This window comes from Rhodospirillales bacterium, from assembly GCA_023898765.1.
Taxonomy (GTDB): Bacteria; Pseudomonadota; Alphaproteobacteria; order Micavibrionales; family Micavibrionaceae.
In genome coordinates this window covers 344,426-399,381 of the sequence record CP060238.1, presented here as the reverse complement: position 1 = coordinate 399,381, position 54,956 = coordinate 344,426, and the positions used below count along the sequence as shown (strand labels likewise).

The 54,956-nt window shown below is 52.2% G+C and carries 63 protein-coding genes and 1 tRNA gene (2 of these 64 running past the window's edge); 29 read left to right on the top strand and 35 right to left on the bottom strand.

Annotated elements, in window-relative coordinates:
- Together H6853_01985 and rsmA are read left to right on the top strand one after the other, a co-directional pair.
- Positions 1 to 358, top strand: the end of a protein-coding gene (locus H6853_01985) for a peptidylprolyl isomerase (protein ID USO04069.1). It extends 599 nt beyond the left edge of the window; 358 of the gene's 957 nt are visible here — the last part of the coding sequence; its start codon lies beyond the left edge, outside the window; the stop codon is at positions 356 to 358.
- Positions 351 to 1,178, top strand: a complete 828-nt coding sequence (gene rsmA / locus H6853_01980; GenBank protein USO04068.1) for a 16S rRNA (adenine(1518)-N(6)/adenine(1519)-N(6))-dimethyltransferase RsmA — start codon at positions 351 to 353, stop codon at positions 1,176 to 1,178. The genes H6853_01985 and rsmA overlap by 8 nt, the downstream gene beginning before the upstream one ends.
- Here the strand turns inward: rsmA and gmk are convergent.
- A complete protein-coding gene (gmk, locus tag H6853_01975) occupies positions 1,175 to 1,816 on the bottom strand; it encodes a guanylate kinase (protein ID USO04067.1) in 642 nt (213 codons plus the stop codon). The genes rsmA and gmk overlap by 4 nt on opposite strands.
- A gap of 78 nt (positions 1,817 to 1,894) precedes the next feature.
- On the opposite strand from gmk, the gene H6853_01970 reads away from it, so the two are divergent.
- Positions 1,895 to 2,659, top strand: a complete 765-nt coding sequence (locus tag H6853_01970; GenBank protein USO04066.1) for an SDR family NAD(P)-dependent oxidoreductase — start codon at positions 1,895 to 1,897, stop codon at positions 2,657 to 2,659.
- A 166-nt stretch (positions 2,660 to 2,825) separates the two neighbouring features.
- Complete coding sequence (locus tag H6853_01965) at positions 2,826 to 3,128, top strand: winged helix-turn-helix transcriptional regulator (protein ID USO04568.1); 303 nt, start codon at positions 2,826 to 2,828, stop codon at positions 3,126 to 3,128.
- On the opposite strand, the gene H6853_01960 is transcribed toward H6853_01965, so the two are convergent.
- The gene (locus H6853_01960) at positions 3,125 to 4,069 is read right to left on the bottom strand and encodes a glycosyltransferase family 9 protein (GenBank protein USO04065.1); all 945 of its coding nucleotides are present in this window, start codon (positions 4,067 to 4,069) and stop codon (positions 3,125 to 3,127) included. The two genes, H6853_01965 and H6853_01960, sit on opposite strands and share 4 nt — an antisense overlap.
- The gene (locus H6853_01955; protein USO04064.1) at positions 4,038 to 5,225 is read right to left on the bottom strand and encodes a glycosyltransferase; all 1,188 of its coding nucleotides are present in this window, start codon (positions 5,223 to 5,225) and stop codon (positions 4,038 to 4,040) included. Before H6853_01955 ends, H6853_01960 begins: the two co-directional genes overlap by 32 nt.
- A 55-nt stretch (positions 5,226 to 5,280) precedes the next feature.
- Between H6853_01955 and H6853_01950 the strand changes: the two genes are divergently transcribed.
- Positions 5,281 to 6,045: an alpha/beta hydrolase gene (locus H6853_01950; GenBank protein ID USO04063.1), complete on the top strand. Its 765-nt coding sequence runs from the start codon at positions 5,281 to 5,283 to the stop codon at positions 6,043 to 6,045.
- 98 nt (positions 6,046 to 6,143) lie between these two features.
- A tRNA-Ser gene (locus H6853_01945) sits at positions 6,144 to 6,233 on the top strand.
- An 83-nt stretch (positions 6,234 to 6,316) separates the two neighbouring features.
- Here H6853_01945 and H6853_01940 read toward each other — a convergent pair.
- Positions 6,317 to 7,003, bottom strand: coding sequence for a hypothetical protein (locus H6853_01940; GenBank protein ID USO04062.1), 687 nt, complete (start codon positions 7,001 to 7,003; stop codon positions 6,317 to 6,319).
- Positions 7,004 to 7,199: 196 nt separating this feature from the next.
- Here H6853_01940 and metE point away from each other — a divergent pair, with 196 nt between their 5' ends.
- Complete coding sequence (gene metE / locus H6853_01935; GenBank protein USO04061.1) at positions 7,200 to 9,503, top strand: 5-methyltetrahydropteroyltriglutamate--homocysteine S-methyltransferase; 2,304 nt, start codon at positions 7,200 to 7,202, stop codon at positions 9,501 to 9,503.
- Positions 9,504 to 9,523: 20 nt separating this feature from the next.
- On the opposite strand, the gene H6853_01930 is transcribed toward metE, so the two are convergent.
- From H6853_01930 to H6853_01895, 8 genes are all read right to left on the bottom strand, one after another.
- On the bottom strand, positions 9,524 to 9,814 hold the full coding sequence (locus H6853_01930; GenBank protein ID USO04567.1) for a winged helix-turn-helix transcriptional regulator: 291 nt from the start codon (positions 9,812 to 9,814) through the stop codon (positions 9,524 to 9,526).
- Between the two features lie 267 nt (positions 9,815 to 10,081).
- Positions 10,082 to 10,417 carry a hypothetical protein gene (locus tag H6853_01925; protein ID USO04060.1) on the bottom strand — a complete coding sequence of 112 codons (336 nt, stop codon included), beginning with the start codon at positions 10,415 to 10,417 and terminating at the stop codon, positions 10,082 to 10,084.
- A gap of 153 nt (positions 10,418 to 10,570) precedes the next feature.
- Positions 10,571 to 11,137, bottom strand: a complete 567-nt coding sequence (locus H6853_01920; protein ID USO04059.1) for a pentapeptide repeat-containing protein — start codon at positions 11,135 to 11,137, stop codon at positions 10,571 to 10,573.
- A gap of 77 nt (positions 11,138 to 11,214) precedes the next feature.
- Entirely contained in the window at positions 11,215 to 12,507 is a 1,293-nt protein-coding gene (locus H6853_01915) for an RsmB/NOP family class I SAM-dependent RNA methyltransferase (protein USO04058.1), read from the bottom strand.
- Positions 12,508 to 12,610: 103 nt separating this feature from the next.
- Positions 12,611 to 12,856 (bottom strand): hypothetical protein, encoded by a 246-nt coding sequence (locus H6853_01910; GenBank protein ID USO04057.1) that lies wholly within the window; start codon positions 12,854 to 12,856, stop codon positions 12,611 to 12,613.
- Between the two features lie 163 nt (positions 12,857 to 13,019).
- Positions 13,020 to 14,510 (bottom strand): IMP dehydrogenase, encoded by a 1,491-nt coding sequence (gene guaB, locus H6853_01905; GenBank protein USO04056.1) that lies wholly within the window; start codon positions 14,508 to 14,510, stop codon positions 13,020 to 13,022.
- Positions 14,511 to 14,589: 79 nt separating this feature from the next.
- Positions 14,590 to 15,234, bottom strand: a complete 645-nt coding sequence (locus H6853_01900) for an RlmE family RNA methyltransferase (protein USO04055.1) — start codon at positions 15,232 to 15,234, stop codon at positions 14,590 to 14,592.
- A gap of 24 nt (positions 15,235 to 15,258) precedes the next feature.
- Entirely contained in the window at positions 15,259 to 15,615 is a 357-nt protein-coding gene (locus tag H6853_01895; GenBank protein USO04054.1) for a hypothetical protein, read from the bottom strand.
- Between the two features lie 56 nt (positions 15,616 to 15,671).
- On the opposite strand from H6853_01895, the gene H6853_01890 reads away from it, so the two are divergent.
- From H6853_01890 to H6853_01855, 8 genes are all read left to right on the top strand, one after another.
- Positions 15,672 to 17,021, top strand: coding sequence for a M48 family metalloprotease (locus H6853_01890; GenBank protein USO04053.1), 1,350 nt, complete (start codon positions 15,672 to 15,674; stop codon positions 17,019 to 17,021).
- A gap of 129 nt (positions 17,022 to 17,150) precedes the next feature.
- Positions 17,151 to 17,915 carry a DsbA family protein gene (locus H6853_01885; protein USO04052.1) on the top strand — a complete coding sequence of 255 codons (765 nt, stop codon included), beginning with the start codon at positions 17,151 to 17,153 and terminating at the stop codon, positions 17,913 to 17,915.
- Positions 17,915 to 18,520 carry a DsbA family protein gene (locus tag H6853_01880; protein USO04051.1) on the top strand — a complete coding sequence of 202 codons (606 nt, stop codon included), beginning with the start codon at positions 17,915 to 17,917 and terminating at the stop codon, positions 18,518 to 18,520. The genes H6853_01885 and H6853_01880 overlap by 1 nt, the downstream gene beginning before the upstream one ends.
- A gap of 32 nt (positions 18,521 to 18,552) precedes the next feature.
- Complete coding sequence (locus H6853_01875) at positions 18,553 to 19,035, top strand: copper chaperone PCu(A)C (GenBank protein USO04050.1); 483 nt, start codon at positions 18,553 to 18,555, stop codon at positions 19,033 to 19,035.
- A complete protein-coding gene (aroQ, locus tag H6853_01870) occupies positions 19,032 to 19,478 on the top strand; it encodes a type II 3-dehydroquinate dehydratase (protein USO04049.1) in 447 nt (148 codons plus the stop codon). The genes H6853_01875 and aroQ overlap by 4 nt, the downstream gene beginning before the upstream one ends.
- Before the next feature lie 69 nt (positions 19,479 to 19,547).
- A complete protein-coding gene (gene accB / locus H6853_01865; GenBank protein ID USO04048.1) occupies positions 19,548 to 20,012 on the top strand; it encodes an acetyl-CoA carboxylase biotin carboxyl carrier protein in 465 nt (154 codons plus the stop codon).
- Between the two features lie 16 nt (positions 20,013 to 20,028).
- Positions 20,029 to 21,369, top strand: a complete 1,341-nt coding sequence (accC, locus tag H6853_01860) for an acetyl-CoA carboxylase biotin carboxylase subunit (protein ID USO04047.1) — start codon at positions 20,029 to 20,031, stop codon at positions 21,367 to 21,369.
- 8 nt (positions 21,370 to 21,377) lie between these two features.
- Positions 21,378 to 22,037 (top strand): leucyl/phenylalanyl-tRNA--protein transferase, encoded by a 660-nt coding sequence (locus H6853_01855; protein ID USO04046.1) that lies wholly within the window; start codon positions 21,378 to 21,380, stop codon positions 22,035 to 22,037.
- Here the strand turns inward: H6853_01855 and H6853_01850 are convergent.
- The 4 genes from H6853_01850 to H6853_01835 form a co-directional block, all read right to left on the bottom strand.
- Complete coding sequence (locus tag H6853_01850) at positions 22,011 to 22,811, bottom strand: GGDEF domain-containing protein (protein ID USO04045.1); 801 nt, start codon at positions 22,809 to 22,811, stop codon at positions 22,011 to 22,013. The genes H6853_01855 and H6853_01850 overlap by 27 nt on opposite strands.
- 59 nt (positions 22,812 to 22,870) lie before the next feature.
- Positions 22,871 to 23,323, bottom strand: a complete 453-nt coding sequence (locus H6853_01845) for a DUF2155 domain-containing protein (protein USO04044.1) — start codon at positions 23,321 to 23,323, stop codon at positions 22,871 to 22,873.
- 75 nt (positions 23,324 to 23,398) lie between these two features.
- Complete coding sequence (gene mlaD, locus H6853_01840) at positions 23,399 to 23,869, bottom strand: outer membrane lipid asymmetry maintenance protein MlaD (protein ID USO04043.1); 471 nt, start codon at positions 23,867 to 23,869, stop codon at positions 23,399 to 23,401.
- A 46-nt stretch (positions 23,870 to 23,915) separates the two neighbouring features.
- The gene (locus H6853_01835) at positions 23,916 to 24,317 is read right to left on the bottom strand and encodes an NADH:ubiquinone oxidoreductase subunit NDUFA12 (protein USO04042.1); all 402 of its coding nucleotides are present in this window, start codon (positions 24,315 to 24,317) and stop codon (positions 23,916 to 23,918) included.
- An 83-nt stretch (positions 24,318 to 24,400) separates the two neighbouring features.
- On the opposite strand from H6853_01835, the gene H6853_01830 reads away from it, so the two are divergent.
- Positions 24,401 to 24,874, top strand: coding sequence for a RidA family protein (locus tag H6853_01830; GenBank protein USO04041.1), 474 nt, complete (start codon positions 24,401 to 24,403; stop codon positions 24,872 to 24,874).
- On the opposite strand, the gene H6853_01825 is transcribed toward H6853_01830, so the two are convergent.
- Positions 24,858 to 25,448, bottom strand: a complete 591-nt coding sequence (locus H6853_01825) for a GDYXXLXY domain-containing protein (GenBank protein ID USO04040.1) — start codon at positions 25,446 to 25,448, stop codon at positions 24,858 to 24,860. The two genes, H6853_01830 and H6853_01825, sit on opposite strands and share 17 nt — an antisense overlap.
- The gene (locus H6853_01820; protein USO04039.1) at positions 25,445 to 26,623 is read right to left on the bottom strand and encodes a DUF2157 domain-containing protein; all 1,179 of its coding nucleotides are present in this window, start codon (positions 26,621 to 26,623) and stop codon (positions 25,445 to 25,447) included. Before H6853_01820 ends, H6853_01825 begins: the two co-directional genes overlap by 4 nt.
- Before the next feature lie 81 nt (positions 26,624 to 26,704).
- Between H6853_01820 and H6853_01815 the strand changes: the two genes are divergently transcribed.
- Positions 26,705 to 27,382 (top strand): hypothetical protein, encoded by a 678-nt coding sequence (locus tag H6853_01815; GenBank protein USO04038.1) that lies wholly within the window; start codon positions 26,705 to 26,707, stop codon positions 27,380 to 27,382.
- A gap of 1 nt (position 27,383) precedes the next feature.
- On the opposite strand, the gene clpA is transcribed toward H6853_01815, so the two are convergent.
- The 4 genes from clpA to H6853_01795 form a co-directional block, all read right to left on the bottom strand.
- Complete coding sequence (clpA, locus tag H6853_01810) at positions 27,384 to 29,687, bottom strand: ATP-dependent Clp protease ATP-binding subunit ClpA (protein ID USO04037.1); 2,304 nt, start codon at positions 29,685 to 29,687, stop codon at positions 27,384 to 27,386.
- A gap of 17 nt (positions 29,688 to 29,704) precedes the next feature.
- Entirely contained in the window at positions 29,705 to 30,133 is a 429-nt protein-coding gene (locus tag H6853_01805) for an ORF6N domain-containing protein (GenBank protein ID USO04036.1), read from the bottom strand.
- Between the two features lie 14 nt (positions 30,134 to 30,147).
- Positions 30,148 to 30,543, bottom strand: a complete 396-nt coding sequence (gene clpS, locus H6853_01800) for an ATP-dependent Clp protease adapter ClpS (GenBank protein ID USO04035.1) — start codon at positions 30,541 to 30,543, stop codon at positions 30,148 to 30,150.
- Between the two features lie 189 nt (positions 30,544 to 30,732).
- Entirely contained in the window at positions 30,733 to 31,215 is a 483-nt protein-coding gene (locus H6853_01795; protein USO04034.1) for a phasin family protein, read from the bottom strand.
- A 398-nt stretch (positions 31,216 to 31,613) separates the two neighbouring features.
- Between H6853_01795 and H6853_01790 the strand changes: the two genes are divergently transcribed.
- A complete protein-coding gene (locus H6853_01790; GenBank protein USO04566.1) occupies positions 31,614 to 33,101 on the top strand; it encodes a D-alanyl-D-alanine carboxypeptidase in 1,488 nt (495 codons plus the stop codon).
- Between the two features lie 4 nt (positions 33,102 to 33,105).
- Positions 33,106 to 33,801, top strand: a complete 696-nt coding sequence (locus tag H6853_01785) for a hypothetical protein (protein ID USO04033.1) — start codon at positions 33,106 to 33,108, stop codon at positions 33,799 to 33,801.
- On the opposite strand, the gene H6853_01780 is transcribed toward H6853_01785, so the two are convergent.
- Positions 33,798 to 34,379 (bottom strand): hypothetical protein, encoded by a 582-nt coding sequence (locus H6853_01780; GenBank protein USO04032.1) that lies wholly within the window; start codon positions 34,377 to 34,379, stop codon positions 33,798 to 33,800. The genes H6853_01785 and H6853_01780 overlap by 4 nt on opposite strands.
- 340 nt (positions 34,380 to 34,719) lie before the next feature.
- Between H6853_01780 and H6853_01775 the strand changes: the two genes are divergently transcribed.
- Positions 34,720 to 35,736: a peptidoglycan-binding protein gene (locus H6853_01775; GenBank protein ID USO04031.1), complete on the top strand. Its 1,017-nt coding sequence runs from the start codon at positions 34,720 to 34,722 to the stop codon at positions 35,734 to 35,736.
- Position 35,737: 1 nt separating this feature from the next.
- On the opposite strand, the gene H6853_01770 is transcribed toward H6853_01775, so the two are convergent.
- Entirely contained in the window at positions 35,738 to 36,388 is a 651-nt protein-coding gene (locus H6853_01770) for a hypothetical protein (GenBank protein USO04030.1), read from the bottom strand.
- 401 nt (positions 36,389 to 36,789) lie between these two features.
- Between H6853_01770 and H6853_01765 the strand changes: the two genes are divergently transcribed.
- Entirely contained in the window at positions 36,790 to 37,152 is a 363-nt protein-coding gene (locus H6853_01765; GenBank protein ID USO04029.1) for a hypothetical protein, read from the top strand.
- Positions 37,124 to 37,837, top strand: coding sequence for a hypothetical protein (locus H6853_01760; GenBank protein ID USO04028.1), 714 nt, complete (start codon positions 37,124 to 37,126; stop codon positions 37,835 to 37,837). The genes H6853_01765 and H6853_01760 overlap by 29 nt, the downstream gene beginning before the upstream one ends.
- On the opposite strand, the gene H6853_01755 is transcribed toward H6853_01760, so the two are convergent.
- The 4 genes from H6853_01755 to rfaE1 form a co-directional block, all read right to left on the bottom strand.
- Complete coding sequence (locus H6853_01755; protein USO04027.1) at positions 37,802 to 38,476, bottom strand: hypothetical protein; 675 nt, start codon at positions 38,474 to 38,476, stop codon at positions 37,802 to 37,804. The two genes, H6853_01760 and H6853_01755, sit on opposite strands and share 36 nt — an antisense overlap.
- A 164-nt stretch (positions 38,477 to 38,640) precedes the next feature.
- A complete protein-coding gene (locus H6853_01750) occupies positions 38,641 to 38,841 on the bottom strand; it encodes a hypothetical protein (GenBank protein ID USO04026.1) in 201 nt (66 codons plus the stop codon).
- A 44-nt stretch (positions 38,842 to 38,885) separates the two neighbouring features.
- Positions 38,886 to 39,419, bottom strand: a complete 534-nt coding sequence (locus H6853_01745; GenBank protein USO04025.1) for a GNAT family N-acetyltransferase — start codon at positions 39,417 to 39,419, stop codon at positions 38,886 to 38,888.
- Positions 39,419 to 40,942, bottom strand: coding sequence for a D-glycero-beta-D-manno-heptose-7-phosphate kinase (gene rfaE1, locus H6853_01740; protein ID USO04565.1), 1,524 nt, complete (start codon positions 40,940 to 40,942; stop codon positions 39,419 to 39,421). Before rfaE1 ends, H6853_01745 begins: the two co-directional genes overlap by 1 nt.
- Positions 40,943 to 41,136: 194 nt before the next feature.
- Here rfaE1 and H6853_01735 point away from each other — a divergent pair, with 194 nt between their 5' ends.
- Both H6853_01735 and H6853_01730 read left to right on the top strand, forming a co-directional pair.
- On the top strand, positions 41,137 to 42,096 hold the full coding sequence (locus H6853_01735; GenBank protein USO04024.1) for a transglutaminase-like cysteine peptidase: 960 nt from the start codon (positions 41,137 to 41,139) through the stop codon (positions 42,094 to 42,096).
- Positions 42,097 to 42,221: 125 nt separating this feature from the next.
- Positions 42,222 to 42,950, top strand: a complete 729-nt coding sequence (locus H6853_01730) for a transglutaminase-like cysteine peptidase (protein USO04023.1) — start codon at positions 42,222 to 42,224, stop codon at positions 42,948 to 42,950.
- A gap of 3 nt (positions 42,951 to 42,953) precedes the next feature.
- Here H6853_01730 and pyk read toward each other — a convergent pair whose 3' ends face one another.
- Positions 42,954 to 44,369: a pyruvate kinase gene (pyk, locus tag H6853_01725; GenBank protein ID USO04564.1), complete on the bottom strand. Its 1,416-nt coding sequence runs from the start codon at positions 44,367 to 44,369 to the stop codon at positions 42,954 to 42,956.
- Between the two features lie 443 nt (positions 44,370 to 44,812).
- Here pyk and H6853_01720 point away from each other — a divergent pair, with 443 nt between their 5' ends.
- Positions 44,813 to 46,657, top strand: coding sequence for a ribonucleoside-diphosphate reductase subunit alpha (locus H6853_01720; GenBank protein USO04022.1), 1,845 nt, complete (start codon positions 44,813 to 44,815; stop codon positions 46,655 to 46,657).
- Between the two features lie 301 nt (positions 46,658 to 46,958).
- Here H6853_01720 and H6853_01715 read toward each other — a convergent pair whose 3' ends face one another.
- Positions 46,959 to 47,900, bottom strand: a complete 942-nt coding sequence (locus H6853_01715; GenBank protein USO04021.1) for a transglycosylase SLT domain-containing protein — start codon at positions 47,898 to 47,900, stop codon at positions 46,959 to 46,961.
- A 540-nt stretch (positions 47,901 to 48,440) separates the two neighbouring features.
- Between H6853_01715 and H6853_01710 the strand changes: the two genes are divergently transcribed.
- From H6853_01710 to H6853_01695, 4 genes are all read left to right on the top strand, one after another.
- Positions 48,441 to 49,523: a ribonucleotide-diphosphate reductase subunit beta gene (locus tag H6853_01710; protein ID USO04020.1), complete on the top strand. Its 1,083-nt coding sequence runs from the start codon at positions 48,441 to 48,443 to the stop codon at positions 49,521 to 49,523.
- Positions 49,524 to 49,547: 24 nt separating this feature from the next.
- Complete coding sequence (locus H6853_01705; protein ID USO04019.1) at positions 49,548 to 50,399, top strand: acyl-ACP desaturase; 852 nt, start codon at positions 49,548 to 49,550, stop codon at positions 50,397 to 50,399.
- 222 nt (positions 50,400 to 50,621) lie between these two features.
- On the top strand, positions 50,622 to 51,386 hold the full coding sequence (locus H6853_01700; protein USO04018.1) for a PhoH family protein: 765 nt from the start codon (positions 50,622 to 50,624) through the stop codon (positions 51,384 to 51,386).
- A 30-nt stretch (positions 51,387 to 51,416) separates the two neighbouring features.
- Positions 51,417 to 52,037, top strand: coding sequence for an SCO family protein (locus tag H6853_01695; protein USO04017.1), 621 nt, complete (start codon positions 51,417 to 51,419; stop codon positions 52,035 to 52,037).
- On the opposite strand, the gene H6853_01690 is transcribed toward H6853_01695, so the two are convergent.
- The 5 genes from H6853_01690 to H6853_01670 all read right to left on the bottom strand — a co-directional run.
- Positions 52,025 to 52,327 carry a hypothetical protein gene (locus H6853_01690; protein USO04016.1) on the bottom strand — a complete coding sequence of 101 codons (303 nt, stop codon included), beginning with the start codon at positions 52,325 to 52,327 and terminating at the stop codon, positions 52,025 to 52,027. The two genes, H6853_01695 and H6853_01690, sit on opposite strands and share 13 nt — an antisense overlap.
- A 5-nt stretch (positions 52,328 to 52,332) precedes the next feature.
- Positions 52,333 to 52,635 (bottom strand): SCP2 sterol-binding domain-containing protein, encoded by a 303-nt coding sequence (locus H6853_01685; protein ID USO04015.1) that lies wholly within the window; start codon positions 52,633 to 52,635, stop codon positions 52,333 to 52,335.
- Between the two features lie 28 nt (positions 52,636 to 52,663).
- Entirely contained in the window at positions 52,664 to 53,500 is an 837-nt protein-coding gene (locus H6853_01680) for a pantoate--beta-alanine ligase (GenBank protein USO04014.1), read from the bottom strand.
- 7 nt (positions 53,501 to 53,507) lie between these two features.
- Positions 53,508 to 54,041: a hypothetical protein gene (locus tag H6853_01675; protein USO04013.1), complete on the bottom strand. Its 534-nt coding sequence runs from the start codon at positions 54,039 to 54,041 to the stop codon at positions 53,508 to 53,510.
- 93 nt (positions 54,042 to 54,134) lie between these two features.
- Positions 54,135 to 54,956: the 3' end of an acyl-CoA dehydrogenase C-terminal domain-containing protein gene (locus H6853_01670; protein ID USO04012.1), read on the bottom strand. It continues 948 nt past the right edge of the window; 822 of the gene's 1,770 nt are visible here — the last part of the coding sequence; its start codon lies beyond the right edge, outside the window; it ends in the stop codon at positions 54,135 to 54,137.

Genomic DNA, 54,956 nt, shown 5'->3' with positions numbered 1-54,956 from the left:
TAAGCTGGTTCAGGAAATAAAATCTCAGAAGGCGCCTTTTCATGCGGTGGCGTCCCAGTTTTCAAAATCGGCCGGGGCCAAAAACGGCGGTCTTATCGGCTGGGTTCAGGAGCAGCAGCTTGATACGGCGCTGGGGGAAGCCCTTGCAACGCTGGAGGAAGGGGCTGTAAGCGCCCCGATAAAAACGCAAGTGGGGTATCATATTCTTCAGCTCCAGAAAAAGCGGATTATCGCGGCGGAAAATCTTCCTTCCAAGGATGAACTGGCCAACCAGATCGGGTTTTCCCGTTTGGATAAATTGCAGCAGCGCTATCTTTTCGATTTAAAATCCTCTGCGTTTATAGATAAACGTGTCTGATTTCCAATCCCTTCCCCCATTGCGTGAAATTATTCGTGCGCATGATTTGCGTGCGGAAAAATCTCTGGGGCAGAATTTCCTTCTGGATCTGAACCTGACCGACAAAATTGCCCGCTTTGCCGGGGATTTGTCCGGGGTCACCGTTTTTGAAATCGGGCCGGGGCCCGGCGGCCTGACCAGAGGGCTTTTAAAGGCCGGTGCAAAAAAGATTATCGCCATTGAATGTGATCCAAGGGCAATCGTTGCGTTGCAGAGTCTTGTGGAGGTTTCCGAAGGGCGGGTGGAAGTTATAGAGGCCGATGCGCTGTCTGTTGATTTGTTGTCGATTGCCAATAAAAAACCGTTTAAAATTGTTGCTAATCTGCCCTATAACATTGCGACGCCGTTGCTGGTGGGATGGCTGTGCCAGATTCATGAAACGCCTGCCCTGTTTAACTCCATGACGCTTATGTTCCAAAAGGAAGTCGCGGACCGTCTGGCGGCACTCCCGAAAACAAAGGCTTATGGACGGCTGTCCGTTCTGGCGCAATGGTTGTGCCATGTTAAGAAAGTGATGACCCTTCCGCCCGGCGCTTTTACGCCGCCGCCAAAAGTGAGCTCTACCGTTGTGCATTTTATTCCGAAGGAAAAAGAGCCGCAGCAGCCTGCTTTTGCCGCGTTGGAGTCCCTGACGGCCGCCGCCTTTGGCCAGCGGCGCAAGATGGTCCGTTCGTCCTTAAAGGAATATTTGCCTCTTATGGAAGAGATGGGGATGAACACGTCTTTGCGCGCGGAAGATTTAAGCGTGGCAGATTATGTTTCTTTGGCAAAGCGGCTTTAAAGCCCGTCTTTCAGTCCGCGCACAAAATCGGACAAGCCAGTGAGGCGCCATCGTTTCAGGCGTTCCGCGTGCAGGATCATTTGCGCTTTTCCAAGGGCGACATCAATATCCTTGTTGATAATGACATAGTCGTATTCCGAGTAATGGGTGACTTCATCCGAGGCTTTGTTCATCCGGTACGTAATGTTTTCTTCCGTATCTTGCCCGCGGGAGCGCAGCCGCCTTTCGAGTTCCTGTGCGGAAGGAGGAAGGATAAAGACAGTGACCAGGTCATCCCGCGCCATTTCCCGCAATTGCTGGGTGCCCTGCCAGTCGATGTCAAAAATTACGTCATGTCCTGCGGCCATCGATTTTTCAACGGATTCGCGGGGGGTCCCGTAATAATGCCCGAAGACTTTCGCATGTTCCAGAAACTCGCCGTTGTCGATCATTTCGTTGAAGGTCGGGATATCGACAAAAGAATAATCCTGTCCCTGTACCTCCCCGGGCCGGCGGGGACGGGTGGTCACGGAAACGGAAACGTCCAGATCTTCATTCTGTTTCAGGAGGGCGCGGGTAATGGTGGTCTTGCCTGCCCCGGAAGGGGAAGACAGGACATACATCAGGCCGCGGCGCGTTAGTTTGAGAGAGTCACTCATAAGAGAACTATAACGGGCGCAGCGGGCGTGTGCAAAGGGGCTCTTCATTTTTATCGACAGATCGCCTAAACTTTTCCCATGATTTTGCCCAAAACAATTCTCATTACAGGCGCCTCCAGCGGGATCGGGGAGGCGCTCGCATTATATTATGCAAAAAGCGGCGTCCGCCTGTTTCTTTGCGGCAGGAATGCAGGCCGTCTGGAAAGCGTGGCGGCGGCCTGCCGGGCCAAAGGCGCCGATGTTGAAACGGCGGTACTGGATGTGACGGATGAAACAATGCTGGCAGAGTGGATTCTTTCTGTAGATGAAAAAAAGCCGCTGGACCTTGTGATCGCAAATGCGGGCATATCCGGTGGCGGCGCGGGATATGAAAACGGGGAGCCGGTCGCGCAGGCCCGCTCGGTTTTTGATGTAAATGTCATCGGTGTTTTGAACACCGTGCAGCCGATTTTGCCCCGCATGGTTGCCAGACATTTCGGGCAAATTGCCCTGATGAGTTCTCTGGCCGGATTTCGGGGCTGGCCGGGGGCGCCTTCTTACAGCGCCTCAAAGGGCGCGGTGCGGTTTTACGGGGAAGCTTTGCGGGGAGCCGTGGCGCATACGGGCGTTAAAATCAATGTGATTTGTCCGGGGTTTGTCAGGTCCCGCATGACGGACCAGAACGATTTTCCGATGCCGTTTTTTATGGAGGCAGACAAGGCCGCCTGTATCATCGCGAAGGGCCTGGCCCGGAACAGGGGCCGGATCGCGTTTCCGTGGCAGATGCATTTCATGTCCTGGTTTATATCCATCCTGCCGGATGCTCTGGCCCAAAAAATCCTGAAGCGGTTTCCAGAAAAATAATATTACATGTTTTGTGGATTTATTATTATTTTCTGTTACAATATGGCCTGTAAACCATATTGTTTGTATAAAAGTTCTGTCAGGCTTTCCGATTGGGCTGTACAGGTTTGTGATTGAAAGGTAAGAGTCGTTCGCATCTGGAAAGATGGAAGCAGTATTTAAAATGATGGACAGGGAAGATATGGAAACCAATTTGCCGTTGGCTGTTGGGCTTCTGAAGGCGCTTTCAAATGAAAGCCGCCTGCTGATTATGTGTGTCCTGAACAAGGAAGGCGAAAAAAGCGTCGGGGAACTGGAAAAAATAGTGGGTTTAAGCCAGTCCGCCTTGTCCCAGCATCTTGCGCGTTTGCGCAAGGACGGTCTTGTGGAAACCCGCCGGAGCGCCCAAACGATTTATTACTTCACCAGGAACAAGTCTGTGCAGGCTATTCTCGATTGTTTATGCGGGATTTTTAACCGTCATTGTTAACGCCGCATCGTTTCAAAACAGCTTGAGACTTCTTCCGGCGCAAGGGTTTCCAGATCATTCACTTGCAGCGTTTTAAGATGTTCCCCCTTCGGGGCGTGGCGGACAGGGTTGCTGCTTCCGGAAAACAACACAAGCGTGGGGCAGCCTGTCGGGGCAATCATATGCATCGGGCCGGTATCGTTTCCAATGGCTCCTGCGGCGGCGCGGGCCAGCGCCACAATGTCGAAAAGCGTCGTCTGTCCGCCAAGGTTCAGGGCCTTTGGGCAGGACCGGGCGATGCTGTCCATAATTTCCTTTTCTTCCTGCGTGCCGATCAGGACGGGCTGGAGTCCGTCTTCAATGAGTCTGGCGCAAAGGCGCGTATAATGCGCTGCGGGCCAGCGTTTTTCGGGACGGCTTGGCGCGCTTCCCGCGACGATAAGAACGTAAGGCTTGCTGCATGCGAAACGGGAAAGGTCGGCGTTAATCCATTCCATCCGGTCAATGGTGATATCCTTGATTCCCGCCAGACCAAGCGTCTGGACATGGCCGTCAAAGGCCTGGCCTTGCGTACGTTCCGGTGAGACGTTCCGGTGGGAGGCGCCCCGCGCCGTTCCTACCCATTCCGGACGGGGGGAGAACAGCCGGAAGTACAAAGACGTACGGTCGTTATTCTGCAAATCGTAAACACGCGAAAAATGCGGCTTGTTTAGCATGTGGCGAAGACGATACCACTTCAGGGGCTGGTAGTATTTGGGGCGTATGTCTGTCAGGATCGAATCGAAATAACTGCTTTTCTGTGCAAAGGCCGTGAAAGGTGCGGTTGTCAGAAGGGTGATATGCGCGTCCGGGTGATGCTGTCGGATGGCGCGCATCGGGCCGAGGCTTTGAATAAAATCGCCCAGAGCCCCCAGCTTGATGACAAGAATATTATTCCGCCGCATGTTCGAGAGGGACGTCATACGGGTTGGTTTTATATTTTTCCTGTAAAAGCTCCGCATAGACATTCATGGTTTCGTCGGCCATTTTTTCACGGGAAAAGTTTTTGGCGACATGGGCCATGGCCCGTGAGGCCAGAACAGAGCGTTGCTCGGGCTTCAGGGAAAGGGCCTCGTTTATCGCGGCGGCGAGGGCGGCGGCGTTGCCGGGCGGGACCAGCCACCCCGTTTCACCGCGCAGGATCGTTTCGCGCGCCCCGCCGTGATCTGTGGCGATAACGGGGCGGCCCATTGCCTGCGCTTCGATAGGAACGCGGCCAAATCCTTCCGGGTCGGTGGAGGCGGAGACAACGACGGTTGAAAGCATATAGGCGGCAGGCATATTGTTGCAGTGGTCGATAATGCGCACGCACCCTTCCAGCCCTTTGTCGCGGATGGATTGCTCCAGTTCGGTCCGGTATTCCTTGCGTCCCTGGTCTGCGCCGATGATAACGCAAAAGACATCAGAGCGGTTTAAACGCGCGACGGCGTCAATGAGGACCGCGTGGCCTTTCCAGCGGGTCAGCCGTCCGGGCATCATCACAATCCCCGCGCCGTCCGGTACGCGCCATTCCTTGGTCATCTCGATAAGCTGCGCGGCCGAGACGGCGGAAGGATGGAATTTTTCCAGTGCGACGCCGCGGTGGATCACCCGGATATCGCGCGGGTCGATACGGTAATTTTTCAAAAGGTAATCGGCAATATAGTTTGAAATTGCGATAACGCGTTTTCCTCTGGCAATGGAAGAATTATAGAATTTCTTGGTTTTTCCGTTGATATTGTAAGGGGCGTGGCAGGTGCTCATATAACGCGCGGCCGTTCCTTTGCAGGCTTTAAGCGCGGACCAGGCGGGCGCGCGGCTGCGGGCATGGACGATATCGACATCGTATTTCTGGATGATCTCCCGCAGGCGGCCGATATTCCGCCACATGACAATCGGGCTTTTGCTGTGCACGGGCAGGGAAATATGCTCCGCGCCTGCGCGGGCCAGTTCATGCACGCGCGTTCCTCCGTTTGAAACGACAATGGCTTTCGAACCGCTGCGAACGATTTCAGCGGCTATGTCGATGCAGCCCTGTTCTGCGCCGCCGGCGCCGAGCTCAGGAATCACTTGCATAATGACCGGTATTTTTGCACTCATACGCAAAGAGTTATCATACTCTGGAGGTTTAGCGGAAACAAAAAAGGCATCTTTGATGACAATCCGATATTTGCAAAGTTCCGGGGGCAACAAGCTGGCTTATATCCATATTGAAGGGGATAAGGCGTCCTTGCCGACGGTTGTTTTTTTAGGGGGCTATCGTTCCGACATGGAAGGCACCAAAGCCCTTTATCTTGAGGGGGCCTGCCGTGCCCGGGGACAGGCTTTTATCCGTTTCGATTATAGCGGCCATGGAAAATCGGGCGGAAAATTCGAAGACGGCACCATCGGGTCCTGGACACAGGACACGCTGGATATACTGGACCGGGTGAGCGAAGGGCCGCTGATTCTCGTGGGCTCTTCCATGGGGGGATGGATCGCCTTTTTATGCGCGCTGGCGCGCCCGCTCCGCGTGAAAGGGCTTGTCGGGATTGCCGCCGCGCCGGATTTCACGACCTGGATCGAGGCGGATATAAGCGCCGGCCATAAGGCGGATCTAGAGGAAAAAGGGTATTTTGAGGTGCCGAGCGAATATTCGGACGCCCCCTATATCTTCACAAAGGCTCTCCTGGAGGAGGGGCGCAGCAACACCCTTCTGGATCGGGGCATCCCTCTGGATATTCCCATCCGGCTGTTTCAGGGCAAAAAAGATACTTCTGTGCCGTGGGAGGTTGCGCGGCGGATCAAGGACGCGGTAACGGGGGAGGATGTGGCGATTACATGGGTTGAAGACGGCGATCACAGCCTGTCGCGGGCGGAGGATCTCCCCCGGATTCGGGCTTTGATTGACGAAATAGAAATAAAGATTCAGCAGGCTTGAAATTCAGGACCATTTTGTCTATGGTCCGGCGGTCGAAGGACAGGTGGCCCCGTTGCCGAAAGGCAACAATCTATAAATCGAGGCCGCGTGGACTTTAAGGACAGGTGGCCGAGTGGCTTAAGGCGCACGCTTGGAAAGCGTGTTAGGGTTCACCCCCTACGCGGGTTCGAATCCCGCCCTGTCCGCCATCCGCCTTCGCGTCAGCGAAGACGAAGAAACGAAGACGGGCTTGTCACCCTGCGCTCTTTCTATCATCGCAGATTTAAGGATTTTAACCGGGGGGTGTTTTTCGAATTTCCCGTTGCCCCAGCGCGATGAGGTAGAGCAAAACGAAATAGAACAGATACACCTCTTCCACCTCGCTGAAACGGGTAAAAATGTAGATTCCCGCCATGCTCAGGAATTTTTCAAGCAGATGGAACCCGACAATCAGCAAGGCAATGAAGGACAATTCCTTGGGGGGATAAAAGGCGTTGAAACGGCCCGGCAGCAAGGCGGGGCAGATTTTTTGCAAAAACGGAATTAAAAGGCCGCCTGCGGCCACTCCTATCAACAAAAACAGACGGGGCTTTTGGTCCAGCCAGTCGGACGTATTGTGCAGGTTCGTTTCCTGCTGGTCGTTTATGCGGGTCCATTCTTCCGGGGTCGACCATTGCATCACATGCTGCCCCCAGCTGACTTCCTCCCCGGCGACATAAAAACAGCATAAGGCCGCCAGAAAAAGCCAGGTGGCCATTAAAGGCTCTTTTCGCCATGACAGAATGAATAAAAGGCGGCTTGCCACGAAAAACGCAGCCAATATCAGCAGGAACTGAATCCATTCATGCGGGCCGCTTTCCGTATGGAGGGCGGCGAGCGTGTCGCGGGATAAAAAAACCTCCATAAGCGTTTGAGCGGCCGCGCCTGCAACCGGCACCCAGAGCCACCAGAGGGGGGAAAGGTTTTTTGGGTTATTCATGCAAAATCAATCCTAATTACGGGGCTTTGTATCAAGAAGCCTGATCGGTTCCTTTTTATACGCGTTAAACGGGCCTGTTGGAATCAATATATTTTTGAAACCCGGGTGTTTTTATTTCTAAAGACATTCGCTTGACAGACAAGTTCAGGTGCAGTCTTGTGTTCATTGCATAGCGATATCAATCAAGGAGAGAAAAATGGTCCTCGCAACAAATCTCGGATTTCCCCGTATCGGCGCGCAGCGGGAGCTGAAAAAAGCCGTTGAAAGCTATTGGAAAGGCTTGCTGTCTCAGGAAGAGCTTCTGGCGGCGGGACAGGACATACGCATGCGTCACTGGGCTTTGCAAAAAGAGGCCGGGCTGGACCATGTTCCGGTCGGGGACTTCTCCTTTTACGATCAGGTTCTGGATATGATCTGCCTTCTGGGCTGTGTGCCTGAGCGCTATAAATGGGACGGCGAAACGATCGGGCTGAATACGTACTTTGCGATGGCGCGCGGGCGTCAGGAGGGCGATTATGACGTGACAGCCATGGAGATGACAAAATGGTTTGATACCAATTACCATTATATCGTGCCGGAATTTGAGCAGCACCAGGCTTTCAAACTCTCTTCCTCCAAAATTTTCGATGAATTTCGGGAGGCGAAAGCCGCCGGTATTCCGGCGCGGCCCGTTTTAATCGGTCCGGTCAGTTTCCTGATGCTGGGAAAAGCGCAAGGGGATTTCTGTCCTCTTGGCCTGCTGGCAAAAATCATTCCGGTTTACGAACAAATATTGAAAAATTTGCGGGATCTTGGGGCTGAATGGGTACAGATAGACGAGCCCTTTTTGGCCATGGATCTGAATGAGCGTGAAAAACGCGCCTTCCGGGATGCGTATGATGTTCTTTCGAAATCCGCGCCGGGGCTGAATATCCTGCTGGCGACGTACTTCGAGGGCTTGCGCGATAATATGGATCTGGCTTTTTCCCTGCCTGTTCAGGGCCTGCATCTGGATGTCGTGCGCGCGCATCATCAATACAAGGATGCGCTGGCCATGGTGCGGGAAGGCATGTTTTTATCGCTTGGCCTTGTCGACGGACGCAATGTCTGGAAAAACAACATCCATGAATCCCTGAATATCCTCGAATATGTCGATAGCCATATCGGGCTGGACCATGTGATGGTCGGCCCGAGCTGTTCGTTGCTGCATTGTCCGATAGATCTGGATCAGGAAGACGGCATGGATGCGGAGGTGAAGAGCTGGATGGCGTTTGCGAAACAAAAGCTGGACGAGATTGTTTTGCTTGCCGAAGGGGCGAATAAAGGCCGCGCCGCGATCCGGTCCGACATAGAAGCCAGTGACGCGGTTGTCGCGCAGCGCAAGGCATCGCGCCGAATCCATAGGCCCGACGTTATGCAGCGCATGGAAAATATCACTGAAGAGATGAAACACCGGAAAAGTCCTTTTCAGCAGCGCCGGAAAATTCAGCGGGCGGAATTAAACCTGCCGTCTTTTCCAACCACATCCATAGGCTCTTTCCCGCAGACGCCGGAAATCCGCAAAGCGCGGGCGGATTTTAAAAAAGGGACGTTGAACGAAGCGGATTATGAGCGCGCTATGAAGAACGAAATCCAGCACGTGGTGGATTACCAGCATGGCGCCGGTCTTGACGTGCTTGTGCACGGCGAGCCGGAGCGGAATGACATGGTCGAGTATTTTGGGGAGCAGCTTGACGGTTTTGTCTTTTCAAAACGGGCATGGGTGCAGTCCTACGGCTCGCGCTGTGTAAAACCGCCGATCATTTTCGGGGACATTTCCCGTCCGGCGCCCATGACCGTAAAATGGGCAAAGATGGCGCAAGACATGACGGATAAAGTTATGAAGGGCATGCTCACCGGGCCCATTACCATTCTGCAATGGTCTTTTGTCCGCGATGACCAGCCGCGCAGTGAAACGGCGCGCCAGATTGCGCTGGCAATCCGGGATGAAGCCATCGACCTTGAAAAAGCCGGCATTAAGATTATCCAGATTGACGAGGCCGCCATGCGCGAAGGCCTGCCTTTGCGTAAGGAAGACTGGAAAGATTATCTGGACTGGTCTGTCGAAAATTTCCGCATAGCCTCTTGCGGCGTCGAAGATAAAACGCAAATACATACCCACATGTGTTATTCGGAATTTAACGACATGATCGAATCGATTGCGGATATGGATGCCGATGTCATTTCGATTGAGACGTCACGATCTCAAATGGAACTTCTGGACGCGTTTGCTTCCTATAAATATCCGAATGAAATCGGCCCCGGCGTCTACGATATCCACTCTCCGCGTATTCCGTCCGTCGAAGAAATGGTGGCTTTGCTGGAAAAAGCGGCAAAGGTGATTTCACCGGATCAGATCTGGGTGAATCCGGATTGCGGATTAAAAACCCGCGGCTGGGCGGAGGTCGAGCCGGCGCTTAAGAATATGGTGGAAGCGGCTAAAAAAATGCGTGGCAAGAATAAGGACAGCGCGGCCGCTTAAGCGCTGCCGCTGCCGGCGCGTTAGATTTTCTTCTTCAGGGACTCAACCAGTTTTTTTCCTCTGGCGCTCAGGTAAAGTTCTTTGCGGCGGCGGTCGTCTTTTGCCATTTTAACAAGGACGAGTCCGTAAGGCTTTCCCATCCGGCGGTAGTTGGATAACGCTCCGATCGTCCGGGACATAACCGACATGGAAATCCCGGTTTTCTCCGCAACATCTTTCAGGGAGCAGCCTTCGTCCATTGATATCTCCAGAAAAACGCAAACCCATTGCAGCGGAAATTCGGGATCAATTTTTACGAGTTCCTGAAGGATATTTTGCAGTTTTGCGAGTTTTAACTGTTTCGTTGTCGTCATTTGCTACGCACCTCATCACCTGTTTTAAGGGGGACCATTTCCCCGATGTAAATACAAGCTGCGTATATGGCATATCCAAAATAGTTTCGCAACGGAAACTTGTTTTTTTAAATAAGGGTGTGGCTGCAAATTCACGATTAAATTCAACGGATACCGCCCGCACTTTTCCCAGTTTTATATAAAAAATCATTTTATGTTCCCCAACACATGAAAAATTTACTTAAATTACGCCACGTTGGAATAATTCCTGCGGCAGCATGTTTGAATATAGACGGAAAGGGCTTTTCTCAGGTCCGTGCGCACCCGCCAGTATATTCTGGTCGTATCCTCGGCCTGACGGCGGAGCATGGTTCCTTCCATGTTGCCGTAAAGAATCTCGATCATGTCTTTTTGCCGGCCGTGCAGTTTTTGCCAGTTTTTGTAGGTGTCGATGGCATGGCGGGTTTTCTTTTTGTAGTGATCCTCCATATCGGCCATTTGTTTGAGGTCGAGGATTTGTAGATTGCTTCGCAAAATCAATTCCTCTGTTTCAAGGTTCTCTGTTTGATAGAAATTACTCATTTTTGTCTTTCCTCCACACAGTTATACACAACTTCAGGTTTTTATTGTTCGTTCAGTTTTATGCGCTATATTTATTAACAAAGAATTAAATCACGCGGTTTTCATATGGAATCTTTGGTATATAAGTCCTTCCTAAATTGCAAAAATACCCCTTTATATATACCCATGATTGTTTTTTTGCCGCTTTATCAGGGTGCCTCCGGCTAAAATATGGTCGTTTAGATAAACAACCTGTCCTTCGGGGCCCTGAAGGGACACGGGCCCGCCGGAAAGATCGCAGGGCACCTCTCCCTTGTGCCAGTAAATGGCGCCTTCCAGCGTTTTTGCCTCATGCCAGGGCAATGAAAAAAGGCTGGGGCAGGAAAACTGCGTTTTTGAAAAATCGGAATCGGCGACAATCGTTTTTGAAAAATAAGCGCCCCTGAAATCGGCCCCCCGCAGGGCCGAGTCCGCGAGGCAGGTTTCTTTCAGACTGGCGGCCCTGAAATCACAGCGTTCAAAAACGCCGCCGCTCATATCCGCGTAATCCAGAAGGGCGCCCCATAAGCAGGCCCCGCGCATTTTTGCGCCGTCCAGATTGCTGTGCCGCAGGTTCATGCCGCGCAGGTCCACATGGGATAAATCGGTTTTCTCGTAAACGGCCTGTTCGACACAGCGCCGTATCGTAGGAAAGCGTCCTTCGAACAGAATTTTTCCGGTCTTTTTGGATAATAGATACATGAACACTCCAATTACTTGTTAAATGCCAACCAACTAATTATATAGTTGGCAATAGGAATGTTTTGTCAATGATATTTTCAGATATTTTTGCGAACAAGAATGGCCGTGAAGAACCCGTCCGTATTGTGATCGTGTGGAAACAGCCGTAGATAAGGGCTTTCGCAAGGGAGGGCTACCCCTTCCGGCAGGGCGTCTTTTAAAGGGAGGACGGCATATTCGGGGTGCTTTTTAAGGAAATTTTCGATTTGCTGTTCGTTTTCTTCTTGAAAAAGGGAGCATGTGGCGTAAATAAGGCGTCCGCCGGCTTTTACCTTGTTTGCTGCGCGCTCCAATATGTCGGCCTGCATGTCTTTGATCTCTTCCAGGGACGGGCCGTAGAAATTCCAGCGCAAATCGGGATTGCGCCGCCATGTGCCGGAGGAGGAGCAGGGGGCGTCGACCAGAACAATATCCATGGTTCCTTTTTGTCGCCGGAGCCATTTTTTATCCTTTTCATCGGACAAACAGCGCAGTTCCACGTTATGGACTCCCGCTTTGCGGTAGCGCTTGCGCCCTTTTTCCAGCCGCCGCGCGTCAATATCGGCGGCGACAATATTGCCTTTATTTTCCATCATGGCGGCCAGTCCGAGGGTTTTTCCGCCGGCGCCGGCGCAATAATCCAGCACGCGCATTCCCGGCTTTACGCCGCTGACAAGCGCAATAAGCTGCGAGCCTTCATCCTGGATTTCGACAAGCCCTTTCGCATAGGCCTTGGTGGCTGACATAAAGGCTTTTCCCTGTGTCCGCAGTCCCACAGGGGAAAAAGGCGTTTCTTCGGTCTGGATATCCTGCGCGGCCAGAAAATCTTTTGCTTTTGCGCGGGTGCTTTTTAACGTGTTTACGCGCAAATCCAGCGGTGCGGGCTGCAACATGGCGGCCATTTGATTGTCGAAGTCTTCCCTGAATAAATCTTTCAGTTTGTCTGCGGCCCAGTCAGGGCATTCCCCGCGCACAGCGGCGGGCATGGAGGGGTCGTTTATATCCTGTCCTTTCAGGGCCGGAATCATGTTTTTTTCCGCTTCAGACAGCGTTGCGGGCGCATATTTTTCGCCTGTAAAAAGGTTGGTAATGTCCTGGACATTCAAAACAAGGTCGGCGATCACGCGCGTGCGCGGGGTGTCTTCGGCGCCTGCCTTTTCAAGCCACCACCCCAGACGGGCATGGCGGCGCATAATGCCGTAAACCTGCTCGACGATGGCGGCCCTGTCTTTCGAACCGACATAGCGGCGATGAAGCATGTAATCGCGAATCACATTGTCCATCGGAATTTTGCTAGTCCCGATGGTTGTCAGAATATCAATTGCCGTTTGTATATGCGCTGCCCGTTTCATGATGTGCGGGTTGTAGCGCGTCAGGGGGCATTTGGGAAGAAAAAAGCCCGCCTTTTTTTAAGGCAGGCTCTTTATGCTTAAAAAACAAAATTAAGACCGGGGATTACTCTTCAGAGTGACCGTCGCCATGATCTTCCATGTCGCCTTCATGTCCTTCACCGGAATCATCGCCTTCATGGTCCATGCATTCTTCAGGAACCTCTTCGCCTTCCGGCAGATTGCTGCAGTCGATATCGTGCATGTCTGCGGTGGCTTCGGCCTCATGATCCTGAGCTTGTGCCGTTGTGGAAAGGACAGGCGCCGCTGCAAAAATTCCTGCGGCGATTAACATCATCAGATACTTGTTCATTCGTTTTTCCTCCAAGGGTCAATGTAAATGTCTCGGGGAGTTTACTACCCCCGGAAGGAAATTAGCATCTTTTACACGGCTTTCAACAGAAGATAATGCGTTCCGCACAGTTTTTGTTTCCCCGCTCTTCGGTCTGACATGACATAACAGGGCGCCTTCCTCTTTAGCTTTCCGTCCGGTAATTGGGGGCTTCGCGGGTGATGGTGATGTTATGGGCATGGCTTTCTTTAAAGCCTGCGCCGGTCATACGGACGAATTCAGCCTTTTCCTTCATCTCGGCGATATTGGCGCAGCCCGTATACCCCATCGCAGCGCGCAGGCCTCCCACCATCTGGTGGATGACATTGCCGACCGGGCCTTTATAGGGGACCCGGCCTTCGATTCCTTCGGGGACCAGCTTGTGAGATTCGCTCACGCCCCCCTGAAAATACCGGTCTGCCGAACCTCTCACCATCGCGCCGACCGATCCCATTCCGCGGTAGGATTTGTAGGAGCGTCCCTGATAGAGAATGATTTCGCCCGGCGCCTCGTCCGTTCCGGCAAAGACGCTGCCCATCATCGCGCAGTCCGCTCCTGCTGCAATAGCTTTGGCATAGTCGCCGGAATATTTAATTCCGCCGTCGGCAATGACGGGGATGCCGTGTTTCGAAGCTACGGCCGCGACATCCATAATGGCGGTAAGTTGCGGCACACCGACGCCGGCAACAATGCGCGTGGTGCAGATAGAGCCCGGCCCGATCCCGACTTTCACGGCGTCTGCCCCGGCGTCAATCAGGGCTTTGGCCGCGTCGCCCGTGGCGATATTTCCGGCAATAATTTGCAGGTCGTCGCGGCAGATCTGACGGACCTTCTTCACCATCGTTAAAACGCCGCGGGAGTGCCCATGGGCCGTATCCACCACCAGCACGTCCAGTCCGGCTTCTGCGAGTTTTTCCGCGCGCGCTATGTTGTCCGGTCCTGTTCCGATGGCCGCGCCGACGCGCAGGCGGTCGTGGCCGTCCTTACAGGCGTGGGGAAACGCCTGCGCCTTTTCAATATCCTTGACGGTGACAAGCCCCGTGCAGCGCTCGTTATCATCTACGACCAGCAGTTTTTCGATCCGGTGTTTATGGAGGAGTTTCTTGGCTTCTTCCTTATCGACCGTGTTGTAAATTTTCACAAGATTTTCCGCTGTCATAAGTTCCCTGACGGGCTGGGCCGGATTTTCGGCAAACCGGACATCGCGGTTGGTTATAATTCCGACCAGCTTTCCGCTTTTCTTTTCCGTGACCGGAATGCCGGAAATATGGTAACGCGCCATCAAATCCAGCGCATCGGACAATGTTTCTTCGGGCGTAATCGTGATCGGGTTAACCACCATACCCGCTTCAAAGCGCTTCACGCGGGCGACTTCTTCGGCCTGCGCCTCGATGCTCATATTGCGGTGAATAATGCCCAACCCCCCGTTTTGGGCCAGCGCAATGGCCATTTCGGCTTCGCTGACCGTATCCATTGCGGAGGAGAGCATCGGAATGCTCAGCCGGATGCTTTTGGTCAGCTGCGTTGACGTGTCCACCTGGTCGGGCAGGATATCCGAAGCGCCCGGCACCAGCAGGACGTCATCGAATGTCAGGGCTTCGCGGATGGGTTTGGCGGGGGGTATTTTCTGGGACATGCAAATCACCTTAAACGTTAGGACAGAACCTGTAATTTGCAGGGCAGTTATACGTATTTTTGTCCGAATGTAAAGGATTTTAAGGTGGTAAGGCCCGGAACCCCGTTGCGATCACATAAGTTTCCGAACTTTCCTTGCGGGAAGACGGGGGTTTGATGTGCTTAACGGTCTTAAAATCCTGTTTCATGCGGGCCAGCAGGTCGTTTTCGGTGCCGCCCTGGCGGACTTTGGCGATAAAGGTTCCCTCTTCCTTTAAAACTTCCAGCGCAAAGTCGTAAGCGGCCTCCACCAGCGCCATGATTTTAAGGTGGTCCGTCTTTTTATGGCCGGTTGTGTTGGGGGCCATATCGGACAGCACGATATCCGCCCCGCCGCCGACAGCCTCTATCAAAAGCTCCGGCGCTTTATCATCCATAAAATCAAGCTGGAAAAAGGCCACATCCGGCAGCGGGTCCATGGCCAGCAGGTCGAGGCCGACCACCTTGCATCCGGCCTCTGCCGCGACCTGGCACCATCCGCCGGGCGCGGCGCCCAGATCAATGACGCTCAGGCCCGGTTTTAAGAGATCCGTCTTTTCGTTGATTTCCAGCAGTTTATAGGCTGCGCGGGAACGGTAGCCTTCTTTTTGCGCCCGGTCCACATACGGGTCTTTCAGCTGCCGTTTCAGCCACAGGGTTGAAGATTTTTTCCGGCCCTTTGTGCTGCGCAATATTTTTTTTGTCATTTTTGTTTTTCCTTCAATGATCGGCTAAAGAGCCATTACGGCGAAAAAGACACAAAAAGCGCCGGTAAAAATCGTAATAGACGCGGCAACATGCACAAACTTGTCTATATTGGGCGAATAATAGGATAGCAGGAAAAAAATCAGGATGGTCAGGCTGTACGTTACCAGGCCGCGGGCGTAAAGCGGCGTATCCAGAAGCCCTAAAAAGCCGTTTCCAAAGCCTATTTCTTCCATCAACTGAATTTGAAGCCGCATGATGAAGGCGCAGGCCAGAACAAAGACCGCCCCTTTGAGGCGCTGCCCCTTATGCAGGCAAAGCAGCGCGACCGGAACCCAGAGCAGATCGATCCATTCAAAGAGACTTTGTATATTCATCATCATTATGCCACAGTTGTCTTCTAGCCTCAGCCCTGACTATAAAGCACGGCGGGAACGGATTGAAAAGAAACCTTGGCATTTTTGGACTTGTTTTTGTTGCGGCCCTGTTCTGGGCGCTGTTTTTTGCGCGTCCTGCCTGTGCACAAATTATTATCCGGGACGCGGAAATCGAAGACTACATGACAGAGTGGTTCACGCCCGTGTTTCAGGCGGCCGGTATGGACCCTGAGCAAGTCAAGATCATTCTGGTGCAGGATGGCAAGGTCAACGCGTTTGTCGCGGGCGGCGCCAATATCTTTTTCTTTACGGGCCTTCTTGAAAAAACGGAAAGCCCCGGCGAGGTGATCGGCGTAATGGCGCACGAGCTGGGGCATATTTCCGGCGGCCATCTTATCCGGGCGCGCAAGGAAATGGAGAATGCTTCTTATGAAAGTATTCTGGGCACGATCATCGGGATTGGCGCGGCGATTGCGAGCGGCAACAGCGCCGCAGCGCCGACGATCGGGACCGCTTCGGCCTCCATGGCCGAGCGGCGTTATCTTTCCACTGCGCGGACCTATGAATCCAGCGCGGACCAGTTTGCGCTGACGACTCTGGAAACGGCAAAACTGAACCCTTCCGGCTTTTTGAGTTTCATGGAAAAATTAAGCGGGGAGGAGCTTCTCCCCTCGTCGCGCCAGTCCGAATATGTGCGGTCCCACCCGCTGACCCATGACCGGATATCTTCTATTGAAGCCGGTATCCGGCGCAGCACCTATGTTAAAACGCCGCTTCCGCTGGCATGGGCAGAGCAGCATGCCCGCATGAAAGCCAAGCTTTTGGGCTTTATTAATCCGGCGCAGGTTGTCTGGGTTTATGACGACCGGGATAAATCGGTTGCGGCGACCTCCGCCCGCGCCATTGCGGCATACCGTCAAAATCACGTACAGGAGGCCCTGAATCTGGCCGACATCCTTGTCCAAAAAGAACCGGACAATCCCTATTTTCAGGAACTCAAAGGCCAGATGTTGCTGGATTTCGGGCGCGTCAAAGAGGCGCTGCCTTATTACGAAAAGGCGGTTTCTCTCAAACCGAAATCGGGCCTGATACGCACGGCTTTGGCCCATGCCCAGATCGAAACGGCCGGACAGGATACGGCGCGCCTTGAAAAGGCCGTATCCCATCTGAAAATCGCGTTGGAATCCGAACCGCGGTCGGGAAAAATTCACAGGCTTCTGGCGACCGCCTATGGCCGGATGGGCAATGACGCGGCGGCCCGTTTGCATCTGGCGGAAGAAGCGCTCTTGCAGCGGAAGATGTCCTATGCAAAAAACCAGGCGGAAATCGCGCTGAAAGGATTAAAACAAGGCACGCCGGACTGGCTGCGCGCCAAAGACATCCTGAATTTTATCGCTCAGGGAAAGACTTAAAAATGTTTCGTCTTGCAGTGTTGGACATAAGGCGTGGGAATTAAGGATAAAGCCTTTTGTATATTTGGGACGATCATGTTTAAATATGAAGCCTGTTATTGAAATTTACCTTATCTGGGAGAAAAAACCGTGATCCGTATCATCCTTCTTGCTCTTCTATTATTGATTTTTCCTTCCGTTTCCTACGCGCAAGCCTTAAGCGCCGATCAGAAAACGGAAATCGAAGCGCTTATTAAAAAAACGATGCTCGATAATCCGGAAGTCATTATCAAAAGCGTGGAAGATTTTCGGGTAAGGCAGCAGGCCGAGGCCGAAAAGAAACAGGCGGAAGACGCGCAGGCGTTTTTGAAAAAACTGGGTACGAGCAAAACGCCTTTTACGGCTGGAAATCCAAAGGGCGACGTAACGGTTGTCGAATTTTTCGATTATAACTGCGGATATTGCCGGAAAGCCTTTGAAGATATTCAGGCGCTTTTGAAAGACGATGAAAATGTGAAAATCATTTTCTTCGACATGCCGGTGCTTGGCTCCGGTTCCGTGGAGGCGGCCAGATGGTCTGTTGCGGCGGCAAAACAGGGAAAATATTTTGATTTTCACCGCAGGTTGATTACCCGTTCGGGTCCGAAGGACGAAGACGCGTTTTCCGACGTTGCCAAAGAGGCGGGACTGGACGTTGCGCAGCTTAAAAAGGATGCCGGGGATTCCAAAACGCAGGAAATAATTGATGAGAATCTGAAACAGGCCGGCGCGATGGGCTTTTCCGGTACGCCCGGTTTTATCATTGGAACGGAAATGATTCGCGGATATATCGGCACGGACGCCATGGAAGAAATTATTGCAAACATTCGTAAGGCTGCCGCTGATGGCGGTGAGAAAGCGGGGTCTTCCGAGTAATGATTTTCAGGGTTGTCGTCATTCTTCTGGTTCTGGCGGGGGTGTACGCGTCCTTTGAGATAGGGCGCTTTGCCCTTATGTTTCATACGTTGCGCTCCACGGAAGCGGCCTTTGTGATTAAAGACAAAGATCCCGATACGCCTTCTTTAATTCTGGTTGAATTTCTGGATTACGGCTGCGAGGTGTGCCGCCCCGTTCACAAAGCGGTCAAGGATTTTCTGGAGATCCGGCCCGACATTAAATATATCGCCCGGCCTATCGTTGTTCAGGAAGAAGGGTCTGAAAATCTGGCCAGGATTGCGCTGGCGGCAGGGTTGCAGGGTAATTTCTGGGCTTTGCATGACGCTTTTATCGGGCATGAGGGAAAAATCGACGACCGCTTCGTTCGCGAAACAGCGGGGCTTTACGGGCTGGATTATGACCGCCTGGTAAAAGAGTCCGAAAGCGAAGAGATCAAGGAAATACTGGAAGATAACAAGAAAGACGCTCTGGATTATGGCATTTATTCCGTTCCGACCCTGCTTCTTGGAAAAACATTTATTAACAATTTTCAAAAAGTGCCGACGGTGGCCGATTTTATCCGCGCTGCAAATGAAGCCTCCTGAATATAGCTGAACACCAAAGGAATATTTTGATTATGATGAAACCTCTTTTTCTTTTCTTTTTGTCTTTCTTCGTTTTGACGGGATCGCCGGCTCTTCTTCATGCCGAAGAGAATACCTCTTCTGTTCATGTCGAGGCTCCTTACGCGTTTGCGACAGCCGCCGGACAGAAGATGGGCGCCGTTTTCCTTACCTTGAAAAATGAAGGAAATGAAGAGGACAGGCTTCTCTCTGCCGCCTCGGATGTGGCTGAAACGGTTCAAATCCATGAAAACAAAATTGATGAAGAAACGGGCGTTATGCAGATGCGTGAAATTTCCGGCATCGCTGTTCCCGCGCAGGGGGAAGAAGTTCTGAAGCCTGCGGGAAATCATATCATGCTGATGGGCCTTAAGGATGTGCTTGATGTCGGCAAGCAGTTCACTGTTACGCTGACCTTTGAAAAAGCCGGGGAAATATCGGTTCCGGTCACCGTTATACCTTCCGGCGCAAAACCGGGGCATCACGGGCACGAATGAAAAAGATTCTGATCCTGAATGGCCCGAATTTGAATATGCTCGGCCTGCGCGAGCCGGAAATTTACGGCCACGATACTTTGGAAGATATCCGCGCGCTGTGTGAGGAAACCGCCCGTAAAAAAGGGATGGAAATCGACTTTCGCCAGTCCAACCATGAAGGGGACCTCATAGACTGGATTCAGGAAGAGCGTGAGAATATCGACGCTCTTGTCATCAATGCGGCGGGTTATACCCATACATCCGTGGCGCTGCACGATGCGTTAAAGCTCCTGAAGGTGCCCGTGATCGAGATTCATCTCTCGGACCCTTCCACCCGCGAAGCTTTCCGGCATTTTTCGTATATAGCATCCCTGGCCTCCGCCATTATCAAGGGCAAGGGCGCGCGCGGATATGTTGAGGCGCTGGAAATCCTGTCCACCTTGCCGGAAAACCAAAATATCTGATTTCTTTGACTTTTCTCCCTGTTTTCTCTATTCAAAAGCCATCGGGTAAGAAAAACGGGGTAATGGTTTATGAAAATTGATTCAAAGGCGATCAGACAGCTCTCGGAGCTTCTTGAAGAAACGGGTTTAACCGAGATTGAGGTTGCGGAAGGCGATCAGATGATCCGCGTCAATAAAGGCGGCATGGCGCTTGCGCCGGGGATTGTGGCGGCCTCTTCCGGCACGCTGGATATGCCTTCCGACCCCGCCACGCCCCGCGCGGCCAACACGCAGCCTCCGGCGGCGACGACAAGCGACCACCCGGGGGCAGTGACGTCTCCGATGGTGGGAACGGCCTATACCGCGCCGGAACCGGGCGCCCCTGTTTTTGTCAAAAAAGGCGACGATATCAGTGAGGGCGATACGCTTTTGATTATTGAGGCCATGAAGGTCATGAATCCTATCAAGGCGCATAAAAGCGGGACCGTAACCCAGATCCTCATTGAAAGCGGTCAGCCGGTCGAATTTGGCGATGTCTTGATGGTGATTGAGTAAAAGAAACCTTGTCCAAATGTTTGAAAAAGTTCTCATAGCCAATCGCGGCGAAATTGCCCTTCGCATCATTCGGGCCTGCCGGGAAATCGGGATCAAAAGCGTTGCCGTGCACTCGACGGCCGATGCCAATTCGATGGCGGTCCGGCTGGCGGATGAATCTGTCTGCATCGGTCCGGCGGCGGCCAAGGACAGCTATTTGAATATTCCCTCTATCCTGACGGCGGCGGCGGTTACCGGCGCGGATGCCATTCACCCGGGCTACGGGTTTTTGTCGGAAAACGCGCAGTTCGCGCGGATGATTGAAGAGCACGGCTTTACGTTTATCGGCCCCAGGGCGGAGCATATCGAAAGCATGGGTGACAAGGTTGTGGCCAAGCAAACGGTCTCTGCCCTTGGCCTGCCCGTGGTGCCCGGCTCTGACGGCGCGGTGGAAAGCGCGGAAGAAGGACTGAAGGCCGCCAGAGAGGCGGGATTTCCTGTCCTGATAAAGGCCGCGTCCGGCGGAGGCGGAAAAGGCATGCAGATCGTCCGTACGGAAGAAGATTTTATGGAAGCCTATTCCACTGCGCGTGCCGAGGCCAAGGCCAATTTCGGGGATGACACGATTTACTTTGAAAAATTCCTCGAAAACCCCCGCCATATCGAGGTCCAGATTTTCGGGGATATGCATGGAAACGCCATTCATCTGGGAGAGCGGGACTGTTCCATTCAGCGCCGTCACCAGAAACTGGTTGAAGAAGCGCCCTCCCCCGTTCTGACCGAAGAAGAGCGGAACCAGATCGGCACCCTTGCCGCGGACGTTATTCGCGAGATGGGATATGTCGGGGCCGGCACAATCGAATTTTTGTATGAAGACGGCAAATTCTATTTCATGGAAATGAACACGCGCATTCAGGTGGAGCATCCGGTCACGGAAATGATTACCGGCATTGACCTGATCGCCGAGCAGATCCGCGTTGCGGCGGGGGAACCCCTGACTATCAAAAAAGAGAGAATCCGTCTGCGCGGCCATGCCATTGAAGTGCGGATCAATGCCGAAGACCCGGAGACCTTTATTCCGTCTCCCGGCAAGATTACCCAGTTCCATGCCCCCGGCGGGCTTGGGGTGCGTTTTGATTCGGCCATTTACGGCGGTTATACGATCCCGCCTTACTACGATTCCATGGTTGGGAAGCTGATCGTCCACGGCCGGAACCGCGAAGAAGCCCTGCGCCGTATGCGCCGCGCCATCATGGAAACCGTTGTCGAGGGCGTTAAAACGACGCTGCCCCTCCATCAGTGGATTTTGGAACAGCCGGAATTTGAAAGCGGCGCGTACAATATTCACTGGCTGGAAAAGAAACTGGCGCAGAGGTAACGTCCCGGATGTTCACCGAAGCGGAGCCGGGGTTTGTTTTGCAGGCTTACCGCGAGGGAATTTTCCCGATGGCGGAAGAAGCGGGGTCCCCGTTTTTTGATTTTTACCGCCCCAAAATGCGCGGGCAGCTTTCCATTGAAAAGCTTCATATTCCCAAACGCCTCAAAAAAACCGTCCGGCAGGCGCCGTATAAAGTTACGATCGACCGGGCTTTTGTGCAAATTATCGACGGCTGCGCGGCGGAAGGCAAAAACCGCAAGGAAACCTGGATCAATCCGGCGATCCGCGATGTTTTTATAAAGCTGCACAAGGAAGGCTTTGCCCATTCCGTTGAATGCTGGGAAGGGGACGCCCTCGCCGGCGGGCTTTACGGGCTGGCTTTGGGGTGCGTTTTTTGCGGTGAAAGCATGGTGTCTTTCCGGCGCGATGCCAGCAAGGTTGCGCTGGTCCATCTGGCGGCGCGGCTGTGGAAGGGCGGGTTTAAAATTCTGGATACGCAGTTTACCAACCCCCATCTGGAACAATTCGGCATCTATGAAATCCCGCAGGAAAAATATGAAACCCTCATCAAAAAAGAGATGAAAAAGAGGGCGGATTTCAGGCTCGAAGGGATAGACGAAAAAGAACTGGTCGAAGCGTATTTACAGTTCCAGGGACAAAACCTTTAGCGCACGGGAAGGCTGCCCGGCGCCGGGACGGTCTGGATCGGAGTTTTTCTTTTCATACATCCGCCTGTCCGCAGCCTTTAAAGCCGCTTCAAGCGTTGTATTTTGTTTGACGGACGCAACACCGGCAGAGAACCTGACAGGCACAATATATTGGTGCTTTTCCGTTTTATGTTCGAAGGCCAGACGAGAGGATACGTCATTGATCCTGTTGACCACGACGGCAAGGTCCATGAATTTCGTATCGGGAAGAAGGACAACAAACTCGTCTCCTCCTATTCTAAACAACTCGTCGTTTCGGCGCAGGGTAAGGGTATTTGCAAGAGCAAAAATTGCGAATTTCAGGACCTTGTCTCCCGTATCATGTCCCAGGGTATCGTTCACCCATTTAAAATGATCCAGATCGAGCAGGATTAATTGTCCGCCGCTGCTTTTGCCCCTTTTCTGCGATTCAACTTCCTGTTCATACGCCTCTTGAAGAGCCCGGCGGTCTCCAATCTCGGTTAAAGGGTCGGTGCGGCTTTCTTCCCGGGCATCTTTTAAGGTACGCTGAAGTCCTTTCTCGATTTCTGCGTGCTGTTCAAGCTCGGACAGTATCGCCTCAATCAATTTACGGCTATCTTCAGGATTTTGGCCAAGATGATCGGAAAGCGCCCGCGCGAATACGGATTTTGTTTCCGCCGGTTTACCGGCCATCCGTTTTAGCCAGGACAGAAGGCCGCCGGTTCCCGCATCGTGGAACGTTGTAGAGATGCCCTTGGATGGTTTGTCTTGCATAATGGCGCAATTATTAGCAAGGAATAATTATTATGTCAACCACAATTCGCGGGCGGCCCCTACTCTTCTTCCGGCTCCCCGGACAAAACCGGTTCTTCCTCAACAGGGGCCAGAGCCTCCTGATCGGCTGAATCCTGCCCTGTTTCGGTATTTTCGCCGTTTTCACCGCTTTCGGTGTCCCCGCTTTTTTCCTGCGGCGGCTCTTCCCGGCCGAAACAATCCAGCACCCAGATATCGTAAACAGGGTGGTCCATGGCCGATAAGGCGGGGGAGGAGGCATACATCCAGCCCGAAAAAACCCATTCCGATTTTTTGGTCTCGTGCGGCACTTCCCAGATTTGTAAAAAAGCCGCGCTTTCCGGCTGTTCGATCGGGGAGGCTTTGCGGCAGGCCTGAATCCGGATGAATAAAGGGCCGTACTGGATGGTGCTGCCGACTTTGGCTTCGAAGGTTGTGGTGCGCGCGGTGGATTTATCCAGCCCCTGCAATCTGACGGACGGGTGATCCTCCATCGCCGGCCAGGCGGGTCCGCCGGAAACAACAAGCAGGAAAAGGCAAAATGGGAAGAAAAACGGACGCAATTTTGCTTACTCTTCTTTTTCTTTTTCGTCCTTGGCATCTTTCATGCTGAAGATGAATTTGCCCAAAAGCTGTTCAAGATTCTGCGGCGCCTGCGTGTACTGGATACGCCCGCCGTCTTCGATATAATCTTCCGCCGCGCCCGGCTCCAGCGAGACATATTTTCCGCCCATAAGGCTTTCGCTGCTGATCAGGGCCGCCGTGTCTTCCGGAATCTTGATCGCGGGATTTACGCTCAGATGGACACGGGCCAGATATGTCACGGGGTCCAGTTCAATCCGGGAAACCGTGCCGATTTTAACGCCGCTGATCTGGACGTCGTCGCCGACCACCAGACCGCCGGTCCCGGAAAAATTCGCGCTGACTTCATAGCCGTCCACCGACCCGACATTCGCCGTTGAGTAACTGAATCCCAGAAAAACAAAAGCCACCGCCAGAACAACGGCCCCCAACATGGTTTCGACAATATTTCTTTTCATGGTTTTTTCCTTAATTTACTTCTTATTTCCTTGCCCGGATTTAAAATTATTCCGGTGTCCACGCCTCATAGTGTTTGGCAGAGCGGCACTGACATCCTTGTGTCGCGTGTGAAACCGGATGATAAGCCTGATCGGTGCCTGTTAAATTCGGCTGGTGCGGCTTTTGCCATTTTTGCCGGAAAGAGTCCGATTTTTCATCGGGAACCGTATCGCTCTGGTGGTGGAGCCAGCCATGCCATTCCGGCGGCACTTTCGAGGCATCCGCCACGCCCTTGTAAAGAACCCAGCGCCGCGCCAGCTTGTAGCCGCGCCGCGGCGGCGCCTGATAATATTTATTGCCCGAAGAATCAACGCCCACACGTTTGGCGCGGGTCAGAAGCGTTACAAAATGAATGTGGACCGGCGACAAAACGCCCAGTAACCTGAACGGCAATTTGAAAAGTTCCATAGGCTGGCTTCCTTCTTTCCTTCCCTAAAGAAATGGCTTAAAAAGAGGCATAAATCAAGATTTAAGAAGAAAGAACACACCGTATGTCCAATATAGAAAATGCACTAGAGAAACTCGGCCTGAAACTGCCTGCCTCACCTGCTCCCCTGTTTAATTATGTCCCTTATGTTGTGGCGGGAAATATGGTGTTTGTCGCGGGGCAGGTTCCTGTTGGCGGGGCGCGGGAATATAAAGGGAAAGTCGGCCTTGATATGGACATGGAAACGGCGCAGGAGGCCGCGCAGCTCTGCGCTTTAAACATTCTTGCCCAGGTCGGGGAGGCCGTGTCCGGAGAGTGGGACCGCGTCGTACGCTGCGTTAAACTCGGGGGCTTTGTCAATTGTGCGCCCGATTTTGCAGACCAGTCCGTGGTTATCAACGGGGCGTCGGATCTGATGGTTGCCGTCCTGGGAGAGGCCAGGGGAAAACATGCGCGCTTTGCCGTCGGGGCCCCGTCCCTTCCGGCCAATTTTGCTGTTGAAATTGATGCGGTTTTTGAAATCAGGGAAGCGGCCTAGTCGCTTCCTGTTCAAGATCGCGGCCATACAGGTTCAGGTATTTATCGAGCGGCAGGCTCTCAACATAAAGGGTTTCAACTGCCGATCTGCCGTTCGGATGGACGGAAAGCCCTATGCGAAGCGTTGTTTCTTCATCCCGTAAAAGGGTTTCCAGTGCTCTTGCATGGCGTTCGGGCACGAAATACTGGTTATGGCCGATATCAAACCGGCCGGCGCGGGATATTCTTCCTTCAAGGACGGCGGGACACTGCTCCACTTCCGGGTTTTTGCAGGAAACCAGATGTCCTTGCGGATCTTTCCTGTCCCCGCTCAGGCACAGGCAACAGGTGTGATAGCTGTAATAAGGATGGCGGTCGCATACGGAAATGTCCGGCTGGCCCTCTTCCCAGTTCCAGTCAAACTGGTAGCGCAAATAATGCCCGCGCAGCATGTCGCGCGGGTCATAACCGGCGATTTTGACCTGAATGAGCGGGTAGGATTTTTGATCGTAAAGGGCTTTTGTGGCAAGCAGCCCCATTGCAACAAGGGGAATTGCCAGCACGGCAGCCGCCCAGAATTTACGCCATCGGGTCATGCGCTTGCTCTCCGTCTTAAATGCCTGTTCATTTTTCTGGCAAGCCAGAGAAGGAAGAGCATGACGCCGCCGCCGGCAATCAAGCCGAGCCCCGTGCTGAACATATCCCCGAAAACCTCTACATAGACGGCGAATATACGGGCTGCAATCAGGAAAATAGCCAGTGAGATCAAACGCCCGTATGCCAGGCTCTGGCCGATCCATCCCAGAAAAATCCAGTAGACGACAAAAGAAACGGCGGCGGCGATTTCAGACTCGATTGAAGGCAGCAGGAAAGGGGCCGAAAGGACGATGACGCTGCCCAGCGCAAAGACCGCCCCGGTTTCCATCGCCGCATTGTCTTTATAAAACCGGCGAAACGCGGCATGCACAAAAACGGCGGCCGGCACCGATGCGAAAACGCCGTAAACAATCCACATCTGGTCCAGTGAAAAACGGCCAAACTCTACGGTGCCGTCTGCCAGAACCGACCACCTTTCATTATACCAGAGAAAAGAAGCCACCGAAGCGTTCAGCGTTAAAAGCGCGGCGCCCGTCCAGGCAAAAACGGCGGCATAAGCGGGTTTCAGCCGCCGGAAAAGGGCCAGGTTGCCGTCCGCCATCAGGCTTAAAGGCAGGTAGGTTCCAATCGCCAGGACAAAGACCATCTGCCAGAAATCCGGCAGACCTGTCAGATATTCCGACATCACGATGGTGATCGTCGCTAAAAATCCGATCATCCATGGAATGGCTGTGATGTAACCGCGCCCGAAAAAGGCGACGGCCGGCAGGGTAATGACCATCCATGTCACGCTCGCGCCGCTGAGCGTGCCGCCAAGCTGGAAAACCTGCCCCATCAGGGCGATCAGGGTCAGGGTCAGGCCGAAAAAGGCCAGCAGGGCGCCTTCACGGACAATATCGCGGTTTGTAAGGGTCGCCCAGAAAAGGAGGACGGCCACAATCAGGTTCAAGCCGAAATGCGCCTCTATTTTCACCAGGCCGGGGATTTCATGCCAGTTGGACGCAATGATGGAAACGGTTCCGATCAGGATGCTGAAAATACTTGCGGCCACAAGGCCGCGTCCGAATTTGTTTTGTTTACGCTTTTGCTCGTGGGCCAGAATCGCCGCGCGCTGGCTTTCCTTTATAAGGCCCGCATCGACCCAGTCGGTCAGTTTCTTTTGAAACCCAAACATCAGGCGTGGATTAAAGCACAAAGAAGCCGCATTGTCATCCTATCCGCTTGGCGCAGGGTAAATATGTGATAAAGTTAAACGATGAAACGGTCTTTTGAAAAAGCTTCTGAAACGGGAAACGCCATCGTCTGGATATTGCTGGCTGTTTTTTTCTTTGCAGGTCTTGGGTATGTCATGTCCCAGGGATCCCGCACTAGTACGTCCGGCCTGTCGAACGAGAAAATCGCCACCTATGCGCGGCAGATTATTTCTTACGGGAATGAATTGAAGCAAAGCGTCAAACGGCTGTCTCTGGGCGGTATCGGGGCAAGCGAGATCAGTTTTGAAAATCCGGTTGTCGGCACATATGCGAATGCAAACTGTACGCAGGAAAGCTGCAAGGTTTTCAGCGCCGTTGGCGGGGGGCTGAACTGGATCGCCCCTTCGGCGGGACTCAATGACGGCACACAATGGCTTTACACGACAAACCAGATTCCGGGCGTCGGGCTCGGAACGGACTCGGAAATTATTGCCTTGTTACAAAATATCGATCTGGATATTTGCAACAAGATAAACGACCTTGCCGGGTTTGGCCCTGTAGGCGGCCCTCCGCCGCAGGAAAGCGATATCATAGATCTGACGCCTTTTACGGGCACCTATGGGGCCGTCCTGATGGATGACGGCACATATTTCTCCGGCGCCCTGCAAGGATGCTTTGAAGGGGGCGGAACGCCGGCTGGCGGAACCTATCATTACTTCAAGGTTCTTTTGAGCCGTTAAACTATTTCACCGTTTCTTTTTCGGACGGTTTTATTTTCTTTTGCGCGCCGGCAGGTTCTTTCTTGAAATCGAAGGTCAGTTTGTCCTTTTTCACGTCGATCTTCACGATGCCGCCTTCGGTAAGGTTTCCGAAGAGCAATTCTTCCGCCAGCGGTTTTTTGATGTTTTCCTGAATAACGCGTGAAAGGGGCCGTGCACCCATGGCCGGGTCATAGCCGAGTTTTGCCAGATGTTGACGGGCCGCATCGCTGAGCTGGATAGTGACGTTCTTCTCTGTCAACTGGGCTTCAAGCTGGGCCACAAATTTGTCGACGACCTTCGCGACCGTTTCTTTTTTCAATGGCTGGAAGGGAACGATAGCGTCCAGACGATTCCTGAATTCCGGCGTAAACATTTTCCGGATGGCTTCCTGATCTTCATCGACGCGCACTTCACGTTCAAAGCCGACCGGCGCCCGCGCCATTTCCGCGGCGCCTGCATTGGTCGTCATAATCAGGATAACATTGCGGAAATCGACGACTTTTCCGTTATTGTCCGTCAGCTTCCCGTAGTCCATTACCTGCAGCAAAATGTTGAAAATATCGGGATGGGCTTTTTCGATTTCATCCAGAAGCAGGACGCAGTGGGGCTGCTGGTCCACTTTATCCGTCAAAAGGCCCCCCTGTTCAAACCCGACATAGCCGGGCGGGGAGCCGATCAGGCGCGATATGGCATGACGCTCCATATATTCGGACATATCGAAACGGGCCAGCTCCACGCCCAGCGTTTTGGAGAGCTGCCGCGCCACTTCCGTTTTTCCTACGCCGGTCGGGCCGGAAAAAAGATAACAGCCGATAGGTTTGTCCGGCTCCCGCAGGCCTGCGCGCGACAATTTGATTGCATCGCAAAGCGTGTCGATGGCTTTGTCCTGATCGAAAACCAGCGTTTTCAAATCGCGCTCCAGATTTTTAAGGGCGCTCTTGTCGTCCTTGGTCAGGGATTTCGCCGGAATACGGGCGATAACGGCCACAACCATTTCGATATCTTCGACCTCAATCACTTTTTTGCGTTTGTCTTCAGGCAGCAGCATCTGCGCCGCGCCGACCTCGTCGATAATATCGATCGCCTTATCCGGCAATTTTCGGTCCCCGATATATTTGGCCGAAAGCTCAACGGCGGCTTTCAGCGCTTCATCGGTATATTCCACGCCGTGATGGTCCTGATAATAAGGTTTCAGACCTTTGAGAATTTCAAGTGCCTCATCCAGGGTCGGTTCATAGACGTCAATCTTCTGGAACCGCCGGACAAGCGCGCGGTCTTTTTCAAAATGGTTCCGGTATTCCTTATAGGTCGTAGAGCCGATGCAGCGCAAAGTGCCGTTGGATAAAGCGGGTTTGAGTAAATTGGACGCATCCATCGCGCCGCCGGATGTTGCGCCTGCGCCAATCACCGTATGGATTTCGTCAATAAACAAAACGGCGCCGTCAACCTGTTCAATCTCTTTTAAAACGGATTTTATGCGTTCTTCAAAATCGCCGCGATAGCGCGTACCGGCCAAAAGCGCGCCCATATCCAGCGCATAAATCGTGACTCCCTTTAAAACGTCCGGCACATTGCCTTCGACGATTTTGCGGGCCAGCCCTTCGGCGATTGCGGTTTTTCCGACGCCCGGATCGCCGACATAAAGCGGATTGTTTTTGCTGCGGCGGCAAAGGATCTGGATCGTGCGGTCGATTTCTTTTGCCCGGCCGATCAGGGGGTCTATTTTTCCGGATTTCGCTTTGTCGTTCAGGTTTTTGCAATAGCTGTCCAGTGCATTTGACGTTGTTTTGCCTTCTTCCTCTTCGTCTTCTTCCGTGCCTTCCGGCGTTTTCATCGGGTCGCCTGCGCCGGAGACTTTTGCAATACCGTGGGAAATGTAATTGACGGCGTCAAACCGCGTCATGTCCTGTTCCTGAAGAAAATAAACCGCGTGGCTTTCGCGCTCTGAAAACAGGGCGACCAGGACATTCGCGCCGGTGACCTCTTCCCGGCCTGCGGACTGCACATGAATCGCGGCGCGTTGCAGCACGCGTTGAAAGGCGGTCGTCGGTTTGGCTTCTTCGGATTCGTTGTTCACCAGATATGCCAGCTCGTTATCCAGATATTGCTGCAAAAGCTCTTTGAGGTTCGGCAGGGAAATGCCGCAGGAGCGCAGGACGGCCATTCCGTCCTGATCTTCCGTCAGCGCGAGCAGCAAATGCTCCAGCGTAGCATATTCATGGCTCCGCGCATTCGCCAGTTCGAGCGCTTTATGCAGTGTTTTTTCCAGATTGCGAGATAGCATGTTTCTTCTTTCTGCCCCTATTCCTTCTCCGTATTCCAGATATAGCCGATCTGGTTTTTCTTTTTTGTATCCAGATTCAAGATACGCTCCAGATGATCGTATAAATTCGCAATATGCTGGTCATGCTCAGCGATTTTTTGGGCAACATCCGTATGCAAAGACAGGATTTCCCTTAATTTTACAAATGTCCGGATGATAACGATATTGACGTCTATGGCGCGCGGACTGTTTAAAACGCTGGAAAGCATCAAGGTTCCGTGCTCGGTAAAGGCATAAGGTGCCCTTCTGAGCCCCATTTTGGCGTTTGGATTGGATATCGCAATTTGCGATCTCCAATTTTCCAGCTCTGCCAGGTCGCTATCGAGCATGACTTTTTGCCCGCGAATGTAATAAATCTTGCTGGCAATGTATGCTTGCGGGATGATAGAAGCGGCGGATTGGGCCATTCTTGTTATTCCTTTTACTCCTTCTCCATTGTGCATTGGAGGGGTTGTTCGTTGGCGCGGGCAAAATCCATGACCTGCGCCACTTTGGTTTCTGCCACTTCGTAAGTATAAATGCCGCAAAGACCGACACCGCGGCGGTGGACGTGAAGCATCACATCGGTTGCTTCCGCTCTATTCTTATTGAAAAACCTTTCTAAAATATGAACGACGAACTCCATAGGGGTATAATCGTCGTTCATCAGCAAAACCTTGTACATGGAAGGTTTTTTGGTTTTCGGGCGGGGTTTCAGCAAGACGCCTTCCTGACGGGTTTCACCATCCGTGCCGCCGGTGCCGTCCTGGTCGGGCGTTTTGGGCGTATCCTCGCTTTTAACCGCGGCTAAACCGGGCCTGTCTTTTTCAATCTTCATGGCTTTCGTTGTACACAATTTATGGCGTTATTTTAACTGGAAATATGCCCTGAATAGGGCAAGGAAGAGGTTTTTGTCTTAAAACCCTGCATCTTCCATGCCAATTCAAGAAAAAATCAAAAAAAAGCCCTGCTTCTGCAAGGCTTTTTAAGAGGTTGTTTGTCGTCTTTTACTGCTGGGAAATTACGACTAGGCGGCAGCTTGCTGCGCCTTTTTAATGGATTTTCCAAGCTGGTCGTTAATGGGCGCAACGCTTTCCGTGCAGACTTTAACGCTGATTTCCGACACTTTCGTAGCGCCGGACACAAAATCGTCAAAGCTGGCCTGCGCCAGTTTATTTTGCGCCTGCGTGAATTCATCCAGCGTTTTGCATCCCATCAGGGACTTGGCGGCGTCCTGGCTCTTTTTGCCTGAAGACTGCATAATGCCCATGCAGGTTTGAAAGATATCTTCCATGCCTTTGGCTAAAATCGTGGCGGACTTCGTAAGAGCTTCCATTTGCTCTTGTCCGGCTCTTTGAGCGGTCTGCGCCAGTTTTTCAAACTCTTTGTTTCCGTTTATCATAGAAGCCTCCATATTTTTATTCTTTTGACTGGTTGTTTTCTTTTGTGCTCTTCCCGCTGCCGCTTTCGGCGCTGGTTTAGAGGCTTTTTTCTTCGCTTTGGTTGCCATGTCTTTGCATGTCCTTAAATATAGCCTGTTTGCCCGGAGCAATACACAATGCTGCACTTTGATCCTGTGTAAACCTATCATTAATCATCTTTGCGGGTCAAGCATTTTTTTGCGCTGCAGCATACAAGAGCAATTCTTAAAATGCAGCGGGATTCTGGACAAATTTTCAGATTATAGCTATGATAATAAAGAGAGATTCAAGAGGGGTATCCCTCTAATATCTGCTTAAGTCTTGTTTAAATCGAAATGAGGCGCACGGTGCCTTTGTCCAAACGGATCTGAAGCTTACAGGAGCAGCAGCTTTGAAAGCGCTTTTTAGTTTTATTGTCGTTTTTTCTTTGGTTCTGGCGGCCCAGACGGGAGCGGCCGATGCCCGGCGCACAAAATCCCAGCCGAATATGAAATATGCTTCGATCGTGATGGATGCGGATACGGGCCTGATTCTAAGCCAGCGTTACGCGGATAAAGTGCTGCACCCGGCTTCTTTGACCAAAATGATGACGCTTCTTCTTCTGTTCGAAGCGCTGGAGCGCGGGGATATTTCCCTGCGCAGCCGGATCCGCGTTTCGTCAAGGGCGGCCTCCATGGTCCCCGTTAAACTCGGTCTTAAAGCGGGGTCTTCCATTCGGGTTGAGGATGCGATTTACGCTTTGGCGATCCGGTCTGCCAATGATATTGCTGCGGCTGTCGGGGAGCATCTGGCCGGGTCCGAGTCCCGCTTTGCCCTTCTGATGACCCGCCGGGCGCGGGATATCGGGATGAGCCGCACAACGTTTCGCAACGCCTCCGGTTTGCACGATCCGCGTCAGGTCAGCACGGCGCGCGATATGGCCAGACTGGCCCGCTATATTCTGGTGCGCTATCCCCAATATTATAAATATTTCAGTGCGAAACAATTCACCTATCGCGGCAAGACCTACCGTACGCACAACAACCTCATGAACACGTATAGCGGCATGGACGGGTTTAAAACCGGCTATATCAATGCCTCCGGTTTTAACCTTGTTTCGTCCGCCCGGAGAAACGGCCGGCGCATCATTGGCGTTGTTTTTGGCGGCAGAACGGCCAGGAGCAGGGATGCCCACATGGCGCAGATTATGGATCGCGGGTTTGCGCGGCTGGGCGATGTTCGCGTCGCCAGCGCAAAAAATGCGCCGGTGCCGGATCGCAAACCCGTGCCTGCGCTATCTTCTCCGGACAAACTTTCTCCGCAGCCGCAGGAGGAATCTTTTACCTCTCTGGCTTCGCTGAGTTCTCAGACAAAAATCACCTCGTCGGAAAAACCGGAATATCAACGGCCTGTAAAACAGACGGTTCAGGAAACGCCTGCCGCGCAGCAGGCGCAACAGGACCAGTATGTGCAAATCCGCTCCAGTTTGCAAAGCGGGGTTTTCAGCCAGCTGATCGGGGAAGGCGATTACGATCCGAGTGTTTCCAAACGGCTTGAGACGGGGTTGCTTGCCATGGCTGTTCACACGGGAAAATATATTCCCAATCCGCAAGCGCCTTCCGACGTTGAAAAATCCTTGCGGAATGTCGGTTACGCGATGATTTCAAAAATGGAAGAAAAACAGGAAACGGAAAAAACACCTTCCTCCGGTCTGCCCGATAACTGGCAACCCGTTTATATAGACGACCAATGGGCGATCCAGATCGGCGCTTACACCAGCCGTGTCCAGACAGATCAGGCCTTGCAGCGGGCGCTTAAAAAACTGCCGGAAGATTTTTCCCGCGCCGCGCCTGTGGCTGTGCCGCTGCAGACGGAGGACGGGATACTGTTTCGCGCGCGCTTTGTGAATCTGAGTAAATCCGAAGCGGTGCAGGCCTGCCGCTATTTCCAGGACTGCATGACGGTTGCGCCTTCCTCCAGACAAGCGGCAAGGTAAATTGATGAAACAAGACGCCCCAACAGACTCCGGAAACATCCTGATTTATATTCTGGGCGCCATTTTTCTTATGGGGTTACTGGTTGTCGTTGCGCGGGGCGCGGGGGCGCCCGGCAGCGGCATTGACAGGGAAAACCTTATTATCCGGGTGACGGAGGTGCAAAAATACGGCGCCGAACTTGAAGAGGCTGTGCGCTATGTTTTGCGCAACGGATACAGCGAAGTGGATATTCGTTTCGCCCATCCGAACGCGCCCAGCACGTACGGCCTTATTACCGATGTTCCTGCGCGGCAGGTGTTTGATCCCCAGGGGGGCGCTGCGGAATACCGCGATCCGCCGGACGGTATCCAGACGACGCTCACCCAATGGCATTTTAGCGGCTCAAACAGGGTCGGGGATGTCGGGTCCGATTCCGCCAGCGCCAGAAGCGCCGATCTGGTCGCCATTTTGCAAAATGTCACCAGGGATTTTTGCGTTGCTGTAAATGATAAAAGCAACGTGGTAAATCCTGCCGGGGATCCGCCTCAGGACAGCGGCAGCGCAGACGTGTCGACGGTCTTCACAGGTACGTTTGCCGCAACGCAGTTGATTGAGGATGCGGGGGGAGAGTTGTCGGAGCACCATGAAGGCTGCTTTGAAGGCGGCGGAACGCCCGCCGCCGGCACGTATCATTATTACCGCGTGCTTCTGGCGCGTTAAAAATTTCCTGTGAACATATCCGTAATTTTCGGCTCGGCGCCGGAAAGCGTGCGCAGGTCGCGGGTCATGTCCATGGTGTAATCATACGTGGCCAGCATCCGTCCCGTGCTGTTGTCGAACAGGCTCAGATGAACCAGAATATCTCCCCCGACCACCACATAGGTTCCCCCGATGGTCGCTTCCTTTGCGACCCCTCTATAGGAGGAATTCGGCTTTTGGGCCACGGACATGGCGGCCATATCCTCTCCATGTTCCACCTGTTTGACGGAATAGCCGATCTGGACAAAACGCGAAGCGACCTGTTCGGCAATAACGCGTCCGAGTGTTTCCGTTGTTTCCGTTGTGCCGATATTCTTAAGCGGGGCGGCTTCAATCATTGTCTGGGCGTTAATCATATGGCGCGCCTGCCCGGCCAGCATATCCGCCGCCGCATAGCTGGACCCGCTGACGCTCAGCGCAGGCTTTTCGTGCATGGCCTTATTGGCCAGCGCGCCGGCCGTCCCCATCATCGCGGCGGTGCAGCCCTGTAAAAAAAATGTACCGGCCAGTAATATGGTTATCTGTTTCTTGGTCATCATTGTTTAAAACCCTGTGCTTAAAGACAAATTCAGGTGCTATCGGATGCTTGCAAGGATGGTGCCAAGTTCCAAAATCCCAATATCCCAATATCTGGCGCGCCTGTCATCGAAACCCTTCGGACAAAAAGGCTACCTTTGAGGACGTAAAGGAAATGATGCGAAGGAGCAAGGTCAGAGAGCGAGACATTACATATAAATTTCTTGACTCGCTCTTCAAAATATAGGAATATATTCATCGTCAACACCACAGGTGCGCCTGCGGTGTTTTTTCTTGTCTTGCCGAAGCCTTGGCGAAGGCAGATATGCACAAAACCAGCTTTCAAAATTCCTGGGAACAATCATGAAAATCAAACTCAGCAAGCCGTTTGCGGCAAACTCCGCCGTGGACGAATTCGACGTGCGCCAGATAAAAAAGGCGCTGAACCGCCTCGGCTATTACCAGCCCTATGAAAAAACCGGCATTACGGGCATTCCGGATGCAGGCGTTTTCTCCGCCCTTCAATCTTTCCAGAAGGATCAGGGCTTGCAGGCCACTGGCACGGCCCGGCCGGGCGATGAAACCGTCTCGAAACTCGGCCATGAAGCCGGGAAAAAGAAAAGCGGCAAATATATCTGGCGCAGTGTCGGCGACAATAAAGTGCGGGACAGTCATGCCGAGCTGAATGGCACCGTCCGCGACCTGGCCGACTCTCCCGACCCCGGCGAAGAATTCAACTGCCGCTGCTGGGCGGAGCCAGTCAATTGTGGCAAAGAGTTCATCACGCAGAATGTCATTAGTGGTATCAATGATGCTGAGAATCAATGGGCGTGGTGGGATTATCTTGTCCATTTTTATATAGCTGGTGGTCAAAGCATTACATTGCCGGATATAGGATGGCTTGCCCCTATTATTGAGGAATCAAAAACTCAGGTTTTTATACCTGTTCAAGAACAAGTTGTAGATTTAGCCAGACAGATTGAACAGGGAAAGCTTCGTTATACAACAGAAAATACCTACGAATTCGGAGGCATTTCTTATCCTATCGGCGATGCCACAGTAAGCAGTGAAACCATTGGAACCGTCTCCATAAATGGCAAATGCCTCATTATCGATGCAGAAGTCACTTACACGTTTTTTGACGACTTCACCGATCCAGCCAGTATTCGTGAACTCAATAAAAAGTTTCAGAAAAAAGGCTACCCTTATCTATATGAAACTTTACCTTTGGTAATTCCAGAGAATATGCCCGAATGGTTACGCTTGCATTTTGAGAAAGGAGACTGGACAGAGCTTCGAGGCACCCCGTATTTTATTCATGGCAAGTGGAAAACAAAATTATCCAGTACAATTAAAAGGGTTGGCCAAGACTTAAAATAACTCATGAATATTTTTCAAATATAAGAAGTGCCATAAGAGCAATTATCCCTGCAATTATTAAGATTGTTATTGTGGCCGAAACCCAAACCACAATCCTGCTGATCCAATCTCTTTTAAACGCTTTATCGATCAGTCTAGTTTTACGCTTATGGTATTGGTACCAGATTATTTCCCACCACCCGGTATATACAGAGGCGTAAATCCAGCCAAAAAGAAGCGTAAAAACAATACTGGCTCCATCGGCAATGTTGGCGCATTTCATATCCCATGTCTTGAGATCCATATTTAAGAAGTCAGGGTGAGCGTTGACGATAAATGGATCATTGCGAATATCCCACATGAGATGCAGTGCCAAATTCATAATGCCGTAACAAAAACCGATAGCGACCACTGTTCTCATAGCACGCTGCCATCTTGGTGCTGAGGGCTTCACGGAAAAAACAATGACGGGTATAGCAATCACCCAAAGCCAAAACCAATAATTGAATCGGCTGTACCAGGGACGGCTGCCCATGATGCAGCCACAATCACAGTCTTTGCCGACATAAACTTCTTCTGGAACGACAGCACGCGAGTATTCCACCGCCGGGTGGAATTCAAAAACCCCAACAGCAATGAGAAGCAATCCAATAATGAAAAGGCATTTTTTCATCACTGGATTCTATTCATAAATGCCTGTTTTATCAATGCGATGTGTGCTGAGCTTATAAACGGCCGGACGACCCGGCGAAGAATTCAACTGCCGCTGCTGGGCGGAGCCAATTGATGAAAACGCTTATTCGGACGCCATTAAACCCGTTTATCCAGAACTATTTTTAATTCCAGCTCTCAGGCTGGGACGAATTTTCAAAATTCTCAGAGGAATTCTTAAACATTCGCGCAAAAAGGACGACTATACAGACCATGGTGCTTTGCGTTCAAACCAAAGAAGCGCTTCGCAAAAAGACATTGAAGAAGCCATTAGAACAGCAAAAGAATCTGGTAATGTTACAACAAAGACAGGAAAATATGGGACGCCCCAGAATGTTTATAAAGGCTCGAACGGCTTAACGGTTGTTGAAGAAACGCAAGGCAGGAATTCAGGAAAAATTATTACGCTTTGGTGGAATTAAGGTAGGAGAACTAAAAATGAAAATTACTACTCAGACAATTGCATCTCTATTAAGACAGGCTGATATCGAGGGCTATATTACGCTAGGGGCACCAGCAGATGAATATGACTCCGAAGCCGAGGCTTTAGCCCGGGCATTTGCTGAACTGGATCATGATGAAGCCACGGTGGAAAATATCGCTGCTATTGTAACGGAAGCTTGGAAACAAAGTTTTAATCTCGAAGAATCCGATCTTGGCAAGAGACAATCGGAAATACGGAACTTTGCAGAGACTATTGCAAGATTACATTCTGCGCCCGCTTAAAGTCCGCAACTCCCATGCCGCCCTCAACGGCGCGGTGCGCGATCTGGCCGACTCTCCCGACCCCGGTGAAGAATTCAACTGCCGCTGCCGGGCGGAGCCCGTGAATGAAGCCCAGGGATTGAGACAGGAAGTTATAAGTGACATCAATGATGCACACGATAAATGGGATACGTTTGATTTTGGGTGGCACTTTTATACTGGCGGAGGTCAAGGTGTCACTTTACCTCAAATAGGTTATCTGAGAGATATTATAGACAAAGCTCGTGAAGTCATGTTCAAAAATGTTCAAGAACAAGTCGCCGATAAAATGCGTGAAATTAAATCCGGACCATTAACATATACCACAGAAAATTCATACGACCGACTGGGTGAAGTTCATTGGGTTTTGGGTGGTGGAACAATAAGAACTCTTACCCGAGGAGTTGTTACTAAAGACGGCAATATTTTATCTATTGTGGCTACCGTAAAATATGAATATTTTGATGAGGTGACTGATATTGCAGATATTCGGGAAGCTCTCATTGGAACCTCTTCGACTAAAAACCCAGAGTTCGAAGACTACAAATGGACAGAATTTGGTGGAACTGCTTATCCAATTACAGGGAACTGGGAAACAAAATTGACCGGTTCGGTAAAACTAAAAGAGAAATTATCTGAGTGGCTCCAACAGATCAAGCCATTCTAGAATGTGGTAACCAGCAACGGCGAAAGGAAGCGCAATCACTACAAACAAGATCAGTTTAGCCACAAGAGTGGAAATAAAAACAACGGTCTTGGTTAGAATATCTCTTTTGAAATTTTCATCTATCAAGCCGGTTCTGCGCTTGAGATATTGATACCAGATCATTTCCCACCATCCGGTGTATATCGCGGCATAAATCCATCCAAAAAGAAGTGTGAAAACACGTGCGCCCATCTGGGAGCTTACACAATCAACCCCAGGATCATCCCATGATTTTTGCCATGGATAATCATCTGCTACCCAAAAAGGCCCATTTCGGATATCGCTACTAAGATCCAAGGCCAAAAGGGTTAAGCCATAACCGATACCAATACAAATCCCTGTACTTATGGCACGCTGCCATCTTGGTGCTGAGGGCTTCACGGAAAAAACAATGACGGGTATAGCAATCACCCAAAGCCAAAACCAATAATTGAATCGGCTGTACCAGGGACGGCTGCCCATGATGCAGCCACAATCACAGTCTTTGCCGACATAAACTTCTTCTGGAACGACAGCACGCGAGTATTCCACCGCCGGGTGGAATTCAAAAACCCCAACAGCAATGAGAAGCAATCCAATAATGAAAAGGCATTTTTTCATCACTGGATTCTATTCATAAATGCCTGTTTTATCAATGTGATGTGTGCTGAGCTTATAAACGGCCGGACGACCCGGCGAAGAATTCAACCGCTGCTGCCGGGCGGATTTTAAAGGTCTCAAACTCAATCTCTTTCAGGAAATTCCAGAAGGTTTGCGTAGACCGATCAGGTTTGGCTGAAAGGTGAAGGTTTAAAGCGTTTGCCCCGTTCTCCGCGGGGGGCTTCTTTTGAACGGGGCTTCAGATCGAAACTTGCTGAACGCATATAACGGCGAACAAAAGACTCCGTTCTTTCCCTATCTTCCTCCAAACCTAAAAGACGTGCCTGCATGTAAGCTTTTCGCAAAGATTTCTTTTTACCCGTCATTTCATCATTCCTGCCTTGTGTTAAACCGGCATAACAAAAGAAAACTATTCGTTTATGATGCTCATCAAAAGGGCCGGCCCGTTCGGGGTTTCGATTTCCTTTTCGGTGCGGAAGCCTACCTGGCCGAAACATTTAATGGCCGGAGAGTTGTCCGGCGCGGGGTCGACAATAATTTTTTTGACTTCGGGCTGCTTTTTCAGCTCTTCGATAAAGGATTTGATGAAATTGGTGCCGTGGCCGAATCCGATCATCTGCGGATCGCCGATAAACTGGTCGATCCCGAAGGTGCCTTCCGGCTGCGGGTTGTTTTCCCAGATGTCCGGTTTTTCCGCCAGGTCGTAACACTGGATATAGGCGAAATCCCGGCCGTTATGGGAGGCGATATACCGCACGACCTTTGAATCCGGATTGTCCGTTGCCTGCTCCATAATTTGCATGGCTTCCTCGGAGGGAGTCCACCAGTCCTCGACATGCGGTTCTTTCAGCCAGTAACGGATAAGTTTGGCTGCGCTCGCATCCACTTTCTGGAAGGCATATTTTTGTTGTTCAAATTCGTCCGGCAATCCGCTTAAAACCATCAGGCCACCTTATCCTTTTTGTCTGTCATTTTTTCAATCGTGGACGTTGTACTAAACCCCTCATAGAGCGTCATGATCCGCACGTCCCCGCCATAAGACCGGACAATCTTTGCCTCGGGCAGGTCTTCTATCTCGTAATCCCCCCCCTTGAAAAAGATATCAGGTCTGAGGCTTGATACCAGAGCGCAGGGCGTGTTGTCCTCACTCTTTTCTTCCGCGCCGAAAAAAACCACCATATCCACGGATCCCAGCGCGCCCAGAACGCTGGCGCGGGCGTCCTGACCGTTCACGGGGCGGTCCGGTCCTTTCAGAATACGGATGGATGCGTCATGGTTTAAACCGACAACCAGCCGGTCGCATTTATTCCGCGCCTGATTGAGATATCCGACATGGCCGGCGTGTAAAATATCGAAGCAGCCGTTTGTAAATCCGATCCGCAGGCCCCGCGCCCGCCATTTCTGGACTTGCTCCACGGCGTCTTCCAAAGGCAAAACGCGCGCCTGACGCGCGCGGTCAATGGTGGAAATGTCGCCCACCGGCCCTGTTTGCAGCGCATATTCTTTGGTGTTTTGGGCCTTGATCAGTTCCGCCGCGCGAATGGCGGCCGTGCCGATTTTACTGACCACGATGCCGCCCGCGACGTTGGCCAGCGCCGCCGCCTCGACCAGGCTGGCCCCTGTAGCCAGTCCGGCGGCGATTGTGGCGATGACCGTGTCTCCTGCGCCGGAGACATCGAAAACCTCCAGGCTTTCCGTCTTGAGATGGACGGGCTGTTCGAAGCCCCCCTCTTTGCGGGCGCGAACAATGCTCATGCCGTCTTCGCTGCGCGTTGCAACGACCGCTTTAATACCGTTTCGGGTCATGAGCTGCTCGGCGGCCTTTACGATATCGCTGTCTTCTTTGACCGGCATTCCGCCTGTGGCTTCGGAAAGTTCCCTGCGATTGGGCGTGACGACATCGGCGTCTTTATAACAACCGTAGTCATTTCCTTTCGGATCGACCAGGACGGGTATGTTTTTGGTGTTTGCCCGTCGGATAATCCCGGAAATAATATTTTTTGTGAGGACGCCCTTGCCGTAATCGGACAGCACGATCGCCCCGATGCCATTGGCGATCGCGGTTTCAGCCTCCTGAAGAATTCTGTTTGATATTTCTTCAGACACCTCGTGCGTGTTTTCAAAATCCGTCCGCAGCAGCTGGTGGTTGCGGGAGAGGTAACGGGTTTTCAGCGTCGTTGGCCGCGAATCGTCCTCGATCAGGCCGCTTGCGTCCGCACCCAGCGTTTCGGCGATCCCGCGCAGCACCTTTCCGTTTTCGTCCGCACCGATGACGGAAATCACCTTGCTGCGGACTCCCAGCCCTGAAAGGTTGGACAGGACGTTTCCCGCGCCGCCCAGCATTTTATTATCGTGTGAAATGGATAAAACCGGCACCGGACTTTCGGGCGATATCCGCGAAACTTCCCCGTAAACGAAGCTGTCGAGCATGATATCGCCGATCACCAGAACGCGCGTGCCGGCCATTTTTTTCACAATTGCGCTGAGATCATTTGTACTCACGTGTTTTTCCTGTCTTTTTTGAGCTCTTTAATTAAACGTTTTTCATTCTTTTTTAACCATAAATATCTCCGCTTTTTGCCCGTTTGTTAGGATTTCGTCAATCATTTCGCGCCATAATAATATAGTTACGGCAAATAAATAAGGTGGCGGAGGCGACAATGGGGCAAAACACCGAACAGCAAAAGATTCATCGCGGAATACTTTCGGGATTGAAGACCAGGCTGCATCGAAACAAGCTTGGGGAGCTTCTTGTTCTCGATGGGCGTCTGTCTCCGCATGATCTGCGCCATGCCCTGCAAATAAGCAAGACGTCCGGCCGCAAGCTTGGCCGCGTCCTTGTTGAAGAGCATTTTGTTGATAAGGCGGCGTTGCGCCAGACCCTTGTGGAGCAGTTTGCCCTGCGTTTTATGACAACGTCCATTACGGCGTTTCTGGCGCTGTCCAGTATGGGGATTGCGAAATCCGCCCGCGCCAGCACGATCAAGGATGTTCCCTCCCGCATTGCGCTGGAGACGAATGCCATCCAGCAGGTGAGTTATCACCCCCAGATTTTCGGCTCGACGGAAAAGCGGTCGAGTTCCCTGAAGGCTTTCACAAAATGGACGGGCATGTTTACGCGTTTTGATGCGGCGCTCAGCCAGTCCCACGGTCAAAAAGTAATGGCGGATTTTCGCGCACAGCTGGAAGGTCTGAAGGGTCTTCCTTTGAATAAAATGGCGGAGCAGGTCAATACGATGGTCAATAAGGTTCGTTATGTTGGCGATTCTAAAAATTACGGGAAGAATGATTACTGGGCGACGCCGGTCGAATTTTTCACCCGTGGCGGGGATTGCGAAGACTTTGCTATCGCCAAATATACGGCGCTGCGGATGCTGGGCGTTCCTGAAAGCCGTCTGCGGATTGCGATTGTTCAGGACCTTCAGAAGAATGTGCCGCACGCCATTTTGATCGTCTACACGGATGGCGGTCCGGTTATTCTGGACAACCAGATGAAAACGACTCCCCGTGCGGATCGGGTGTCGCATTACAAGCCGATCTTTTCGATCAATCGCGAAGCCTGGTGGCTCCACACCAAGCCGCGTGGAAACGTAACGGTTGTTGCTTCCGCCGCGCAATAGAATTCCAAGAGACCTGACGTCTTAATTTGATGAGGACAGATTTTGCCCTCATCTTGACTCGTCCATGATGCATCCGTAGCCTTCACTTACGTAAATATTTTACCGTTTGTTTGTAAGTGAGTATAATGGCTCCTGCTTATATTTTCTCTTCGGGGTTTATGCGCCTGTTGTTTTTGGCCGGCCTGTTCTGGCTGATATGCTGCTTGCCGGCCTTCGCGGCGGATCGGGGGGCCTCTTTCTTTCCCGCGCCGATCGGCAGGCACGAGAGCGCCGGCGCGTTGCCGCAGTGGAAACGCATTCTGGATCAGGCCGCACAGGAAGAGGACTTTTATCTCCAATGTCAAAAGGCGCCGCAGGAATGTCCTTCGCTGCGCATTGCCGTCTGGCAAAAATTTATCACAACGTTGCAGAACGTACCCGAAAAAGACCGGATTCTGGCGGTGAATAACTGGTTCAATCTCTTGCCCTACCGTCAGGACAACTGGGTGTACGGCAAGAAAGACCACTGGGCGACGATGGTTGAGTTTCTCGATTTTTCAGGCGATTGCGAGGATTTTGCGATTGCCAAATATCTGACCCTCAAACAGCTTGGCGTTTCGCCCGAAGCGATGCGCATTGCGATGGTCTACGATATCTATAGCGGCACGGACCATGCGTTTCTTGTCATCAATTTTGAAGGGGACGAACTGATTCTGGATAACCGCGAAGACACCGTGGACCGCCGCGAGTTCGCCAGACGCTATAAACCGCATTTCGCCTTTAATGAAGAGACTGTCTGGACCTACGACAGTCCGCTCATGGTTCGCACGATGCGCGGAAATGACGGAGAATCTGTTCTGGCCGGGAACCGGTAGCCTTTATTCCACCCAGGCCACTCTGAGGACGTTCGTGCTGCCCGGCGTGCCGAAGGGAACGCCGGCGGTCAGGACGATGCGTTCGCCTTTCTGGGCGTAGCCTTTTTCTTTCACGAGTTTGGTGGCCTTTTTGACCGTTTCGGCGAAGCTGCTGACGTCGGTCACATGAAAGGTCCGGACGCCGTAAGACAGCATCAGGCGGCAGGCGGTCGATATATTCTGCGTCAGGCACAAAATCGGGATATCGGGTCTTTGCCGGACCGTTCGAAGCGTTGTGGAGCCGGAAGAGGTGTAATTCACAATCGCGGCGGCATGGGTGTCTCTGGCGACATAAGTCGCGGCGACGGTGATGGCGTCGGATGCGTCGTTTTCGGTTTTGGGCTGATTGCTTTCTATGATTTCGCGATAGGCCGGATCGGCTTCCGTGCGTTGGCAGATGCGGTCCATCATGGACACGGCTTCTACCGGATAATGTCCGGAGGCCGTTTCCGCCGAAAGCATGACCGCGTCGGTCCCGTCGTAAACCGCTGTGGCGACATCGGAGGCTTCCGCGCGGGTCGGCCGGGGATTTTCAATCATGGATTCGAGCATTTGCGTGGCGACAATCACGGGCTTTCCCACGGTCCGCACTTGCCGGACAATCCGTTTTTGCAACGCGGGAACGTCTTCCGGCGGCATTTCCACACCCAGATCGCCCCGCGCCAGCATAATCCCGTCGACATGGTCCAGGATTTCATCCAGGTGTTTTACGGCGCTGGGTTTTTCGATTTTCGCCATCAGGGCGGCGCGGCCCTGAATAAGTTTTTTTGTTTCCGCCACGTCTTCCGCCCGCTGCACAAAACTTTGGGCAATCCAGTCTGCGCCCATATCCAGCGCGGCGGTCAGGTCCAGCCGGTCTTTTTCCGTCAGGGCTGAAACCGGCAGAACGACACCGGGCACGTTAAAGCCTTTATTGTTCGAAAGCTTTATTCCTGCGAGAACCTCCACGTCCAGCGCGCCATCGCTTTTTTGGAGGACGCGCACGCGCACCTTTCCATCATCCAGCAGGATTTCCGACTCCTCGTTCAGGGCACGCAGCACTTCCGCATGCGGCAGGCAAACGCGTGTTTCATCGCCCAGAGCCGGGTCGAGGTCAAAGCGGAGTTTCATGCCTTCATGCAGGTCGATCGCGCCGTTTTTAAACTGGCCGATGCGAAATTTAGGCCCTTGAAGATCCGCCAGGATACCGATCGGGCGGTCATATTCTTTCTGAAGCGCGCGAATCGTTTGCAGGCGGGCTCTATGATCGTCATGCGTTCCGTGCGAAAAATTGAGCCGGAAGACATCGACGCCCGTTTCCAGAAGCTTCCGAATCATGGGCTCTTCGCTGGAAGAGGGGCCAAGAGTGGCGACAATTTTGGTTTGGCGGTATCGGCGAATCAAAGCGGCGGTCCTTCCGTGTAGTCCTGTATCATTTGAATTTGTGCATCAGAAGCTGTTTGTCACAGCTCTGTAATAGTATAGGCAACGCGGCGGGACGGGAAGGGGCTCTTCGCGGTTTTGTTCGCCGCGTGGAAAAAGAGGCAATATCCGCTCCGGCCTCCGGATAATTTTTTTGAAAGATTGTTTCTTTTTAATGGCTGGTAAAAGCTGTCGATAAATACAAATCTATGTGAGAATTCAGGCAATTGAGGCATGTTTTCAGCATACCAGTGCATCCAAAATTGCCCCCAAAACGCCGTGAAAAACCGTTTTTTTGTCTGGACAGTCCTACGATATGTAGTATGCTTGTCAAAGATTAACCGCTAGGGGTTGTGTTTACACACAGCTTCTCCACATAAAAATTCACAGGCTTTAATTTCTTACGGGTAGGGAGTAAGGGAATGTTTGACTATGCGCAGATTGAGGGGGGGAACCGTGTCCAGATCGACCGCTCCCGGGACGAAAATCTCACAAAATTCGGGATTGAAACCCTGTATGACCGGTATTTATTGCCGGAAGAAGGGCCGCAGGATCTTTTTGCGCGTGTGGCGATGTATTACGGGGATGATTCGGCCCATGCGCAGCGCCTGTACGATTATATCTCCAAACTCTGGTTTATGCCGGCCACGCCTGTTTTGTCCAATGGCGGCACCAGCCGCGGTCTGCCGATTTCCTGTTTCCTGAACGAATCGGGCGACAGTCTCGAAAATATTGTGGAGCTGTGGAACGAGAATGTCTGGCTGGCCTCTCTGGGCGGCGGCATCGGTTCTTACTGGGGCAATGTGCGCTCGATCGGCGAAAAAGTGGGCCGCAACGGCAAAACGTCGGGTATCGTGCCTTTTATTCGCGTGATGGATTCCCTGACCCTCGCCATCTCCCAGGGGTCCCTGCGCCGCGGCTCTGCGGCGATTTACCTGCCCATCTGGCATCCGGAAATCGAGGAATTTATTGAGATTCGCCGTCCCACCGGCGGGGACCCGAATCGCAAGGCCCTGAATCTCCATCACGGCGTTCTGGTCACCAACGACTTTATGCATGCCGTTGAAAATGGCGAGGAATGGGCGCTGAAATCGCCGAAGGACAAATCCGTTGTCGCCAAAGTCAGTGCGCGGGATCTGTGGATTCGCCTGTTGACCGCCCGCATTGAAACGGGAGAGCCCTATATCGTCTTTATCGACCATGTGAACGACCATATTCCGGACCACCACAAAATGGCGGGCCTGAATGTGAAGATGTCCAATCTATGCGCGGAAATCACCCTGCCTACGGGCAAGGACCATCTGGGGAACGAACGGACGGCGGTCTGCTGCCTGTCGTCCCTCAATCTTGAGAAATTCGAGGAATGGCAGGACCATCCGCAGCTTATCGAAGATATCATGCGCTTTCTGGATAATGTTTTGTCCGACTTCATTGAAAAAGCGCCCGATTCGATGAAACGCGCAAAATACGCGGCGATGCGCGAGCGTTCCGTGGGGCTTGGCACCATGGGTTTCCATTCCTTCCTGCAGTCCAAGATGATTCCCTTCGAGGGCGTGATGGCCAAGGTCTGGAACCGCCGGATGTTCCAGCATATCAAACGCGGCGCCGACGATGCGTCCCGCAAACTGGCGGAAGAACGCGGGGCCTGTCCGGATGCGGCCGATTACGGAATCATGGAGCGTTTTTCGAACAAAATGTCGATTGCGCCGACTGCGTCCATTTCCATTATTTGCGGCGGCTCTTCCGCGGGGATTGAGCCGGTCGCGGCGAACGCCTACACCCATAAAACGCTTTCCGGGTCCTTTCCGGTGAAAAGCAAATTCCTGACAAAGCTTCTGGAAGAAAAAGGACAAAATACCGAAGACGTCTGGTCTTCCATTTTCACCAACGAGGGGTCCGTCCAGCATCTGGATTTCCTCAGCGACGAGGAAAAAGACGTGTTCAAGACGGCCTTTGAAATCGACCAGCGCTGGGTGATCGAACATGCGGCGGACCGGGCGCCTTTTGTCTGTCAGGCGCAGAGCATCAACCTCTTCCTGCCGGCGAATGTGCACAAAAGGGACCTGCACGGCCTCCACTGGCAGGCCTGGAAGAAAGGGGTGAAATCCCTTTATTACTGCCGCTCCAAATCCATCCAGCGCGCCGAAAGCAACGCAAGCTGGATCCGCAGCCGCGAAAGCGAAGGCCGCGCGCCGGAACTCACCGAACAGCCGGCGCCGGCGCAGCAGCAGGAAACGCAATACGAAGAATGCCTGAGCTGTCAGTAAACGGCTAAGTATTTCTGAAAAGAGCCTTGGCGCTCCAGCGCTGCGTTGATTTTAGAGCATTTTTGTCATCCTGAGCCGAAGGCGAAGGATCTCAGAGTTTCCCGGGGATTCTTCGCTGCGCTCGGAAAGGACAGGGTTGAATCTTTTTCACCGTCATCCCCGCGGCGATGCGCAGCATCGCTTAAACGGCGGGGATTCAGGGATGTGCGCGGCTTTGCCGCGCTCCTTTTCTACGGACTGGACCCCCGCCTGCGCGGGGGTGACGATGGGGGTGCCCCAATCTAAAAGAAGAATGCTCTGGCTAGGCGGGCGCGGGTGGCGGGGAAACCGCCGCCGCAACCTTGACGCCGTTTCCTTCGTTGTTGAGCGCGGCAACGTCCTGATTTTCAGTCGAATCGCTCGGCGGCACCAGAATTTTGTTCACATACGTGTATGTCTCGTTCTGCCAGGCTGATGCTTTTGCTGAAGGGCTGGATATGCGCCGCTCTGCCATGAATTGGTTCCACTGGTCGATCGTAATATTCGACTCGCCCAGACCCTCTTTGGCCAGATTAATGGCGCCGCCGCCGCCGTTATAGGCGACAATAGCCAGTTCCTGCGATCCGTACCTGTTTGTCAAATCTTTCATATACTCTGCCGCTGCATTGATGCTTTTTTCAGGATTTGCAAAATCGGCGGGGCTGTGCAAGCCGTACCGGGCGCCTGTTTCCGGCATAAACTGTCCTACGCCTCTTGCCCCGGTCGAGGACAATCTCTGTCCGGTGACCACATCCTCACGATATCCGGATTCGGCATAAAGCTGGTTCACAAAAAGCTGCGGGTTCAGTCCCCGTGCCTGCGCGGCCTGAACGGCCGTTTCGATATATCCGACGACTTTCGGGTTGCCGGCTTTCAACAGTTTTTCAACGCCCGCGCTGTAGCCGTATTCCGAGCCGCTATAGGACGCCGTTACAATCTCGCTGGACCGGTGATACTGGCCCGTGGCCTGTGAAAACGAACTGGAGGCCCCTCTTTCCGGAGCCTCTATCCCCTTTTGGTCCGCTTCGTGTAAAATATTTCCGAACATCCCGGAGGCAGCCATAAAAACAAAGCGGCCGTCTTCCTCAGGGCCGTTTTTAGGCTTTGACTGGGCCGTGTGACGCGCAAACGCGCCGGAAAGCCTCTCCCCTTCATTCTCCGGAGGGAGGAGCTTATCCGCTTCCAGCGCAGGATTCAGCGCCGTATCTGGCTTTTTCGCATTCATGGCATCATTTTACCGAATTTCATCGTCCAATTGCAAAAAGGGCAAAACCCGTTGAAAACATTATACAGATCAATGGGTTATAAATCTCTTAACAGGGACAGAAAGGCCCCTTTTGGGGCTCTTTTGAGGCGCCTTCGTCATTCCCCGCGAAAGCGGGGAATCCAGGATCAAAAGCACTGGATCCCCCGGATAAACCGGGGGATGACGAAAAATGGATACAGGTAAAAAATGAAAAAACGTACGATTCTCAAGGGGAATGACTATAAGATCCTTGCTTATATAGGCATAATATCCTATAATAAGTCCTTTCAGCCGGCCCGCCAGATAAGGGCGTAAACGGAGGCAAAGGAGACGAACAAGGAGTATGAAGATGAAATTTTTAAAACAAAGTAATGGAAAATTGTTTGGACTCAACAAGATAGGCCGGAATGGAAGCGCTTTTCCATCAAACTATTGGGAAAAGGAAGGTGAACTCCGGAAGTTCCAGATCATATGAATCCTGCACAAAACCCTTCACATCTGCGGCTTTCAGTGTTTAAAATGGCAACCCTAACCAACAGGAGTAAATTGATGAGCCCGAAACTCGCGCCGATCACGGATGATGTGACCAAAAGTGATTCCCCCCTTCTGCAGGAACGCCATGTTTATAAACCGTTCCTGTATCCATGGTGTTACGAAGCATGGCTGACGCAGCAGCGCGTTCACTGGTTGCCGGAAGAGGTGCCCATGGCCGAAGACATCCGCGACTGGAAACACAAGCTGTCCCCGTCGGAAAAGAATCTTTTGATGCAGATTTTCCGTTTTTTCACGCAGGCCGATGTGGAAGTGAATAACTGTTACATGAAACATTACGCCCGTGTCTTCGGCCCGGTCGAGGTTCAGATGATGCTTTCGGCTTTTTCCAATATTGAAACCATTCATATTGCGGCCTATTCGCATTTGCTGGATACGCTTGGCATTCCAGAAGTCGAGTATCAGGCTTTCATGAAATACAAGGAAATGAAGGACAAATATGATTACATGCAAACGGCGAATATGTCCTCCCGCCGTGATATTGCCAAAACGGTCGCGCTCTTCAGCGGCTTTACGGAAGGGCTGCAGCTCTTTGCCTCTTTCGCTATTTTGATGAACTTTCCCCGCTTTAATAAAATGAAGGGCATGGGGCAGATTATCACCTGGTCCGTGCGGGACGAAACCCTGCACTGCCTGTCGATTATCAAGCTCTTCAACACGTTCATTCAGGAAAACCCGGATATCTGGGATGATGAGCTGAAGGCGGAAATCACGGAAAGCTGTAAAATAATTGTCGGGCACGAAGACGCCTTTATCGATCTTGCCTTTGAGATGGGCGATATTGAAGGTTTAACGTCCGAAGAGGTCAAAAATTATATCCGCTGGATCGGTGACCGCCGCCTGCAGCAATTGACGCTGGATCCCGTCTACGGGATCGAGAAGAACCCGTTGCCGTGGATGGATGAAATGCTCAACGGGGCGGAACACACGAACTTCTTTGAAAACCGCGCGACGGAATATTCCAAAGCCTCCACCGGCGGCACGTGGGAAGAGGTTTTCGAAGAGGGGATTTTCGGCGGCGACGGTCCGGATAAAGTGGCGGCGGAATAAGCTCTAACGGGAAAGGCTTTTGCGATGGTTTACGAACATTGGCGCATTGAGGACTTACCTTGGGATCGGCTGGATGCGTCCAGGGTTGACGGCGATCTTCTGAAGGTTATCAAGGCGGCGGCTTTGGTGGAATATAACGCTGAAAGCTACGCCGAGTATTTGGGCCGCGTTTTTGAAGGCGATCAGGAACTTGCAAAAGCGCTGCCTGTCTGGGCGTCCGAAGAGGTGCAGCACGGCAAGGCACTGGGCATGTGGGCGGAAAAGATCGACCCGGACTGGAGCCTGGAAACCGCCATGGCCAGATTCCGCGCAGGGTATAAGATCGAACATTTTGCCAACGATAATTCCGTGCGGGGTTCGCGCGCCGGCGAAATGATCGCCCGCTGCATGGTTGAAACCGGCACGTCCTCCTATTACTCCGCCATTGGGGCATCCACAGATGAGCCTGTCCTGAAAGAAATTTGTGCCAAAATCGCAGGGGACGAATTCCGGCATTACAAAATATTTTATGACACGCTTCGCCGTTACCTGAAGCAGGATAATATCGGCAGGGTAAAACGCCTGAAAATTGCTCTGGGGCGCATTGCCGAAACGGAAGACGATGAACTGTCTTACGCCTTTTTTGCCGCCAATGCGGCGGAAGACGACCGGTATGAGCGCAAGACATGGAACCGTGAATATATGCGAAGGGCTTATAGCTACTATCAAAAACCCCAGCTGGACCGGGCTGTATCCATGATTTTTAAAGCCTGCGGTTTTGATCCGAAAGGCGTCAGCGGCAGACTGGCATCAAAAGCTGCCTGGTGGATGATTCAAAAAAATATCAAAAATGCTGGGAAAACGGGCGGGATTTTTGCCATGCAAGAGGCCGCCTGATCCGCTTTTCCCCTCTTTTTTGCTATTCATTGGAAACCTGCCTTCTTTTTTGATAGACTGATCCCTGTGAAATAAGAAATCTTGAGGGTTCTCTTTGGGATTATCTACATTAAACAGATATAACGATTCTCAAGGCACAGACAAACGCGCCGCAGGTTTTCTTGCGGCGTTTTTTATACCCGGTTTTATCCTGCCCACTCACCCCAGCCGAAGGAGATTTGCATGTCAAAAAAATCCCGAAAAAATTATAAGGATGCAGGCCGCAGCACCAACGTGGTTCGCAAAATTTTCGACGATCCTTCGCAGGAACCTCAAGGGGACTGGCATCCTCTTGATGAAGAAATCGACGGACGGCGGGATAAAAAATATGTGAAGAACATCAAGCCCCGCTCGGAAGGTCAAAAGGTCCTTTTTCAATCTATCAAGGAGCGGAACCTGACATTGGCGATCGGTCCGGCAGGGACAGGCAAAACCTACCTGGCGATTTCCAGCGCCGTTGAAGCGCTGGAGAAAAAACAGATTGAACGTATTATCCTCTCCCGCCCGGCGATGGAGGCCGGAGAGTCTCTCGGATACCTGCCCGGTGATTTAAATGAAAAAATGGCGCCTTACCTGCGTCCTCTCTATGATGCTTTGGGCGATCGGCTCGGCGGCAGGAAAGTCCGGCAATATATTGATGACGGGACCATTGAGATTGCGCCTGTCGGCTTTATGCGCGGGCGCACGCTCAATAACTCCTTTGTGGTGATTGACGAAGCCCAGAACTGCACCTACGGGCAGCTGAAAATGCTGCTTTCACGGCTGGGCTGGCACTCCACCATGGTGGTGACGGGAGATCCGGACCAGACCGATCTTCTGGAGGGCCTGTCCGGTCTGGGCGATATTGCAAAGCGACTGGAAACCCTGCCGAACGTGTCCGTGGTGCGGCTTGGAAACGCCGATATCGTGCGCCATCCGCTTGTCGCAGAGATGCTGGAAGTTCTTTAAAAAGGCTCTGAAACATCCTATAAGAGGGGGATGAAAACACACCTGAAAAAAATTATCCTGATGGCGGCGATTGGCGCGGGACTGGCAGTTTTGGGTGCATGGGCTTATGTCTGGTTTGATAAAACAGCTGTTGCGCCTTCGGTCTTGTCCGTTCAGGCTGAAAATTTCGGTGGGCCGTTTTCCCTGACCGACCATAATGGGAAACCCGTTACGGACCGGGATTTTTCCGGTCAGTATCGTTTAATCTATTTTGGTTTTACCTTTTGTCCGGCTATTTGCCCGACGGAGCTTCAAAAAATTTCGGGGGCGCTGGATCTTTTGGGAGAGCGGTCAAAAAAGATCCGGCCTCTCTTTATTACTGTTGATCCGGAGCGCGACACAGCCGATGTCATGAAAAACTATGTCAGGCTTTTTCATCCTGATCTGGTCGGTTTGACAGGCACAGCGGCGCAGATAGAAGCTGTCAAAAAATCCTATAAAGTTTATTCCAAAAAAGTCCGCGACCCTGACATGAACGATTACACGGTCGATCATTCTTCGTTTATTTATTTTATGGATCCGGAAGACCGGCTTTTAAGTATTTTTACGACCAAAGATACAAGCGGCACAATTGCCGGAACGGTAGGAAAATGGCTGGATCAGTCCAGATGATTTTCCGGTCTAGGCGCCTTTAAATCGCAGCGGACCCACTGCCATGCGGCATACATCACCATAAAAACGATAAACGATATAAGATTGATGACGACGACCAGCGCGACAATCGTGCCCACGGACAGGCTTTGTTTCAAAGTGTCTACGGTTTCTTTGTCTATGCAATAGGCAAGGGTAAGAAATAAAATAACTGCGGCGCACAGAAGAACAAAAATCTTCGTACAGGCGCGGCCCGGACGGGGGCGGTAAGGCGTGCATTCCGGAACAGATTGTTGTTCGTTGCCCGGCACTTTTTTTAATCTTCCAGAATGGCATTCAGCTTCATGGCCAGCCCCATGGAACCTTTGACTTTCAGTTTGCCCATCATAAAGGCGATATTCGGGTCTTTTGTTCCATCTATAAAGCCCTGAAAGGTATCCAGCGAACAGATCAGCGTGCAGTCGGCTTCTTCGTCTTCATGGCTGATGTGCGGCGGATTTTGTGTGGCATCGACAAAGATAATCCCCTCATCGCCGAAATCGAATTTCATTCTGGCATTCAGGCCGGACGCCATGGACAGTTTGGATTTGACTTCTTCGGTTACAGATTCGAAAGACATGAACACACTCCTTTTTTAAAAGAGGATACTATGCAAGAGCGATATTGTCGATCAATCTGGTTTTGCCAATCCATGCGGCGGCCAGAATACGCTTTTCCTGCCCTGCAACAGGCTCTAAAAGACTGCGGGCATCGCGGATTGTGCAATAATCAATCTTTTCAAATCCGGCTTTTTCCAGCGCCGCCTTGCCCCAGGAGTCGATTGAGGAAATATTTTCTCCGGCAGCCGCTTTTTCCGCCATGTCAAAAAGGATCCGGTTTAACCGCACGGCAATTTTATGTTGCGCCTCGTCCAGATAGGCGTTTCGGGAAGACAGCGCCAGTCCGCTTTCGCCGCGGACAATTCCAACGGGCACAATCTCGACCGGGATCTGTTGCTCGGCGACCATTTTTTGCACGACCTGAAGCTGCTGGTAATCTTTTTCACCGAAACAGGCGATATCGGGCTTTACCGCCCTTAAGAGCCGCGCCACAACACTTGCCACGCCATCAAAAAAATGGGGCCGGAACGTTCCTTCCAGCGGTTCGCTGACCCCGCTGACATGGATATCCGACACCGGTCCGTCCGGATATAAATCCGCCTCCGACGGGGTCCAGACCGCCTGCGCGCCGACCTGTTCCAGTTTTTGAATGTCTGCGTCCAATGTACGGGGATAAGAATCGAAATCCTCATGCGGCGCAAACTGCGTCGGGTTCACGAAGATGGAAACAACCGCAATATCGCAGCGTTTCAACCCTTCTTCCACCAGCGCAAGGTGTCCTGCATGCAGCGCCCCCATCGTCGGGATAAAGGCCACGGTCTGTCCTTTTTTTCGCGCGTCCTGAATGTAAGAGCCAAGCTCTTCGGATGTTTTTAAATGCTTCATGGTTTATCTATAGCGGCAAAGGTTGTTGGTTGCCTAAGTTTAAACCAAATCCGCCTTCTTTTTCCAGCCTGTGATGTGTGACCGCGTGGCAAAAAGCCTGCGCCGCGCTGATCGGTCCCATAGCCCGCCCGTTCGTTTGATAGGTGTGAATGGAGGATCTCAAAGAAAACTCATATTGAACGCGCTGTGCCCAAAGAGACAAACGGTCCGTGAAAGACGATATGAGCGGTAATTCTGCCGCATTCACATTGATATGCTCTTCTATATGTCCAAGGCTGTAGACGGACTGAACCGCGCCGAGAATCATCGCTTTCAGTTCTTTCGGGTCGGTTTTGACATGGCCGCGCTTTTTATATTTACGGGGTTCGAAATTATCCATGAGGTGCGTTGAGACACCGGCAACTTTTTGAAAAAGGTTTTTCAGCTCTTTTCTGCTTTCCGAACCGTGCAAAATTTCTTCGACATTACCCTGAACCGCAGCACATCCCTGACGCTGGGCCCTCTCAATTTCCTGTAATGTGATATTACGCAAGTAGGACATATTGGCATAATCGTACGCCTGTTTAACGTTTTTGAAAAGAAAATTTCAAAAAACCCCCCTTTTTTTAAAAGCCTTTAAAGAGGAGCGGTCTTCCTAGAATTCTGCTTCTTTCATGTCCATGAGAGGCGCCGCGCCGGCCAGAATCATCTTAAAGCGGGCATCGGCTTCGGGGAGCATGCGGGTCATGAAAAAGCGGGCTGTTTTGATTTTGGAGCCGTAAAACTCCTTGTTTTCGTTTTCCTTTTCAAACGCGACCTTGGCCATCTGCGCCCACATATAGGCCATGGCCACCAGAGCAAACTGGCGCAGGTAGTCAACGGAAGCCGAGCCGGCTTCGTTCGGGTCTTTTAATCCTTTTTGGGCGATCATCGCCGTGGATTGCTGCAATTTTGCAAAGGCTTTGGCGAGGGGGAAAACAAAGTCCTGCATTTTTTCATCGGCTTGATTATCTTCAATAAATTTCGATACCGGATGAAAAAAGCGCCGCAGATACCGGCCCATATGGGCCGGCATTTTCCGCCCGACCAGATCAAGCGCCTGAATGCCGTTCGTTCCTTCGTAAATCATCGCAATGCGCGCATCACGCGCATATTGTTCCATACCGTATTCACGGATATAGCCGTGACCGCCATGCACCTGCATTGCCATATTTGCAACGTCAAATCCCATATCCGTCTGGTAGGCTTTGATAACGGGCGTTAAAAGCGCCACCAGATCGTCTGCCTTTTGCCGCGCCGCTTCATCCGGATGTTTTAGCGAAATATCGAGGTTGATCGCCACCCAGTAAGACAGCGCCCGCGCGCCTTCTGTAAAGGCTTTGCAGGTGAGCAGCATCCGCCGGACGTCCGGGTGCACGATAATCGGGTCTGCCGGTTTGTCAGGATATTTTGCTCCGTCCAGCGCCCGCATTTGAAG

Bases quoted from the DNA above. Each gene is read 5' to 3' on its own strand.
- gmk (USO04067.1), bottom strand. From the start codon at position 1,816: ATGAGTGACTCTCTCAAACTAACGCGCCGCGGCCTGATGTATGTCCTG.
- H6853_01970 (USO04066.1), top strand. From the start codon at position 1,895: ATGATTTTGCCCAAAACAATTCTCATTACAGGCGCCTCCAGCGGGATC.
- H6853_01965 (USO04568.1), top strand. From the start codon at position 2,826: ATGGACAGGGAAGATATGGAAACCAATTTGCCGTTGGCTGTTGGGCTT.
- H6853_01960 (USO04065.1), bottom strand. From the start codon at position 4,069: ATGACGTCCCTCTCGAACATGCGGCGGAATAATATTCTTGTCATCAAG.
- H6853_01955 (USO04064.1), bottom strand. From the start codon at position 5,225: ATGAGTGCAAAAATACCGGTCATTATGCAAGTGATTCCTGAGCTCGGC.
- H6853_01950 (USO04063.1), top strand. From the start codon at position 5,281: ATGACAATCCGATATTTGCAAAGTTCCGGGGGCAACAAGCTGGCTTAT.
- H6853_01940 (USO04062.1), bottom strand. From the start codon at position 7,003: ATGAATAACCCAAAAAACCTTTCCCCCCTCTGGTGGCTCTGGGTGCCG.
- metE (USO04061.1), top strand. From the start codon at position 7,200: ATGGTCCTCGCAACAAATCTCGGATTTCCCCGTATCGGCGCGCAGCGG.
- H6853_01925 (USO04060.1), bottom strand. From the start codon at position 10,417: ATGAGTAATTTCTATCAAACAGAGAACCTTGAAACAGAGGAATTGATT.
- H6853_01920 (USO04059.1), bottom strand. From the start codon at position 11,137: ATGTATCTATTATCCAAAAAGACCGGAAAAATTCTGTTCGAAGGACGC.
- H6853_01915 (USO04058.1), bottom strand. From the start codon at position 12,507: ATGAAACGGGCAGCGCATATACAAACGGCAATTGATATTCTGACAACC.
- H6853_01910 (USO04057.1), bottom strand. From the start codon at position 12,856: ATGAACAAGTATCTGATGATGTTAATCGCCGCAGGAATTTTTGCAGCG.
- guaB (USO04056.1), bottom strand. From the start codon at position 14,510: ATGTCCCAGAAAATACCCCCCGCCAAACCCATCCGCGAAGCCCTGACA.
- H6853_01900 (USO04055.1), bottom strand. From the start codon at position 15,234: ATGACAAAAAAAATATTGCGCAGCACAAAGGGCCGGAAAAAATCTTCA.
- H6853_01895 (USO04054.1), bottom strand. From the start codon at position 15,615: ATGATGATGAATATACAAAGTCTCTTTGAATGGATCGATCTGCTCTGG.
- H6853_01880 (USO04051.1), top strand. From the start codon at position 17,915: ATGATTTTCAGGGTTGTCGTCATTCTTCTGGTTCTGGCGGGGGTGTAC.
- H6853_01875 (USO04050.1), top strand. From the start codon at position 18,553: ATGATGAAACCTCTTTTTCTTTTCTTTTTGTCTTTCTTCGTTTTGACG.
- aroQ (USO04049.1), top strand. From the start codon at position 19,032: ATGAAAAAGATTCTGATCCTGAATGGCCCGAATTTGAATATGCTCGGC.
- accB (USO04048.1), top strand. From the start codon at position 19,548: ATGAAAATTGATTCAAAGGCGATCAGACAGCTCTCGGAGCTTCTTGAA.
- accC (USO04047.1), top strand. From the start codon at position 20,029: ATGTTTGAAAAAGTTCTCATAGCCAATCGCGGCGAAATTGCCCTTCGC.
- H6853_01855 (USO04046.1), top strand. From the start codon at position 21,378: ATGTTCACCGAAGCGGAGCCGGGGTTTGTTTTGCAGGCTTACCGCGAG.
- H6853_01850 (USO04045.1), bottom strand. From the start codon at position 22,811: ATGCAAGACAAACCATCCAAGGGCATCTCTACAACGTTCCACGATGCG.
- H6853_01845 (USO04044.1), bottom strand. From the start codon at position 23,323: ATGGAGGATCACCCGTCCGTCAGATTGCAGGGGCTGGATAAATCCACC.
- mlaD (USO04043.1), bottom strand. From the start codon at position 23,869: ATGAAAAGAAATATTGTCGAAACCATGTTGGGGGCCGTTGTTCTGGCG.
- H6853_01835 (USO04042.1), bottom strand. From the start codon at position 24,317: ATGGAACTTTTCAAATTGCCGTTCAGGTTACTGGGCGTTTTGTCGCCG.
- H6853_01830 (USO04041.1), top strand. From the start codon at position 24,401: ATGTCCAATATAGAAAATGCACTAGAGAAACTCGGCCTGAAACTGCCT.
- H6853_01825 (USO04040.1), bottom strand. From the start codon at position 25,448: ATGACCCGATGGCGTAAATTCTGGGCGGCTGCCGTGCTGGCAATTCCC.
- H6853_01820 (USO04039.1), bottom strand. From the start codon at position 26,623: ATGTTTGGGTTTCAAAAGAAACTGACCGACTGGGTCGATGCGGGCCTT.
- H6853_01815 (USO04038.1), top strand. From the start codon at position 26,705: ATGAAACGGTCTTTTGAAAAAGCTTCTGAAACGGGAAACGCCATCGTC.
- clpA (USO04037.1), bottom strand. From the start codon at position 29,687: ATGCTATCTCGCAATCTGGAAAAAACACTGCATAAAGCGCTCGAACTG.
- H6853_01805 (USO04036.1), bottom strand. From the start codon at position 30,133: ATGGCCCAATCCGCCGCTTCTATCATCCCGCAAGCATACATTGCCAGC.
- clpS (USO04035.1), bottom strand. From the start codon at position 30,543: ATGAAGATTGAAAAAGACAGGCCCGGTTTAGCCGCGGTTAAAAGCGAG.
- H6853_01795 (USO04034.1), bottom strand. From the start codon at position 31,215: ATGGCAACCAAAGCGAAGAAAAAAGCCTCTAAACCAGCGCCGAAAGCG.
- H6853_01790 (USO04566.1), top strand. From the start codon at position 31,614: ATGAAATATGCTTCGATCGTGATGGATGCGGATACGGGCCTGATTCTA.
- H6853_01785 (USO04033.1), top strand. From the start codon at position 33,106: ATGAAACAAGACGCCCCAACAGACTCCGGAAACATCCTGATTTATATT.
- H6853_01780 (USO04032.1), bottom strand. From the start codon at position 34,379: ATGATGACCAAGAAACAGATAACCATATTACTGGCCGGTACATTTTTT.
- H6853_01775 (USO04031.1), top strand. From the start codon at position 34,720: ATGAAAATCAAACTCAGCAAGCCGTTTGCGGCAAACTCCGCCGTGGAC.
- H6853_01770 (USO04030.1), bottom strand. From the start codon at position 36,388: ATGAAAAAATGCCTTTTCATTATTGGATTGCTTCTCATTGCTGTTGGG.
- H6853_01755 (USO04027.1), bottom strand. From the start codon at position 38,476: ATGAAAAAATGCCTTTTCATTATTGGATTGCTTCTCATTGCTGTTGGG.
- H6853_01750 (USO04026.1), bottom strand. From the start codon at position 38,841: ATGACGGGTAAAAAGAAATCTTTGCGAAAAGCTTACATGCAGGCACGT.
- H6853_01745 (USO04025.1), bottom strand. From the start codon at position 39,419: ATGGTTTTAAGCGGATTGCCGGACGAATTTGAACAACAAAAATATGCC.
- rfaE1 (USO04565.1), bottom strand. From the start codon at position 40,942: ATGGCCGGCACGCGCGTTCTGGTGATCGGCGATATCATGCTCGACAGC.
- H6853_01735 (USO04024.1), top strand. From the start codon at position 41,137: ATGGGGCAAAACACCGAACAGCAAAAGATTCATCGCGGAATACTTTCG.
- H6853_01730 (USO04023.1), top strand. From the start codon at position 42,222: ATGGCTCCTGCTTATATTTTCTCTTCGGGGTTTATGCGCCTGTTGTTT.
- H6853_01720 (USO04022.1), top strand. From the start codon at position 44,813: ATGTTTGACTATGCGCAGATTGAGGGGGGGAACCGTGTCCAGATCGAC.
- H6853_01715 (USO04021.1), bottom strand. From the start codon at position 47,900: ATGAATGCGAAAAAGCCAGATACGGCGCTGAATCCTGCGCTGGAAGCG.
- H6853_01710 (USO04020.1), top strand. From the start codon at position 48,441: ATGGCAACCCTAACCAACAGGAGTAAATTGATGAGCCCGAAACTCGCG.
- H6853_01705 (USO04019.1), top strand. From the start codon at position 49,548: ATGGTTTACGAACATTGGCGCATTGAGGACTTACCTTGGGATCGGCTG.
- H6853_01700 (USO04018.1), top strand. From the start codon at position 50,622: ATGTCAAAAAAATCCCGAAAAAATTATAAGGATGCAGGCCGCAGCACC.
- H6853_01695 (USO04017.1), top strand. From the start codon at position 51,417: ATGAAAACACACCTGAAAAAAATTATCCTGATGGCGGCGATTGGCGCG.
- H6853_01685 (USO04015.1), bottom strand. From the start codon at position 52,635: ATGTCTTTCGAATCTGTAACCGAAGAAGTCAAATCCAAACTGTCCATG.
- H6853_01680 (USO04014.1), bottom strand. From the start codon at position 53,500: ATGAAGCATTTAAAAACATCCGAAGAGCTTGGCTCTTACATTCAGGAC.
- H6853_01675 (USO04013.1), bottom strand. From the start codon at position 54,041: ATGTCCTACTTGCGTAATATCACATTACAGGAAATTGAGAGGGCCCAG.